The 55004-nt window shown below is 68.5% G+C and carries 60 protein-coding genes and 1 tRNA gene (1 of these 61 only partly in view); 25 read left to right on the forward strand and 36 right to left on the reverse strand.

The window, feature by feature from the left end; all coding sequences use genetic code 11:
• Nucleotides 1–88 precede the first annotated feature (88 nt).
• From VYJ16_RS03635 to pan2, 13 genes are all read right to left on the reverse strand, one after another.
• Nucleotides 89–1252, reverse strand: coding sequence for a P-loop NTPase family protein (locus VYJ16_RS03635; RefSeq protein ID WP_336348952.1), 1164 nt, complete (start codon nt 1250–1252; stop codon nt 89–91).
• Entirely contained in the window at nt 1245–2039 is a 795-nt protein-coding gene (locus VYJ16_RS03640) for a hypothetical protein (protein ID WP_336348953.1), read from the reverse strand. Before VYJ16_RS03640 ends, VYJ16_RS03635 begins: the two co-directional genes overlap by 8 nt.
• Complete coding sequence (locus VYJ16_RS03645) at nt 2039–2602, reverse strand: DUF8063 family protein (RefSeq protein ID WP_336348954.1); 564 nt, start codon at nt 2600–2602, stop codon at nt 2039–2041. Before VYJ16_RS03645 ends, VYJ16_RS03640 begins: the two co-directional genes overlap by 1 nt.
• 33 nt (nt 2603–2635) lie before the next feature.
• Complete coding sequence (locus VYJ16_RS03650) at nt 2636–4288, reverse strand: Env/VP5 family phage fusion protein (RefSeq protein WP_336348955.1); 1653 nt, start codon at nt 4286–4288, stop codon at nt 2636–2638.
• 24 nt (nt 4289–4312) lie between these two features.
• A complete protein-coding gene (locus tag VYJ16_RS03655; protein WP_336348956.1) occupies nt 4313–4729 on the reverse strand; it encodes a DUF8023 family protein in 417 nt (138 codons plus the stop codon).
• A 295-nt stretch (nt 4730–5024) separates the two neighbouring features.
• Nucleotides 5025–5882: a hypothetical protein gene (locus tag VYJ16_RS03660; protein WP_336348957.1), complete on the reverse strand. Its 858-nt coding sequence runs from the start codon at nt 5880–5882 to the stop codon at nt 5025–5027.
• A gap of 582 nt (nt 5883–6464) precedes the next feature.
• Nucleotides 6465–6536: transfer RNA gene (locus tag VYJ16_RS03665), tRNA-Ala, on the reverse strand.
• A gap of 31 nt (nt 6537–6567) precedes the next feature.
• The gene (locus VYJ16_RS03670; protein ID WP_336348958.1) at nt 6568–7224 is read right to left on the reverse strand and encodes a rhomboid family intramembrane serine protease; all 657 of its coding nucleotides are present in this window, start codon (nt 7222–7224) and stop codon (nt 6568–6570) included.
• A 71-nt stretch (nt 7225–7295) separates the two neighbouring features.
• A complete protein-coding gene (rpsJ, locus tag VYJ16_RS03675; RefSeq protein WP_227132365.1) occupies nt 7296–7604 on the reverse strand; it encodes a 30S ribosomal protein S10 in 309 nt (102 codons plus the stop codon).
• A 3-nt stretch (nt 7605–7607) separates the two neighbouring features.
• The gene (gene tuf / locus VYJ16_RS03680; RefSeq protein ID WP_336348959.1) at nt 7608–8873 is read right to left on the reverse strand and encodes a translation elongation factor EF-1 subunit alpha; all 1266 of its coding nucleotides are present in this window, start codon (nt 8871–8873) and stop codon (nt 7608–7610) included.
• A gap of 365 nt (nt 8874–9238) precedes the next feature.
• Nucleotides 9239–10189, reverse strand: a complete 951-nt coding sequence (locus tag VYJ16_RS03685) for a homoserine dehydrogenase (RefSeq protein WP_336348960.1) — start codon at nt 10187–10189, stop codon at nt 9239–9241.
• Nucleotides 10186–10719 carry an amino acid-binding protein gene (locus VYJ16_RS03690; protein ID WP_336348961.1) on the reverse strand — a complete coding sequence of 178 codons (534 nt, stop codon included), beginning with the start codon at nt 10717–10719 and terminating at the stop codon, nt 10186–10188. Before VYJ16_RS03690 ends, VYJ16_RS03685 begins: the two co-directional genes overlap by 4 nt.
• Nucleotides 10720–10879: 160 nt before the next feature.
• A complete protein-coding gene (pan2, locus tag VYJ16_RS03695) occupies nt 10880–12121 on the reverse strand; it encodes a proteasome-activating nucleotidase Pan2 (protein ID WP_336348962.1) in 1242 nt (413 codons plus the stop codon).
• 177 nt (nt 12122–12298) lie between these two features.
• Between pan2 and VYJ16_RS03700 the strand changes: the two genes are divergently transcribed.
• From VYJ16_RS03700 to VYJ16_RS03710, 3 genes are all read left to right on the forward strand, one after another.
• The gene (locus tag VYJ16_RS03700; protein ID WP_336348963.1) at nt 12299–12958 is read left to right on the forward strand and encodes a potassium channel family protein; all 660 of its coding nucleotides are present in this window, start codon (nt 12299–12301) and stop codon (nt 12956–12958) included.
• A 265-nt stretch (nt 12959–13223) separates the two neighbouring features.
• A complete protein-coding gene (locus VYJ16_RS03705; RefSeq protein WP_336348964.1) occupies nt 13224–14111 on the forward strand; it encodes a dihydrodipicolinate synthase family protein in 888 nt (295 codons plus the stop codon).
• Nucleotides 14112–14263: 152 nt separating this feature from the next.
• Nucleotides 14264–14734: a DUF7384 family protein gene (locus VYJ16_RS03710; RefSeq protein ID WP_336348965.1), complete on the forward strand. Its 471-nt coding sequence runs from the start codon at nt 14264–14266 to the stop codon at nt 14732–14734.
• Nucleotides 14735–14758: 24 nt separating this feature from the next.
• Here VYJ16_RS03710 and VYJ16_RS03715 read toward each other — a convergent pair whose 3' ends face one another.
• From VYJ16_RS03715 to VYJ16_RS03730, 4 genes are all read right to left on the reverse strand, one after another.
• Nucleotides 14759–14962 (reverse strand): hypothetical protein, encoded by a 204-nt coding sequence (locus tag VYJ16_RS03715; protein WP_336348966.1) that lies wholly within the window; start codon nt 14960–14962, stop codon nt 14759–14761.
• A gap of 71 nt (nt 14963–15033) precedes the next feature.
• Nucleotides 15034–15810: an SDR family NAD(P)-dependent oxidoreductase gene (locus VYJ16_RS03720; RefSeq protein WP_336348967.1), complete on the reverse strand. Its 777-nt coding sequence runs from the start codon at nt 15808–15810 to the stop codon at nt 15034–15036.
• A 286-nt stretch (nt 15811–16096) separates the two neighbouring features.
• Nucleotides 16097–16711: a non-canonical purine NTP pyrophosphatase gene (locus VYJ16_RS03725; RefSeq protein WP_336348968.1), complete on the reverse strand. Its 615-nt coding sequence runs from the start codon at nt 16709–16711 to the stop codon at nt 16097–16099.
• A 77-nt stretch (nt 16712–16788) separates the two neighbouring features.
• Entirely contained in the window at nt 16789–17442 is a 654-nt protein-coding gene (locus tag VYJ16_RS03730; RefSeq protein WP_336348969.1) for a helix-turn-helix domain-containing protein, read from the reverse strand.
• A gap of 131 nt (nt 17443–17573) precedes the next feature.
• Between VYJ16_RS03730 and VYJ16_RS03735 the strand changes: the two genes are divergently transcribed.
• Complete coding sequence (locus VYJ16_RS03735) at nt 17574–19253, forward strand: NADH-quinone oxidoreductase subunit D-related protein (protein WP_379762005.1); 1680 nt, start codon at nt 17574–17576, stop codon at nt 19251–19253.
• Between the two features lie 24 nt (nt 19254–19277).
• On the opposite strand, the gene VYJ16_RS03740 is transcribed toward VYJ16_RS03735, so the two are convergent.
• From VYJ16_RS03740 to VYJ16_RS03755, 4 genes are all read right to left on the reverse strand, one after another.
• Nucleotides 19278–19550, reverse strand: coding sequence for a DUF5808 domain-containing protein (locus tag VYJ16_RS03740; protein WP_336348971.1), 273 nt, complete (start codon nt 19548–19550; stop codon nt 19278–19280).
• 153 nt (nt 19551–19703) lie between these two features.
• On the reverse strand, nt 19704–21422 hold the full coding sequence (locus VYJ16_RS03745; RefSeq protein WP_336348972.1) for a bifunctional N(6)-L-threonylcarbamoyladenine synthase/serine/threonine protein kinase: 1719 nt from the start codon (nt 21420–21422) through the stop codon (nt 19704–19706).
• A 215-nt stretch (nt 21423–21637) separates the two neighbouring features.
• On the reverse strand, nt 21638–21772 hold the full coding sequence (locus VYJ16_RS03750) for a 30S ribosomal protein S27ae (protein WP_227132387.1): 135 nt from the start codon (nt 21770–21772) through the stop codon (nt 21638–21640).
• A 4-nt stretch (nt 21773–21776) separates the two neighbouring features.
• Nucleotides 21777–22082 (reverse strand): 30S ribosomal protein S24e, encoded by a 306-nt coding sequence (locus VYJ16_RS03755; protein WP_227132388.1) that lies wholly within the window; start codon nt 22080–22082, stop codon nt 21777–21779.
• A gap of 145 nt (nt 22083–22227) precedes the next feature.
• Here VYJ16_RS03755 and VYJ16_RS03760 point away from each other — a divergent pair, with 145 nt between their 5' ends.
• Nucleotides 22228–24813, forward strand: a complete 2586-nt coding sequence (locus VYJ16_RS03760; RefSeq protein ID WP_336348973.1) for a methyl-accepting chemotaxis protein — start codon at nt 22228–22230, stop codon at nt 24811–24813.
• A gap of 122 nt (nt 24814–24935) precedes the next feature.
• Here the strand turns inward: VYJ16_RS03760 and VYJ16_RS03765 are convergent, their stop codons facing one another.
• From VYJ16_RS03765 to VYJ16_RS03790, 6 genes are all read right to left on the reverse strand, one after another.
• Nucleotides 24936–25541, reverse strand: coding sequence for a GTP-dependent dephospho-CoA kinase family protein (locus VYJ16_RS03765; RefSeq protein WP_336348974.1), 606 nt, complete (start codon nt 25539–25541; stop codon nt 24936–24938).
• Nucleotide 25542: 1 nt separating this feature from the next.
• A complete protein-coding gene (gene spt4, locus VYJ16_RS03770) occupies nt 25543–25740 on the reverse strand; it encodes a transcription elongation factor subunit Spt4 (RefSeq protein ID WP_227132394.1) in 198 nt (65 codons plus the stop codon).
• Nucleotides 25741–26310 carry a DNA-directed RNA polymerase gene (locus tag VYJ16_RS03775; protein ID WP_227132396.1) on the reverse strand — a complete coding sequence of 190 codons (570 nt, stop codon included), beginning with the start codon at nt 26308–26310 and terminating at the stop codon, nt 25741–25743.
• Between the two features lie 2 nt (nt 26311–26312).
• Complete coding sequence (locus VYJ16_RS03780) at nt 26313–26693, reverse strand: PIN domain-containing protein (protein WP_336348975.1); 381 nt, start codon at nt 26691–26693, stop codon at nt 26313–26315.
• Between the two features lie 7 nt (nt 26694–26700).
• Nucleotides 26701–27936: a translation initiation factor IF-2 subunit gamma gene (locus VYJ16_RS03785; RefSeq protein WP_336348976.1), complete on the reverse strand. Its 1236-nt coding sequence runs from the start codon at nt 27934–27936 to the stop codon at nt 26701–26703.
• Nucleotides 27937–28116: 180 nt separating this feature from the next.
• Complete coding sequence (locus VYJ16_RS03790) at nt 28117–29958, reverse strand: SLC13 family permease (protein ID WP_336348977.1); 1842 nt, start codon at nt 29956–29958, stop codon at nt 28117–28119.
• A gap of 156 nt (nt 29959–30114) precedes the next feature.
• Here VYJ16_RS03790 and VYJ16_RS03795 point away from each other — a divergent pair, with 156 nt between their 5' ends.
• From VYJ16_RS03795 to VYJ16_RS03825, 7 genes are all read left to right on the forward strand, one after another.
• Nucleotides 30115–30990, forward strand: a complete 876-nt coding sequence (locus VYJ16_RS03795) for a DUF7351 domain-containing protein (RefSeq protein ID WP_336348978.1) — start codon at nt 30115–30117, stop codon at nt 30988–30990.
• Nucleotides 30991–31264: 274 nt separating this feature from the next.
• Nucleotides 31265–31699 carry an ester cyclase gene (locus VYJ16_RS03800; RefSeq protein ID WP_336348979.1) on the forward strand — a complete coding sequence of 145 codons (435 nt, stop codon included), beginning with the start codon at nt 31265–31267 and terminating at the stop codon, nt 31697–31699.
• 166 nt (nt 31700–31865) lie between these two features.
• A complete protein-coding gene (locus tag VYJ16_RS03805) occupies nt 31866–32126 on the forward strand; it encodes a hypothetical protein (protein WP_336348980.1) in 261 nt (86 codons plus the stop codon).
• A gap of 64 nt (nt 32127–32190) precedes the next feature.
• Nucleotides 32191–32856 (forward strand): HAD family hydrolase, encoded by a 666-nt coding sequence (locus VYJ16_RS03810; RefSeq protein ID WP_336348981.1) that lies wholly within the window; start codon nt 32191–32193, stop codon nt 32854–32856.
• A 125-nt stretch (nt 32857–32981) separates the two neighbouring features.
• The gene (locus VYJ16_RS03815) at nt 32982–33968 is read left to right on the forward strand and encodes a DUF5787 family protein (protein ID WP_336348982.1); all 987 of its coding nucleotides are present in this window, start codon (nt 32982–32984) and stop codon (nt 33966–33968) included.
• A 98-nt stretch (nt 33969–34066) separates the two neighbouring features.
• Nucleotides 34067–34495 (forward strand): hypothetical protein, encoded by a 429-nt coding sequence (locus VYJ16_RS03820; RefSeq protein ID WP_336348983.1) that lies wholly within the window; start codon nt 34067–34069, stop codon nt 34493–34495.
• A 68-nt stretch (nt 34496–34563) separates the two neighbouring features.
• Nucleotides 34564–35070 (forward strand): DUF367 family protein, encoded by a 507-nt coding sequence (locus tag VYJ16_RS03825; RefSeq protein WP_336348984.1) that lies wholly within the window; start codon nt 34564–34566, stop codon nt 35068–35070.
• Between the two features lie 24 nt (nt 35071–35094).
• On the opposite strand, the gene lysS is transcribed toward VYJ16_RS03825, so the two are convergent.
• Together lysS and pyrH are read right to left on the reverse strand one after the other, a co-directional pair.
• Nucleotides 35095–36783, reverse strand: a complete 1689-nt coding sequence (gene lysS / locus VYJ16_RS03830) for a lysine--tRNA ligase (protein ID WP_379761785.1) — start codon at nt 36781–36783, stop codon at nt 35095–35097.
• A gap of 174 nt (nt 36784–36957) precedes the next feature.
• Nucleotides 36958–37674: a UMP kinase gene (gene pyrH / locus VYJ16_RS03835; RefSeq protein WP_336348985.1), complete on the reverse strand. Its 717-nt coding sequence runs from the start codon at nt 37672–37674 to the stop codon at nt 36958–36960.
• Nucleotides 37675–38148: 474 nt separating this feature from the next.
• Between pyrH and VYJ16_RS03840 the strand changes: the two genes are divergently transcribed.
• Together VYJ16_RS03840 and VYJ16_RS03845 are read left to right on the forward strand one after the other, a co-directional pair.
• Nucleotides 38149–38397, forward strand: coding sequence for a DUF7123 family protein (locus VYJ16_RS03840; RefSeq protein WP_227132412.1), 249 nt, complete (start codon nt 38149–38151; stop codon nt 38395–38397).
• A gap of 184 nt (nt 38398–38581) precedes the next feature.
• On the forward strand, nt 38582–39748 hold the full coding sequence (locus VYJ16_RS03845; protein WP_336348986.1) for a site-2 protease family protein: 1167 nt from the start codon (nt 38582–38584) through the stop codon (nt 39746–39748).
• Nucleotides 39749–39810: 62 nt separating this feature from the next.
• Here the strand turns inward: VYJ16_RS03845 and thiL are convergent, their stop codons facing one another.
• Nucleotides 39811–40710, reverse strand: a complete 900-nt coding sequence (thiL, locus tag VYJ16_RS03850) for a thiamine-phosphate kinase (RefSeq protein ID WP_336348987.1) — start codon at nt 40708–40710, stop codon at nt 39811–39813.
• Between the two features lie 203 nt (nt 40711–40913).
• Between thiL and VYJ16_RS03855 the strand changes: the two genes are divergently transcribed.
• From VYJ16_RS03855 to hisS, 5 genes are all read left to right on the forward strand, one after another.
• Complete coding sequence (locus VYJ16_RS03855) at nt 40914–41948, forward strand: lysylphosphatidylglycerol synthase transmembrane domain-containing protein (RefSeq protein WP_336348988.1); 1035 nt, start codon at nt 40914–40916, stop codon at nt 41946–41948.
• Between the two features lie 106 nt (nt 41949–42054).
• A complete protein-coding gene (locus tag VYJ16_RS03860; protein ID WP_336348989.1) occupies nt 42055–42510 on the forward strand; it encodes a 30S ribosomal protein S19e in 456 nt (151 codons plus the stop codon).
• A gap of 73 nt (nt 42511–42583) precedes the next feature.
• Entirely contained in the window at nt 42584–42931 is a 348-nt protein-coding gene (locus VYJ16_RS03865; RefSeq protein ID WP_336348990.1) for a DNA-binding protein, read from the forward strand.
• Entirely contained in the window at nt 42932–43522 is a 591-nt protein-coding gene (locus tag VYJ16_RS03870) for a DUF7411 family protein (RefSeq protein WP_336348991.1), read from the forward strand.
• Between the two features lie 93 nt (nt 43523–43615).
• Nucleotides 43616–44920 carry a histidine--tRNA ligase gene (hisS, locus tag VYJ16_RS03875; RefSeq protein WP_336348992.1) on the forward strand — a complete coding sequence of 435 codons (1305 nt, stop codon included), beginning with the start codon at nt 43616–43618 and terminating at the stop codon, nt 44918–44920.
• 11 nt (nt 44921–44931) lie between these two features.
• Here hisS and VYJ16_RS03880 read toward each other — a convergent pair whose 3' ends face one another.
• Nucleotides 44932–45381 (reverse strand): hypothetical protein, encoded by a 450-nt coding sequence (locus VYJ16_RS03880; protein WP_336348993.1) that lies wholly within the window; start codon nt 45379–45381, stop codon nt 44932–44934.
• A 326-nt stretch (nt 45382–45707) separates the two neighbouring features.
• Between VYJ16_RS03880 and truA the strand changes: the two genes are divergently transcribed.
• Nucleotides 45708–46550 (forward strand): tRNA pseudouridine(38-40) synthase TruA, encoded by an 843-nt coding sequence (gene truA / locus VYJ16_RS03885; protein WP_336348994.1) that lies wholly within the window; start codon nt 45708–45710, stop codon nt 46548–46550.
• A gap of 73 nt (nt 46551–46623) precedes the next feature.
• A complete protein-coding gene (locus VYJ16_RS03890; protein WP_336348995.1) occupies nt 46624–46851 on the forward strand; it encodes a hypothetical protein in 228 nt (75 codons plus the stop codon).
• A 3-nt stretch (nt 46852–46854) separates the two neighbouring features.
• On the opposite strand, the gene VYJ16_RS03895 is transcribed toward VYJ16_RS03890, so the two are convergent.
• Nucleotides 46855–48183 (reverse strand): M28 family metallopeptidase, encoded by a 1329-nt coding sequence (locus VYJ16_RS03895; protein WP_336348996.1) that lies wholly within the window; start codon nt 48181–48183, stop codon nt 46855–46857.
• A 164-nt stretch (nt 48184–48347) separates the two neighbouring features.
• Here VYJ16_RS03895 and pepF point away from each other — a divergent pair, with 164 nt between their 5' ends.
• Nucleotides 48348–50138 (forward strand): oligoendopeptidase F, encoded by a 1791-nt coding sequence (gene pepF, locus VYJ16_RS03900; protein ID WP_336348997.1) that lies wholly within the window; start codon nt 48348–48350, stop codon nt 50136–50138.
• A 39-nt stretch (nt 50139–50177) separates the two neighbouring features.
• Here pepF and VYJ16_RS03905 read toward each other — a convergent pair whose 3' ends face one another.
• Both VYJ16_RS03905 and VYJ16_RS03910 read right to left on the reverse strand, forming a co-directional pair.
• Nucleotides 50178–50573 carry a DUF6199 family natural product biosynthesis protein gene (locus VYJ16_RS03905; RefSeq protein WP_336348998.1) on the reverse strand — a complete coding sequence of 132 codons (396 nt, stop codon included), beginning with the start codon at nt 50571–50573 and terminating at the stop codon, nt 50178–50180.
• 78 nt (nt 50574–50651) lie between these two features.
• A complete protein-coding gene (locus tag VYJ16_RS03910) occupies nt 50652–51086 on the reverse strand; it encodes a PaaI family thioesterase (RefSeq protein ID WP_336348999.1) in 435 nt (144 codons plus the stop codon).
• 112 nt (nt 51087–51198) lie between these two features.
• Here VYJ16_RS03910 and VYJ16_RS03915 point away from each other — a divergent pair, with 112 nt between their 5' ends.
• Together VYJ16_RS03915 and gnd are read left to right on the forward strand one after the other, a co-directional pair.
• Complete coding sequence (locus VYJ16_RS03915; RefSeq protein WP_336349000.1) at nt 51199–51363, forward strand: DUF7331 family protein; 165 nt, start codon at nt 51199–51201, stop codon at nt 51361–51363.
• 93 nt (nt 51364–51456) lie between these two features.
• A complete protein-coding gene (gene gnd / locus VYJ16_RS03920; protein ID WP_336349001.1) occupies nt 51457–52365 on the forward strand; it encodes a phosphogluconate dehydrogenase (NAD(+)-dependent, decarboxylating) in 909 nt (302 codons plus the stop codon).
• Nucleotides 52366–52371: 6 nt separating this feature from the next.
• On the opposite strand, the gene VYJ16_RS03925 is transcribed toward gnd, so the two are convergent.
• Both VYJ16_RS03925 and VYJ16_RS03930 read right to left on the reverse strand, forming a co-directional pair.
• Nucleotides 52372–53022, reverse strand: a complete 651-nt coding sequence (locus VYJ16_RS03925; protein ID WP_336349002.1) for a hypothetical protein — start codon at nt 53020–53022, stop codon at nt 52372–52374.
• A 226-nt stretch (nt 53023–53248) separates the two neighbouring features.
• Entirely contained in the window at nt 53249–54394 is a 1146-nt protein-coding gene (locus VYJ16_RS03930) for a thiolase family protein (protein ID WP_336349003.1), read from the reverse strand.
• A 131-nt stretch (nt 54395–54525) separates the two neighbouring features.
• Between VYJ16_RS03930 and VYJ16_RS03935 the strand changes: the two genes are divergently transcribed.
• Nucleotides 54526–55004, forward strand: the start of a protein-coding gene (locus tag VYJ16_RS03935) for a flippase activity-associated protein Agl23 (protein ID WP_336349004.1). Its footprint extends 2119 nt past the window's final position; the window shows 479 of its 2598 coding nt (coding positions 1–479); its start codon is at nt 54526–54528; its stop codon lies beyond the right edge, outside the window.

The following is a 55004-nucleotide window of genomic DNA, read 5'->3' on the forward strand; positions in this document are numbered from 1 at the left end:
CGGGGTCGCGTCCCGACCCACGGTCGGGGCGCGTCCCATGACCTACGGCGGGGGCGGTTTCGCTTGGCACGTTTGCAAGGCGGCGCCGTCATCCGATTACCGCCTCCACGTTGGAAACCCACTGCGCGCGCTCGCCGTTCGACTGGATGTCGTTCCACCAGTTCCGAACGGTAGCGTGGCTGTACGGAACGTACTCGGCGGTTTCGCGGTCGCTCATCCCGCCCTCCTTGCAGGTCTTTATCGTCCACGCCGCCACCTGCTTCACCGAGTCCTCCTCGAGCGCGTCCTCGTCGTCGCCCTCGCCCGCGCTCCAGGACCACTCGCTCGCCTCGTCCGTCGACATGTTCCAGTCCGTCGGCGGAATCCCCTCCAGCGGCCGCGGGTCGACGCCCCGGAGTTCGCCGCCGGAGACGCGGTCGGCGATGACGGCCGTCTTCTGCGACTCCTTCTTGATGATCGTCCCAACCCGCCACAGGAGCGGGTGAATCGAGGACTCGCCGTGGGCGATGTAGATGAGCGCCCCGCCGTACTTGCGGATCTTGTAGACGAGCGGCCCCATCTTCTTCCGGACCTCGTGGCCCTGCTTCCCGGTCCCCGACGCGGAACTCGAGAACTCGTCGCCGATGAACAGCTTCGGCTGCTGGCTGTTCTGGACCGGGTCACCGTCCTGCTGGACCCACTCGGTCAAGAGCTCATAGTTCGGAATCCACCCGTCCTCGACCGTGCCGTCGTCGCGAACCCACCGGTCGTTCCGGTCGAGCGTCCGGATGTTCGACCCCACGAGGAGGTCGCCCGAGACCCAACGCTGGCGCAACTGGCCGAGGAGCCCCGCGAAGTCGCTCTTCCCCGCGCCCATCTCCCCGAGCACGACGATGACGGGCGCCGGTCCCGCGACGATGTCCTCGAGGCGCGTGACGGCCTTGATGCCCGCGAGGTCCGCCTCCTGCGACGGGTCCCCGATGTAGTGCTTCAGCGTCACGGTGTCGCCGTTCGCGACCGCATCCCGCGCCGTCTCGTGGCCCTCCGCCCGGAGGATGTCGCGGTTCTTCCCGACCTCCATGTAGTTCGCGGGCGCCTTCCCCTCCCACTTCTCCGGGTCGTGGTGGATCGCGCGCATCGCCAGCTGGCGGTCCACCTGCTCGTCGCGCACGAACGCCGTATGCGGGAGCACCTGCTCCGGGTCGCGCTCACGGTTCCCGTCCTGGAACTCCCGGAACCCGCCCACGGTGTAGTTGTCCTGCTCGTCACCCATGCCTCGACCCTCCGTCCGTCGCCGCCTGCTCCTGGGTCGCGGGCGGTCCCGACGTCGTCTCGATACCGTGTTCGTCGGCGTAGGCCTCGGCGTACTCGTCGACGTCCTGGATCTCGGAGTTGTCCGCGTTCTCCGCATCCTGCTTCGCCGCCTCGAAGCGGTCCTTCACGGCCGTCTTCGGGTTCATCTGCCCGCGCTCGTCGGCCTCGGCCTCTTCGTTGATGACGTCGTTCTGGATCTGTACGCCCATCTTCTTGATGCGCCCACGCAGCCGGTTGAACGACAGCCACGTCTTGATCAGGTCACCGTGGATGTCCTCGAGCATCGACCGCACCGTGACGAGCTTCGAGTCCGCCAGCGCCGACATGTACGTCCCGCGAACCCGGAGCGTCTCCGTGTCCGGGTACCAGTCGAACTCGCGAACCTCGAGGTCGCGCCCGTCGTTGACCGGCTGGGGCGCTGGCCCGTCGACCTCCATCTCGTCGAGGACCTCCGGCTTCACCCGGTACTTCTCGCGCTCGTCGGTGACGCCGTTGATGTGCCAGAGCGTCTCCCTATCGTCCGTTCGGAAGAACTGGATGAGCGTCACGAACCACGCGAACATGATGGGACCGAACAGCAGTCCGGCCGCGAGGATGCCGCCGACGACCGGCGGAACCCTGGGGATGTCCGGCTTGAAGAGCAGCATCGCCACTCCGCCACTGAACAGCACCGCCAGCACGAGCAGCTGGCCTTCCGCAAGCACGTACGCGACGCGGTCCTGGAACCGCTGGAAGCGCGACGGCATCACTCCGCCCTCCGGACGGGCGGGTCCCGTCCATACGTCACGTACACCGCCGCGCCACCGGAGACGACGACTGAGAGCCCGAGCCCGGTGAGCAGGCCGCTCATGCCGCCGAAGTACTGGAACGGGTTCGAACTCATCCCCGTCGACGTGTACCAGCCCTGCCCGTTGGCGAGCACGTAGATCGCGTGCCCGCCGTCGTACTCGGCGGCCTCGAGGCGCACCGTCGTCCGGCCGTTCCGTGTGACCGTGACCTCACGTGACTCGGCGCCGGGCTCGAAGTTCCCACTCCCTTCCTCGGAGAGCCGCGCCATCGACGCCGCCGGGTCCTGTATCGTGACGCGTTCGACCGCGTCCGCCTCGAGCACCACCACCCAGTCGCCGTCGACGACCTCCGCCGACACGATGTGCACCGTGTTCCCGACGTGGCCCTGGTACGACGTCGGCCCCGTCGGGTCCGGCACGCCCGCCGTCGTTGACGTCGGCGCCGGGGTCGTCGACGAGGTCGTCGTGTTGTTCGGGCTCGCCAGCGCCACACCCGCGAGCGCGGTCGATACCACTACCACCGCCACGAAAACCGAGAAGATGCGTCTCATGGGTTAGCTCGCGAACTCCTTGCCGACGACCACCACCACGCCGAGCGCGACGAGCGCCCCGACCCCCGCCCCGAACGGACTGATGTTTCCGAAGTCGAACTCCGGTGGCGGAGTCTCCGTGTCGCTACTATGGGTGTTCAGCGTCTTATCGCGGTATTGCAGGATATCCAGCAACTCCTGTTTCGTGAACGTGGCGTTCGACGTCGCGCGAACCTGTTCTTGCGTCGAGGTTCGGTTAACGCTCTCGCCGGTCTTCACGTTCCTCAAGCTCTCTATCGTGAACGTCCCGTTCAGGATGAACCGCTCAGTCTCGTTCGCATTCACCTGTGCGACGAAGTACACCGGGCTGTTCGTGTTCGACGTGTCGTACGTCGTGTTCACGACGAAGCTCCCGTTCGTCTTCGCCGGCTTCCAGTCCGTGAACATCGTGCCCGTCAGGTTGACAGGCTCCGGGTCGACCGTCTCGTAGCTCGATGAGCTGGCGTTGTAGATCTGCGACGGCACTTCGTCGTAGGTGATGGAGAACGAGTTGTTGATACTCCCATTGATTCCCATGCAACCCATCTCGCCAGCCGCCCAACCGTAGTAGCCAGTCGATTCCAGGTCAGTGTTGAACTGGCTCGTCATCGTCGTGCAATCGACGATATCCATCGAATCGAAGTCGCTGGAGTTAGTCTTTGATTCGATGGCATCAACGAACTGCGCGGCGTTTTCCTTCATCCGCTCCGTCCGGTCTAACACGTCCTGAGTCCGGTTGTAGTAGTCCTCTTGGTCGAGAAAAACTTGATCTCCAGGGTCCGCCGCGAGGGAAGTCGCTTCGGGGTCGTCTATCCAGATAGCGGTATGGGTAGACGAGTTCGGTCCATGGTCGTGCGGAGTCATGTTAAAAACAACATCTCCAGCACTGTTGTAGACGATTAACCGGGCTACCGTCGTCGTGGAACCGTTCGGCAGCGGAGCCTCTGAAGTGCCAAGTCCGAGAGTCCCGAACTCGAAGCTGTGAGTCGTCGCCTTGGGTGATCCGCCGGTTCCCGGGAGGTCGTCGAGCGCGAGCGACGTGTTAAACCCGTACTGCTCGGAGGAGTTGAAAATCATGTACGCATGGTGGGCGCTCGTGTTCCACGATGCGTATTCGTTCATCGCCACCGTCGTGTAGTATTTTTCGACGGTCTGGTTCGCGCTTGTCTTCATTACCGACGTGTTCGATTCGTTCCGGTACTCCTTCGCCACGTCCGCCTTCACGTCCGCCCACACGTAAGTCTCGGAGTCCTTCAGACGGTTCTCCATCGTCGTCAGGAGCGTGGAGTAATGGCTGAAACCCACGTCAGCCGCCGCGAAGGCCTCCGCGTGGCTCGCGTTCTTGATTACCTCCCCGGAGTAACACGTCTGGTTCGCTTCCAGGACGCTTCCGCCGTCCAGGGCGTTGCGAGCAATCGCGTATCCCTCATCTAGACGGCCGACCACGAGGTCGACTGCGAGGTCGCCGGTCGACGGTGGATTACAGTCTGGTTGGAGTTGAACGCCTAGCTCTTTCGTTGCCGCATCATCGGCCCCAGCCGCCAAAGCCGCGCCGAGCATCGGCTGGAACGCCACCGCGACCACGAGGGCCACGATGAGCAAACGGTACGCCTTCCCGGTCGTAGTGGTGGAATCCATGAATAGAGCCTCCGAGAAGGGTGGTTAGTAGTACGCCGCGAGGTAGTACCCCGCGCCCATCACCATCAGTGCGACCGTGCCGATGATGTCGCTCGAGACGACGATGTCGTGGCCGGTCGGGAACAAGACGACGGCGTGGATGACGAGCATCCCGGCGGGGATGTAGCGGTGCCAGTCCTGGTCGTAGTCGCCGACCTCGTTGGTCGCCCACACGACCGCGAGCACGAGCGTCGTCGTCAGCCACGCCCACGTGAGGTCGAGCCCGCCGAGCGTCCAGACGACGTCGCTCATGCTGAAGGAGACGCCGAAGTACGTCAGCGAGATCGTCGCCTCGAGGAGCGTGACGAAGCTGGCGATTGCGAAGAACGGTGCGCCCAGGGAGTCGATGATGTCGACTCCCGAGTTGTTGTGGATGAAGTCTGGTGCGTCTAACGTGGACATAGTCCGCTCGGGAGTTCAGCGAACCGCCTGAAAAACCCACGAACGCAGCGTAACGCGCCCATTCGCGGGTGAGAGAGTGAGACTTTACGCCGTCGTAAACCTCTGGAGACACCGAGTGTAATCCGCGTTGCTGGTTCTTTTCGCGCTCTAACTAGGACGAGAGAAGGACGAGAGATTACACCCCACAGTAGCGAAGTGTTGTGTTCAACCGCGGCGGCCGTGGAAGCTCGTGGGTTCCTGATAGGTTCGGGCTATCGCCCGCCCGGCGGGATTACGGGGGTTCCCCGTCCGGGGTTTACGACGGCGTAATATCACCCCCGTCCGCCAGTGCGTCCCCTCGCTGCGGCGCGTCGCTCGTCGCGGCGCCGTCGTCAGCGGCGCCTGTCGCGTCCCTGAGACGCTCCGTGTACGACACCCACGCCTCGCGGTCCACGACCACGAGGTTCGTGCTGTTCCGTCTCTCGTCGCCGCTGGCGGCGTAGAACTCGAAGAGGTCCTTCCCGAACTTCCCGACGAACTCCATCACGCGACGCACCGTGTTCGGGTTCGGGTCGTGGACGTCGAGACGCTTCGCCAGCTCCGGCGTCGCGACCTCGCGCTCTATCACGTCCCGGACCTTCGGCGACTTGAGGTGCATCTCCTCGCCGCTCGGCGTCGCGTACTGCGCGATGAACGGGAACAGTCGCGCGGCGATCTCCTGGTTCTCCGTGAGGTCGTGCTCGTGAGGCTCGAGGTTCGTCGCCGCCGTGTAGTACTGGTGGAGCGGTACGAGGTCCTCGACGGCTGCACCGCCACTCTGCGCGGCGACCTCCGCAGCGTCGACCTCGCCGCGCGCGACCTCCTCGACGCGCTCCTCCACGTCGTAGAGGCGCTGGAAAACGTGCCCATCCTCGCGCACAAGAGTGTCCGCCTTTGTCGCGCCAATATCGCCGTAAACCACGTCTTCGAGGTCCCAGATGAGGTTCTTCGTGAAGTCGAGTTTCTCTCCCATGTCTCGGTCGACCTCCGCGAGCGCGCGCTCCGCGTCGCGTCGACGCCCGCGTTCCTCCTGGAGCTCGCCCTCGAGGTCCGCGACCTGTTCCTCGAGGTCCGCGATGCGCTCCTCGAACCGCGACTCCATTTCCGCGAGCGCGTCCGCGAGGTCATCGGTCATCGCGAACGCACCCCCGCGGTCGCGCTCGTCGACGAGTCGACCTCGACGAGATTCTTCCCGCACTCGTCGCACCGCCACGCACCGGCGCCGTGGGTGCTCCCGCAGCACGGGCAGGCGATTCGGGTCACTGCGACACCCCCTTGCCCGACTCAACCCCTGGGGTCGCGTCTCGGAAACCGGCTTCCAGCGTCGGCGTGATTCGACGTCCCGTCCCGGTACGCTGGAGTCGACGCGGACAGTTGGTTCCGTGCCCCGCCTCGCGCTGTCCATCCGTGAGGCGCGTGCACCGAGCGCCGCAGTTCGCGCATCTGAACTCGCGGGTGCCGTTCGGCGACGGGTTCGCGTTCTCGCGCCTTCGAAGTTCTTCGGTACTGATAGAACCGAGAACCGCCTCGGCTCGTTTCACCGCGCACCACCTCGAATCCTTCTACCAGACCGCCCGAGGGTAGAGAGGTGGAAGTCGGTCGTTTGGTCCTTCGATTCTGAAACTGGTTCTTTGCGGGGTCGGTCCCATCGAGAACTGACGCGTCCGTCGCGAACACCCGGAGCTACCGGATAGTTCGCGAAGATGTCAGAAATTAGTGGACTCGCTGGGATTTGAACCCAGGGCCTCTTCCTTGCGAAGGAAGCGATCTACCTCTGATCTACGAGCCCGCGGTGCGCGATTATTGGTTGTGGGTGGTGCTTATTTGTAGCTTGCGTTTCGCTGGTCCGTGTGGGTGTTTGGCGGGGGTTGGAGGGCGTCGAGGCGGCCGGCGGCGAGGCCGAGGAGGATGCCGGTGAAGTGCGCGATGAGGGCGACGCCGGGGCTGGCGGTCATCCACGTGAGGATGGCGGCGATGGTGAGTGCGAGGAGCCATTCGAGGGCGGGGCCGACGTTGAGGCGGTTGGCGATGGTGGTGGTGAGGCGGTTGCCGCCGAGGACGTACCCGTAGAGTGCGAGGACGGCGCCGCTCGCGCCGAGGACGGCACTCCCGACGACCGGGCCGCCGACGAGTCCGTTGAGGAGGCCGCCGAACCACACCTGACTCAGTCCAGCGAGCGCGCCAGTCACGAGGAAGAACGCGTGGAACCGCCACCGCGTCGTGTAGCGCTCCAGGACGAACCCGACGAGCACGAGCGCGATCGTGTTCGAGACGAGGTGGCCGACGCCAGCGTGCGCGTACACGCTCGTGAACACCGTCCACGGCCGCAGCGTCACCGGCGCCCCCAGCACGAACAACGTCTGATACAACTGGCCGAGCCCGAGCGCCAGCTCGAACAGTACCGTGACCTGCTGGAAGACGAACACCACCGCGAACGCGACGAGCGTATCCACGGTCGGACTCCCACGAAGACCCATACCCACGACTAGGAGCCTCGCGGCTCTTCAGTGTTGAGGAGAGTGAAAGAAGCCGTGCGCGAGAGAGCGGACTAGTCCTCGAGGACGATCTCGATGCTGACGTCGTTCGGAACCTGAATCCGCATCAGCTGGCGGAGCGCACGCTCGTCCGCGTCCAGGTCGATGAGACGCTTGTGGACGCGCATCTCCCAGTGCTCCCACGTCGCCGTCCCCTCACCGTCCGGGGACTTCCGCGAGGGCACTTCCAGCGTCTTCGTCGGCAGCGGAATCGGCCCCGACAGCGACACGCCCGTCTTCTCCGCGATGTCGCGGACGTCGTCGCAGATGTCGTCGAGGTCGTCGGGGCTCGTCCCGGCGAGTCGAACGCGAGCCTGCTGCATGGATTACTCGCGGTTCTCGACGGACAGGACCTTCCCGGCCGCGATGGTCTGACCCATGTCGCGGACCGCGAACGAACCGAGCTCGGGGATCTCCGAGGACGGCTCGATGCTGAGGGGCTTCTGCGGGCGCACGGTGACGACCGCTGCGTCGCCGGTCTGGATGAAGTCGGGGTTCTCCTCCGCGACCTCGCCAGACGAGGGGTCCATCTTCTTGTCGAGGCTCTCGATGGTACACGCGACCTGCGCCGTGTGGGCGTGGAAGACCGGCGTGTACCCGGCCGTGATGACCGAGGGGTGCTGCATGACGACGATCTGCGCCTGGAACGTCTCGGCGACGCTCGGCGGGTCGTCGGCGGGGCCACAGACGTCACCGCGGCGGATGTCGTCCTTGCCGATGCCGCGGACGTTGAACCCGACGTTGTCACCGGGTTCGGCCTTCGGCACTTCCTCGTGGTGCATCTCGATGGTCTTGACCTCGCCACCGACGTCGCTCGGCTGGAAGCTGACGTTGTCGCCGATGTTCATGATACCCGTCTCGATACGCCCGACGGGGACGGTACCGATACCGGAGATGGTGTAGACGTCCTGGATGGGGAGGCGGAGCGGCGCGTCCGTCGGCGGCTCCGGCTCCGGCAGGTTGTTGAGAGCCTCGATGAGGATCTCGCCGTCGTACCATTCCGTGTTCTCGGAGCGCTCGGCGATGTTGTCGCCTTCGAACGCGGAGATCGGGATGAACTCGGCGTCGTCCGTGTTGAACTGGACCTGGTTGAGGAGGTCGGTGACCTCGCTCTTGACCTCTTTGTACTTGGTCTCGCCGTAGTCGACGAGGTCCATCTTGTTGACACCGACGATGAGCTCGCCGATGCCGAGGGTGCGCGCCAGGAAGACGTGCTCCTGGGTCTGGGGCGCAACGCCGTCGTCTGCTGCGACGACGAGGACGGCGTTGTCAGCCTGGGACGCGCCCGTGATCATGTTCTTGACGAAGTCGCGGTGACCAGGACAGTCGACGATGGTGAACTCGTACTCGTCGGTGCTGAATTCCTGGTGGGCGATGTCGATGGTGACACCGCGCTCGCGCTCTTCGGCGAGGTTGTCCATGACGTAGGCGAACTCGAAGCCGCCCTTGCCCTTCTCTTCGGCTTCCTCGCGGTGCTGCTCGATGACGTGCTCGGGTACGCTCCCCGTCTCGAAGAGGAGTCGCCCGACCAGTGTGCTCTTCCCGTGGTCGACGTGGCCGATGATGGCCAGGTTCTGGTGTTGGTCGCTCATTGGTTGTCTCACGCGCAGAGGCGCTGTGTGGAATCCTTTCGGCAGAAACGGTTAAAACGATTTCGATACGCGCTACCCGAGACCCCGCCGCCCTCGGGCGGTTTGGTGTTGTCAATGTCACGCATGGACGGGTTTGCGACGTCGACGCCCGGTCCGGATACGAACGGTTGACGGGCACGCGAACGCAGGATACGCTGAACGAGCAGTGTCGCCGTCGCAGCCGACCGAACAACCAGTGACGCTATCGCAGCCGACCGAACAACCAGTGACGCTATCGCAGCCGACCGAACAACCAGTGACGTTATCGCAGCCGACCGAACGGCGAGCCGTGTGACCGCGGGCGGCCCAGCGGGTGCGGTGAGCGCTCAGTCTTCGAGTCGGCGGACGTCGGCGAGGACGGCGCTCGCGGTCTCGTCCCCGCCGGCGCCGCGACCGCCGAGTTCGAGCGCACCCGCCGATTCCGTGTCGAGCTGGACGACGTTCTGGGTGCCGGTGACGGCGAGCGGGCCGCCTTCGGGGACGAGTCGCGGCCCGACGCGGGCGCCCTCTGCGGTCGCTTCGCCGACGAGGCGGACGGTCCGGCCGTCTTCCGCGGCGAGGTCGAGCGCGCTCGGGGGGATCGACCGGATGCCTTCGACGTCGGCGTCCTCGAGCGTGTACGTCGCGTCGCCGTCCGCGAGGACGTTCGCGAGGATGACGCACTTGAGCGCGGCGTCGGTCCCGTCGACGTCGAACGTCGGGTCGGCCTCCGCGACGCCGAGGTCCTGTGCTTCCGCGAGCACGTGCTCGTAGGAGAGGCCTTCGGCGGCCATCCGCGACAGCACGAAGTTCGCGGTCCCGTTGAAGATGCCCTTCGCTGCCGTGACCTGCGAGCGCCCGTAGTCCTCGATGGTGCCGAGGACGGGGATGGCGCCGGCGACGGTCGCCTCGAACCGCACGCGCCCCGCGCTCTCGGCTTCCAGGGCCGCGACGTCCGCGTAGCGTTCCGCGACCGGGCCCTTGTTCGCGAGGACGACGTCCCTGTCGCGTTCGAGTGCGCGAGCGACGTGCGAGAACCCGGGTTCGGCGTCGTCGAGCGTCGTCGGCGTCGCCTCGACGAGTGCGTCGTACTCGGCGTCGAGCGCCGCTTCCGGGTCGAGTTCGCCGACGCGACCACGTGCGGACTTCCGCTCCAGGACCGCCTGCGCGTCCAGGCCCTCGTCGTCGACGACCGCGGTCTGCGAGTCCGCGACCGCGACCACGTCGTGTCCGTGTTCGCCCGCGAGCGCGACGACGGACCGCCCGACCGCGCCGGCGCCCATGACCGCGAGCTTCACGCCGACCCCTCCACGAGCGGTTCCACGACCTGCAGGTCCTTCTCGTCGGCGACCGCCCGAACCGTCTCGAGCGCCTCGACGACGCCGTCGGACTCGACCGCCAGGTGCACGCGTGCACTCGACACGTCGTCGGTCCCCTCGGGGGCGTCCAGCGAAAGGTCCGTAACCGAGGCGGCCGCGCACGCCTCCACGCGCGAGAGCGTATCCGAGAGGTCGGTGTCGACGAGGTGCCCGACGAGCAGCACCGTCACCTGCTCGGTGTACGCGTCCTCCCCCGCCTGGATGACGGTGACGCCAGCGTCCCGGAGTGCGTCGACGATGTCGTCGAACCGGTCGGGGCGACACTCGAGGTCGACCTCGACGGGGATGTTCCCGCGCGGTGTGAGGTTCCCGCGCTCGTGGTAGATCGAGAGCAGATTCCCGCCGTTCTCCGAGATCGGTTCCAGCGCCCGCAGCAACTCGCCGGGTTCGTCGACGAGTTCCAGCCGGACCGTGTACGCTCGCACCGCCGCGTCCACGTCAGCGGCCACCCGAGCCACCTCCCTGTCGGCTCCGTCGGTCGTCCATGCTGGAACCAATCGCGTTCTCTCGTATAAGCCTTCAGCCACGCACAAGTCTCGCCGCTCACCAGCGCACTGATACGCCAGGGAAGAAACCGCCGTCGTCACTCCAGAGAGACCGCCGCCGTCGTCAGTAGTGGTACGCCGTGTAGCCCGCGCTCGGAACGGGCGTTCCGGAGTCCTCGTTCTCGAGTTTCTCGATCGCCTCCTCGAAGTCCGCCGTCCGGACCTCGGTGCGCTCGTCGCGGATGGCGAACATCCCGGCTTCCGTGGTCATGCTCTCGATCTCCGCACCCGAGTACCCCTGGGTCTGCTCGGCGAGCGTCTCGAAGTCCACGTCGTCGGCGACGTTCATGTTCTGCGTGTGGATCTCGAAGATGCGCTTCCGGCCTTCGACGTCCGGCTCCGGTACCTCGATGAGGCGGTCGAACCGCCCGGGGCGGAGGATGGCGCGGTCGAGCATATCGAAGCGATTCGTGGCGGCGATGATGCGGACGTTCCCGCGCGCCTCGAAGCCGTCCATCTCGCTCAAGAGCTGCATCATCGTCCGCTGGACCTCCGCGTCACCCGACGTCTTCGACTCCGTGCGCTTCGCGGCGATGGCGTCGATCTCGTCGATGAAGATGATGGCGGGTTCGCGCTCCTCGGCGAGTTCGAAGAGGTCGCGGACGAGCCGCGACCCTTCGCCGATGAACTTCCGGACGAGTTCGCTCCCGGCCATCTTGATGAACGTCGCGTCCGTCTCGTTCGCAACGGCTTTCGCGAGCATCGTCTTCCCGGTGCCCGGCGGCCCGTACAGGAGGACGCCGCTCGGCGGGTCGATACCGACGGTATCGAACTGTGCGGGATTCACGAGCGGTTCCTCGACGGCCTCGCGGACCTCCCGGATCTGTTCCTCGATACCGCCGATGTCGTCGTAGACGACGTCCGGGCTCGCGTCGACCTCCATCGCTTGTGCGCGAGCGTCCGTCTCACCGGAGAGGATGGTCTGCACGCTGAAGGAATCGTTGACCGCGACGCGGTCACCGGCCTGCAGTTCGTCCGCCATCCGCCGCGAAACGTCCGTCAGGACCTCCTGGTTGTTCCCGTGCTGCTTGACGACCGCTTCCTGCTCCTCGTCCGCGACCTCCTCGACGGTCGCGATGTACAGCGACGAGGTCTTCAACGCCTCGTTCTCGCGTTCGGTGTGGTCGACTTCGGCTTTCAGTTCCTCGCGTCGCTCGTCGGCGGTCTCGAGTTGACTCGAGAGCTGCTCGTGGACGTCCGTGATCTCCACGAAGTGCTCTCGAAGCGCCTCGAGGCGTTCCTCGTCCGACATGTCCTGGTCGAGGTCGAGCCTGGGACGGTCGGGCAATGAGGGACTCCGGGACATTCGTTGTCGGTCGTATGCGACGGTCGTAAAAGGACCTTTGGGTTAGCGCACGCCGGACGGCAGCTATCGGATGAACGCGTCGAATCACCCGACGTCACGGCTTCAGCTCGCGGCTCGCACCACGCTGTGGTCGGTCGGGACAGGGCTTTTTATCCGATGGCCGCGTACCGAACGTCCATGAAGTTCGTTATCGTGGGGTACGGTCGCGTCGGTAAGCGAACGTCCCGCATCCTCAGCGAGGAAGACCACGACGTCGTCGTCGTCGACAACGACCACGAGCGCGCCGAACGCGCGCGCGACGCGGGCTACACGGTGGTCGAGGGCGACGGCCAAGAGGAAGCCGTCCTCGAGGAAGCGGGCATCGCGACCGCGGACGCCATCGGCGCACTCACCCCGGACCTGAACGTGAACTTCGCCGCGTGCATGGTCGGGAAACACCACGGCGCACGCACCGTCCTCCGGATCGACGAGGACTACCGCGAGGACATCTACGAGAAGTACGCCGAGGACGTCGACGAGATAATCTACCCCGAACGTCTGGGGGCGGCGGGCGCGAAGACCGCGATGCTCGGCGGCGACTTCAACGTCCTCGCGGACATCACCGAGCAACTCCGCTTCTCGGTGTTCACCGTCGACGCCGACTCGCCGCTCGTCGGCCAGCGCCTCGTGAGCGTCGACCTCCCCGAGGAAGCTCGCGTGTACGCACACGGAGGCGCGGACGAACCACTCACCATTCCACTTCCGACCGTCGAACTCGAAGCCGGCGACCGCGTCGCGGTCGTCGTCGACCAGGACGGCGTCGACGCCGTCCGCGAGAGCTTCCACGCGGCCGCCTGACTCCTCGTTCCTCGTCACACTCGGTCGTCCTCACGTTCGGTCGTCGACCGAAAGGAACCGCAGGGGTTCCGTCGTCGTGTGACCCCACGTCGGTACCCAAAGGGAGAGAGACAGCGACGGGCGCGCGATGGATTCGGATGGGAACTGAGGCCGGATGCGCGCCCATCACTCCCATGCGACCGGGATTCAATAAATGCCCGTCAGACGGCCGGCCGACGGAGGTGTGACGGGAGCGTTTTTCCCGATAGCCGCCACAGTCGTGCGTATGTTCGTCTCAGGGACTGGATTACCGCTCGCGACACCGTTCGACGAGTCTGGGGACGTGGACGAGGCGGCGTTGCGCTCGCTCGTCGAGGCCGTCGAGGCCGCGGGCGTGGATTTCGTCGTTCCGTGCGGGTCGAACGGCGAAGCCGTGCATCTCGACGTGGCCGAGCGAACGCGCGTGACCGAGGTCGTCGCGGACGCCGCCACGTTGCCCGTCGTCGCCGGCACCGGCCATCCGAGCGAGCGCGTGACCGTCGAACAGACGCGAGCGGCGGCGGACGTCGGTGCGGACGCAGCACTCGTCGTCTCGCCGTTCTACCACCAGCACGACGCGGGCGCTATCGCGACGCACTACGAGCGCGTCGCGGACGCGAGCCCGATACCGGTCTACCTCTACAGCGTCCCGAAGTACACGGGGACGACGCTGCCACCGCGGACGGTGCAGTCGCTCGCCACGCACGAGAACGTCCACGGCATCAAGGATTCGAGTGGTGACCTGGAGACGCTCCAGCGGTACGTCACACTCACCTCGGGCGCGGACTTCGACGTCCTCGTCGGCTCCGGGAGCGTGTACGCCGCCGGCCTAGACGCTGGCGCGAGCGGTGGCGTGCTCGCACTCGCGAACGTCGTCCCCGACCTCGCCTCGGAGGTCTACGACCTGCACGCGAACGGCGACGACGACGCTGCACGCGCACTCAATCGCGACCTCGTGGAGTTGAACCGCGCGGTGACAGCCGAGTACGGCGTCCCGGGACTGAAAGCCGCGATGCGTTCGCGCGACTACGCCGCCGGTTACCCGCGCCGGCCGTTCCAGCCCGTCAGCGACGACGTTCGCGCGGAACTGGTCGCGCTCGTCGACGAGGCTCTCGCCGACGCGTCCGTCGAATGACTCCGTGACCGCGCCCGCGACCGGCGCGTTCTTTGACCGGGGCCGTGAACGTCGACGCATGACCTGGGCCGAGCTGTTCGACGCGACGGCCGACCTGGACGTGACCGACGCGGACGTCCGCGAGGCGCTCCGCGAGCACCGGGAGGGCGACGATGCCTGACGCGTCGCCGACGCGGATCGTCGCGGACGCGGACGTCCTCGCCGCGGACGTCCTCGTCGGCGGCGCGAGCCGGGACGCGCTCGATCACGTCCGCTCGCACTCGTGGCTGACGCTCGTCGCGAGCGACGAACTCCTGGACGACGCCGAGGCGGTCGTCGCAGCGCTCGCCGACGACGACCTCGCGGCCGCGTGGCGCGAGCGCGCCGCCGCCGCGACCGAGCGCGTCGACCACGAGCCCGGCGACCATCCAGGACTCGCGTCCGCGGTCCATGGTGGCGCCGCGCACCTCCTGTCGTTCGACGACGCGCTCGGGAGCGTCCAGACGGGGATGAGCGTCCAACCGCACGCGAAGCTCTCGGTCCGGCCGCCGGACGCGTTCGCGCGACTGTTCGACGCCGCGAGCCTCTACGCGGCCGAATTCGACGACGACTACCCGGGACCAGACCAGGACCCGCGCGCCTAGACGCTCTCGCGGGAGTCCACGCGCCTAGACGCTCTCGCGGAACGCTCTTGCGAGCGCGACGTACAGCACTGGTGCGGACACGAGCACCCACAGTGCACCCGCGCCGAGCATGACGACGTCGTCCGCGAACACCCAGAGAACGACGCCGACGACGACGAGTTCCGAGAGGACGGTGAGCGCACCTGCGACTCGCTCGACACCGACCGCTTCGAGTTGCGACTCCGACATACACTGGTTGGCAGTCGGACGCGTCAAAACGATACCGGCCGAGGCGGCGAGGGTCGGGGTGCTCCGACTCGCTACCGGTCGCCGTTGACGCGTTCGACGACGCGCCGGAGGATGGGGCGGGGCGTGACGCGTTCGCCGTAGTACGTCGCCTTGCTCAGGAGGTTCGGGAGGATGATGGTGTCCCCGGCGAGGAGGCCGCGGTAGCCGGCGGCGGCGACGGATTCGGCGTCGTTCATGAACATCGACCCGATTACGGAGTCGGTCATGTCCGCGCGGTCCTGGAATCCGGTGTCGACGGGGCCGGGACAGAGGACGCTGACGTCGACGCCGGTGTCGCGGTTCTCGACGGCGAGCGCTTCGCTGAACGAGTTCACGTACGCCTTCGATGCGTAGTAGCCCGCCATCTTCGGGCCGGGGACGAACCCGGCGGTGCTCCCGACGTTCAGGATCTTCCCGCGGTCGCGCTCGCGGAAGTCCGCGAGGAACAAGCGGGTGAGGACGACGAGCGTCTCGACGTTCAGCCGGATCTGGGAGCGTTCTTCGCCGACGTTGGACTCGTGGAATTCACCGTACGTGCCGATGCCGACGTTGTTCACGAGGATGCCGACGTCGAGGTCGCGTTCGTCGACGTCGTCGTAGAGTGCGTCGGCGGCGTGCGGTTGGTCGAGGTCGTGGACGATGGTGGTGGCGGTGACGCCGTAGCGGTCCTCGAACTCGGTGGCGGCGTCGGCGAGCGCGTCCTCGCTGCGGGCGACGAGGACGACGTCGTGGCCGTGGCGGGCGAACTGGCGGGCGAGTGCGCGACCGATGCCGCCGGAGGCACCGGTGACGAGGGCAGTCTCCTTCACGTCCGGAGTCGAGAGCGCCGGGACGTTAACCGCTCCGCTCTCGGACCGCGAGGCAGGGTGGGTGTGGCGGCGCGGGACGTGGTGAGCGGTGGGTGGCGACGAGGGGGGCGTGCAACGACGGCCGTCGCGAGTGCGTCGGTCGCCGGACGGCGCGCTCGCGAGTGGTGGACGCGGTGGTCGCGCGAGACGGACGTCGATGACGGCGGGGCTCGCGGACCGCGAGCGGTCAGGGCACGCCGGGCGTCGCCGCGGCTTCGTATAAGAAGAAAGGGGGCGGCGGGTCGAGTTACTTGGCACCCTTGGTATCGGCGGGTTCGCCGGCGAGCCAGTCGGCGAACTTCGCGAGGGCGCGACCGCGGTGACTGACGGCGTTCTTCTCGGCGGTACTCATCTCGGCCATCGTCGTGCCGTCGTGCTCGAAGATGGGGTCGTACCCGAACCCGCCGTCGCCGCGCGGGGCGACGATGGTCCCGGGGACGCTCCCCTCGAACGTCTCCACCTGCACCGCGTTGTCGCTCTCACCGGTCTCCTCACCGTCGCCGCCGTCGCCAGCGTCGTCGGGGCGGTGGGCGTACGCGAGGACGGTCCGGAAGTGCGCGCGTCGGTCGTCCTCGGCCTCGCAGAGCCGCCAGACGCGGTCGACGCCGAGGGTGTCCTCGACGAACGACGAGTACGGGCCGGGGAACCCGTCGAGCGCGCGCACGAACAGGCCGGCGTCGTCGACGAGCACGGGGTCGACCCCGCCGAGTGCCTCGAACGCTTCGCGGGCGCCGGCGGCGGCGACGGTCGCGAGGTCCCCCTGGACCTCGGTGTAGTCGTAGTCGACGCGCTCGACGTCGTCGAGGTACTCGCGGGCCTCGTCGGCCTTCCCCTCGTTGCTCGTGACGAATCGGATGGGCATACGCGAGACAGCGGTCCCGGGTGGTAAGGAGGCGTCGGTCCGCGGTCGCCGTCGTAGAGTGGTCGTGGTGTGCGCGGTCACACGTCGAGGTCGCCGAGGATGCGGCTCTCGGCGCGCCGGAGGTGTTCGGCGGCGGTGCCGGGCGCGCAGTCGATGGCGTCGGCGACGTCGTCGACGCCGGCGTCGCGCGGCACCTCGTAGTAGCCCATGCGCTGTGCGGCGCGGACGGCGTCGCGCTGGCGGGTGGTGAGGTCGACGCCGACCTCGGGGTCGGCGGGCGGGTCGTCGCCGACCTGGTCGACGGTGACGTCGATGACGTCGGGGACGCCGTCGAGGACGGCGCGGAGGACGTCGGGGTCGCCGACGACGCCGAGGGACATCGTGCGGTCGGTGTGGTACGCGACGGGTGGGACGGCGAGGACGCTATGCTCGGCGAAGACGTCGAGGAGGGAGGCGTCGACGTCGGCGGGTGATTCCTCGACGTATACGTAGAAGGCGTCGTCGGTGATGGGCGCGAGTTCGAACGACTGGACGCGGTCGAGGTCGGCGAGACGCTCCGCGTACGGCTCGCGGTCGCCGCGGACGTGGAAGAGGAGGGTGTTCGCGTCCGGGCCGTCGTAGTTCCAGTGGATGAGCCGGTAGTCGGCGTAGTCGCCGTGTTCGCAGACGAACGCGTGCATCGGGTGGATGACGTCCCCGGGGAGGTCGAGCGTGAGCCGGAGGTACTTCACGTTCAGTCGATTCCGGACGGTCGACTTAAAACCTCTAGTGGGTGAGACGATGGAGTCGTGCGTCGGCCCCGCGTCGGTTCGACCATGCGATACTGTCGATTCGACGGGGGTGCTCGGTCGTGAGCGAGGCCGTGCTGCGCGAACGCGAGACGGACGCGGACCGGGGGCCGACGGTCGAAGCGCTCGAGCGTGCGCTCGGCGACCTCGCGGTCGGTCGCGACGAGCACGTGAACGCGCCCGCGGTCGTCGTCCGCCCGGACACGGTCGCGGACGCGGTCGCGACGCTCCGGGACGAACTGGGGCTCGACCACTGCGCGTGCGTCACCGCCCAGGAGTACGCCGACCGCTTCGAGACCGTCTACCACCTCCGGGACTACGACGACCCGCGGCGGGAGGGGAGCGTGGTCGTGCCGACGACGCGCGAGTCGCCGGAGAGCGAGAGCGCCGCGAGCGCGTTCCGGACGTGCGACTGGCACGAGCGCGAGGCGTACGACCTCCTCGGTATCGAGTACGACGACCACCCGGACCTGCGGCGCATCCTCCTCCCGGAGACGTGGCAGGGCCACCCGCTGCGCGAGGACTTCGACCAGGACCGCCCGCAGGTCGTCACGCTCGAAGCGCACGCGAACCCGCTCGCCGACGACGCGCGCGGCGGCGCGGAGTCGGGAGGTGGCGAGGCCGGCCGAGAGACGATGTTCCTCAACATCGGCCCGCATCATCCCTCCACGCACGGCGTCCTCCACGTCGAGACCGTACTGGACGGGGAGACCGTCGTCGACGTCGACCCCGACATCGGGTACATCCACCGGTGCGAGGAACAGATGTGCCAGTCCGGGACGTACCGCCACCAGATCATGCCGTACCCCGACCGGTGGGACTGGGCGTCGGCGGGCCTGCTCAACGAGTGGGCGTACGCGCGGACCATCGAGGACCTCGCGGACGTCGACGTCCCCGAGTACGCGCAGGTCATCCGGACGATGGGCGCGGAACTCTGCCGGATCGCGTCGCACATGCTCGCGATAGCGACGTACGCCCTCGACGTGTTCGGCGAGTTCACCGCGGTCTTCCAGTACGGCATCCGCGACCGCGAGAAGGCGCTCGGCCTCCTCGAGGAGTTGACGGGCCAGCGGATGATGTTCAACTACTTCCGCGTCGGCGGCGTCGCCTGGGACCTCCCCCAGCCCCGGGAGGCGTTCTTCGAGCAGGTCCGTGAGGAACTCGACACGCTCCCGGACGCGATGGACGAGTACTACGACCTCCTCGCGAACAACGAGGTCTTCCAGACGCGGACGATGGGAACGGGCGTGCTCGACGCCGAGACCGCGAAGACGTACGGCTGTACGGGCCCGGTCGCTCGCGGCTCGGGCGTCGACTACGACCTCCGCCGCGACGACCCCTACGGGTACTACGACGAACTGGAGTGGGACGTCGTCACCGAGGACGCCGGCGACAACCTCGCTCGCGTCATGTGTCGGATGCGGGAGGTCGAGCAGTCCGCGCGCATCGTCCGCCAGTGCGTCGACGTCCTCGAGGACTGGCCCGAAGACGACCGCGTCGTCCAGTCGAACGTCCCGCGGACGCTGAAACCCGAGCGCGACCGCGAACTGTACCGCGCGGTCGAGGGCGCGAAGGGCGAACTCGGCATCTATCTGCGGAGCGACGGCACGGACTCGCCCGCGCGGTTCAAGATACGGAGCCCGTGCTTCTCGAACCTGCAGGCGCTCCCGGAGATGGCCGAAGGCGAGTACGTCCCGGACCTGGTCGCGACGCTCGGCAGCCTCGATACTATCATGGGCGAGGTCGACCGCTAGAAGGGGAGAACGCCTCGTTCGCCGTCAGTCCTCGACGACGACCTCGACGGGGTCCTCGTCGCCGACCGCGTCGTCGTCGCTGCCGCCGCGCTCGTTCCAGAGGAGCGCGCCGACGACCGCGAGCGCGACCCACGACCGCCAGTTCGCGAGGTTCAGCGTGTACCCGATGCCGAACGGTTTCTCGACGAGCATCCCGTCACCGGGCTGCCAGTAGGACTTCAGCATGCGACTGATGCTCGGTCGTTCGAAGTTGTACGGGATTCCGAAGACCTCCCCGCTGCTGGGCTTGTCGGACATACGAAAGGATACGCGCGGTCGACTTATCAACGTTGCCGTCTCCCAACCCGCTCACGTCCAGTTCCCGTCGCGGTCTCGCGCGACCGCGAGCCAGTCGAGAGAGTACTCGAAGGGTCGCTCCAGTGCTCGAAGGGTCGCCGGAGTGCTCGGCCGCTACTGGTAGCGGCCGCGGCCTTCGACGGCTTCGAGCTGGTCGAGGACGCGGTCGTCGCCGGCGGCGGCGTAGCCGTCGCGGAGCGCGGCGCGGAGCGGCCCGGGGTCGCTCGCGGTGCCGACGAGGCTCTGGTCGAAGACGTGGAGGTCCATCGCGTAGTCCTCGACCTGCTCGGTGTGGTAGCCCAGGCCGAAGTCGACGAGGAACACGCGCTCGTCGCCCGCTTCGTCGTCGATTCCCCCGGCCTCGTCGCCGTCGCCGGCTTCGGCCGCTCCGGTTCCGCTGCCACCGGTCACGCGGACGTTCCGCGTCGTCGGGTCGCCGTGCACGAACCCGGCGTCGTGGAGCGCCGCGAGGTGCGCGCCGACGGCGCGGACGCGTTCGGCGGTGAGCCCGCGAGCGAGGTCGCGGTCGCCGACGTGCTCGAAGACGAGCGTCCCTTCGTCGTCGTCGACCTCGCGGACGACCGGCGTCGGGACGCCTTCGGCGCGCGCGGCGTGCGTGAGTCGCGCCTCGCTCCGCGTCCGGGTCTCGCGGAGTCGACGGTCGAGCTCGGGGTGCCGGTACGCTTTCGGGACGCGGCGCTTCGTGACGACGTCGCCGACGTCGACGACCGCTTCCGCACCGCGGACCTCGGTCCCGGATTCGGGCGCGATGGCGACGTCCTCGCCGGCGTCACGCCACGTCACCGGGACCTCGTCCGGCCGGAAGTTCGCGTCCACGTTCGAGTCCTCGATGGCGAGCGTGTCGCCGGCGGCGTACATCTTCGCACCGAGCAGCGCGATCATGCCGGCGTTGTCCCGGAGGAATCGCGGTTCGGGCGCGTAGAAGTCCGCGTCACGGGCGTCACACATCTCCTCGAGCATCCGTTTGAGGCGCGCGTTCTGCGCGACGCCGCCGCCGAGGACGAGTTCGTCACTTCCGGTCAGACTGAGGGCGCGTTCGGTGACCTCCGCGAGCATCGCGAAGATCGTCTCCTCCAGCCCGCGGCAGACGTCCTCGACGGGAACGCCGTCGTCGGACGCTTGCTTCGCGGCGCTCATGATGCCGGAGAACGAGAAGTCCATGCCCTTCACGACGTACGGCAGGTCGACGTACTCGCCGTCTTTGGCGTGCGCTTCGACCTTCGGGCCGCCGGGGTGACTCCAGCCGACGTGTCTCGTGAACTTGTCGATGGCGTTCCCGACGCCGGTGTCCATCGTCTCGCCGAGGACGCGATAGCGGCCGTCGCGGTACCCGAGCAGGTGCGCGTTCGCGCCGCTCGCGTTCAGGCACACCGGCGAGTCGAACCCGGAGCGATGCCGGCCGATCTCGAGGTGCGCGACCATGTGGTTCGCGCCGACGAGCGGGACGTCGAGCGCTTGCGCGAGCGCTCGCGCGGCCGTCCCGACGATGCGGAGGCACGGCCCGAGGCCGGGGCCGCGCGAGAACGCGACCGCGTCCACCGCCGGCCCGTCGCCGTCGTGCCGGTCGCGAGCGTCCGCGAGCGCCGCCGCGACGACGCTCGGGACCGCCTCCTGCATGTGCTCGGCGGCCTCGCGCGGATGGATGCCGCCGCTCTCGGGCTCGTACGCCTCGGAGTGGATGCGGAAGTCGTCGCGCGCACCGTCGTACACCGCGGCGCTCGCGCACCACGCCGTCCCCTCGATACCGAGCACGCGAACCGGCTCGCCGTCCCGCGTCACGCCGCCGTCCGCTACCTCCCCTGCGTCGGCCATCTACTTGCTCTGGACTCGGCCACCCAGCGAGAAGACGACTTCGGTCCGCGACCGCCGGCGCTCCAGGGAGCCAGGCGCGCGCGACGACGCCGGCGCTCCAGGGAGCCAGGCGCGCGCGACGACGCCGGCGCTCCAGGGAGCCAGGCGCGCGCGACGACGCCGTCGCTGGTCGAGCGTGGCGTCGAAAGAACGGTACGCGGGTACTTGCTGCGGCGCTACTGCCACTCGGTGTAACTGCACTTGCCGCAGTGCAGTCGGTCGCCGTAGTCGCCGAGGAACGTGTCGCCGCAGCGCGGGCACTGTTCGCGCGTGTGCTCGCCGTCGTCGTCGTAGAACTCGTGTGCGGGCATGCTATCAGGCCTCCTCCGCTTCCGCGTCCTCGCCGGTGATGGCGTTCCGGTCGAGCATGTGTTCCTGTTCGACGTCCTGGGCGTCCTCGGCCGTCTCGTAGACCTTCGCGTAGCCGACGGTCTTGCGCATCCCGAACTTCGTGTCGAGTTCGCGGACGACGACCTCGTCGGCGTCCTTGTTCAGCTTCGCCGCGAGGCTGTCGCGGACGGAGAGGCGCGAGGGCGTGGCTTCGTCGTGGACGACTTCGAACGTGACGTCCGTGCGGTGCAACATCGGGTTGTCCTCTTCAGAGAGGATTTCGACGTCCATGGTATCTCAGTTACCGTAACTACCCCTCGAAACCCCTAAAAGAATTTCGAAGTGCCCAACCGACCCCACCGGACAGATACCTTATTTATTCAAGGTCGAGTACCATTGCCATTGGATTTATCACACTCGGGGAGAGTCCCCGGGTATGTTCGGTATACTGCGGCGTGTCGTCCCGGACGCCATCCGGCGACGCTACGCACTCAAGTTCGGTATCGTCATGCTCTGTCTCGGCGTGGTCGTCGCCGGCATCGGTGTCGCCGCGACCACACAGGTACAGAACGAGGTCCAGAACGGCGCGAAGGCGGAGTACGAACAGGTCGCGAGACAGGAGTCCGCGAAGCTCGCAACCTGGAACGAACGCAACCTCCAGCTCGCGACCCACCTCTCCGGGACCCTCGCCGTGCGGCAAGGCGACGGCGACGCGATCGACGCGCTGTTCCAGAACCGCACCGACAGACCAGGGATCTACCGCATCGACTACGTCGACCTCCAAGCTGGCGAGGTCGTCGTGTCGACGCGGCGCGCCGAGGGTCGGTCGCTGTCCGAACTCGACGTCGAGGACGCCGACCGCCTGCGGCGCGTCGCGACGAGCGACGGCGGCGGGTTCTACGGCGCCTACGAGCGCAACAGCGTGGAGGCGATGACGTACGCCGCGGCGACGCCGGACGGCGACCACGCCGTCCTCGTGACGATGGACGCCGGCACGGTCGCGACGGACCTCGATGGTGCGACGGAGAACGGCGCGGTCGCCGTCATCGACCCCGAGAAGCGCATCGTGTTCGACAGCGAATCCGAGGAGGGAACGGGCAAGTTCCTCTCGACGTACGAGACGGGACGCGCGGACCAGTACGTCCAGGCGCGGTCCGAGTCCGCCGGGTTCTCGCAGTCGCTCGTCACGGGGCCGGCGTCGGGCGTGCTCGTCGGCGACGACGGCTACGGGCTGCCCCAGGAGACGTACCTCGCCGGGTACTCGCCCGTCGAGGGCACCGACTGGGTCGTGGTCGTGCACGAGCCGACCGGGACCGCGTTCGGGTTCGTGAAGGACGTCCAGCAGTACGGGCTGCTCGTCACGGGCGGCATCGTCGTCCTCATCGGCCTCGTCGGGCTCGTGCTCGGTCGGAACACCGTCCGGTCGGTCGACGACCTCCGCCGGAAGGCCGGCCGCATGGAGGACGGCGACCTGAACGTGGACTTCGACACGCACCGGATCGACGCCATCGGCCAGCTGTACGTCGGGTTCGCGTCGATGCGGGACGCGCTCCGCGACCAGATACGGGAGGCCCAGGAGGCGCGCGAGGCCGCCGAGGCGGCGCGCGCGGAAGCCGAAGAGATGAACGAGCATCTGGAGCAGAAGGCCGACGAGTACAGCGCGGTCATGCAGGCGTGCGCCGACGGCGACCTCACCGAGCGGATGCGTCCGGAGTCCGAGAGCGCGGCGATGCGGTCCATCGCCGTCGAGTTCAACGAGATGGTCGCCGAGATCGAGGCGACGACCGCGGAGGTGAAGGCGTTCGCGAGCGAGGTCGCGACCGCCAGCGAGGAGGTCACCGCCTCCAGCGAGGAGGTGCGTTCGGCGAGCCAGCAGGTCACGGAGTCCATCCAGGAGATCTCCGATGGCGCGGAACGCCAGAACGAGAGCCTGCAGTCCGTCAGCGGCGAGATGGAGCAGCTGTCGACGACCACCGAGGAGATCGCGGCGTCCTCGAACGAGGTCGCGGACATCGCGGAACGAACCGCACAGACGGGACGCGAGGGCCGGGAGGCCGCCGAGGCAGCCATCGAGGGGATGGCGGAGCTGGAGAGCGAGTCCGAGAGCGCGGTCGCGGCCATCGAGGACCTCGAGAACGAGATGAGCGAGATCGACGAACTCATCGAGTTCATCGGCGACATCGCGAAGGAGACGAACATGCTCGCGCTGAACGCGAACATCGAGGCGTCTCGCGGGTCGGCGGAGGCGAGCGGTGACGGCGACGAAGGGTTCGCGGTGGTCGCGCAGGAGGTCAAGGAGCTCGCGAGCGAGACGAAGGACGCCGCCGAGGACATCGAGGCGCGCCTGGAGCGCATCCAGGACCAGACCGAGCACACCGCGGGCGAGGTCCAGCAGACCGCGGACCGCGTCGCCGAGCACACCCAGAGCGTGCGGGACGCGGCCGGGGCGCTCGACGAGATCGCGGAGTACGCGGCGGAGACGAACGACGGCGTCCAGGAGATATCCGCGGCGACCGAACAGCAGGCGGCGAGCACCGAGGAGGTCGTCGCGATGGTCGACGACGCCGCCACCATCTCAGAGGAGACCACCGCGGAATCCGAGAACGTCGCCGCCGCCGCCGAGGAGCAGACCACCGCACTCACGGAGGTGTCGAACTCGGCGAGTTCGCTGAGCGAGCAGGCGTCGCAGCTCTCGGCGGCGCTCGACCGGTTCGACACCGCCGCAGCACCCGAGGACGACGTCGCGTTCGACGAGGAGACGGTTGCGAGCGCGTTCGAAGAGCACGCGGAGGGCCAGGCGCGACCGGGTGACGAGCCGGCCGGAGAGCTCGGCGAGCCCGAGTTCGACGCGTTCGACGGCGAAGCCCCCGGAGATGCGTCGTCGGAGGACTCGAGCGCGAGCGCCACGCCCGATTCCAGCGGCACGAGCGACACCGACGGCGACGCGTCGGCCGACACCGACGGCTCGCCCGACGGCGACGAGTCCGACGACGGCGACGAGTCGCTCACGTTCGACGACTGACGGCGCAGTCGCGTCCCTTCACCTCGTTCTTCGCGGTCGAGCGACCGACGCCTCCACGGGCGCGACCGGCCCGACGACGCCGTCGCTAGCCGAGTCCGCGAACTTCGAAGAACCGCCCTCGGTCAGGCGTCGTCGACCGCCGCCCAGAACGCGTCCTGGTCGCCGTCCATGCGCTCGAGGAGCGCACGGAACTCCGCTTTCGTCTCCTCGGTCACGGGCACGTGCACCATCCCCGCGTCGGGCTGGCCGTACACGACGCTCGCCCCGACCGGCGCCACCATCACCGCGGGCAGCACCGCGAGGTCCTCCTCGCCGTCGACGAACACCGTCGTCGGCTCGGCGGCCGCGACCGCGTCACCGAGCGCGCGAACGAGCGCCGCCGAGAGCGCGCCAGCCGGGTTCGCGACCGTCACGTCCGGGTGTACGACCGCGTCGCGGACCGCGTCGTCGACGACCTCGCGCTTCGTGTGCTCGTCGACGACCGCCACGTCCGGCTCCCGGCCCGCCTGCAGGAAGTGATACGTCACGATGTCACCCACCGCGACGAGCGGCCCGTCGACGTCCGCCAGGAGCGCCTCGGCGTCCGTCTCCACGGGCCCGAACGGCTCCTTGAACGCCGACCGCAACGACTCCGGGAGCGTCAACAGCACGTCCGCTTGGCCCGCGGTCTCGTCCGCACCGTCCCCGTCGCCCGCACTCTCGTCCGCACCGTCGTCCACGCCAGTCACGTTACCGGACCTTCAACGCGTACGCGCCCGCTTCCGTGACCTCCATCTCCTCCGCGATCATCGAGGTCTCCGGGTGCGCGATGACGACGTAGCCCGCCCAGTCCTCCGACAGCGACGTCGACCCACAGCTCGGACACTGGTTCGCGTCCGGGTCGACGACGCGATGGCACTCGCGGCAGACGAGGCGATCGTTCGCCATCTAATCACCCGCCTCCGCCTCGCGACCCTGCCGGTCCTCGGCCAACCAGCCGTGCTTCCCGAGCCCCGGCTGCTTCGCCGTGAGCCCGATCTTGGAGTCGCGCGGATTCCGTTCGTCGATGCTCTTCGTCACGATACGCGCTCGAATCGCGTCCTCGACGCCGAGCGTGCGATTCGACTCGCTGGACGCGAGCTGCTGGTTCTCGCCGTCGTACGCGAGGTACTCGTCGCTGATCTGGGAGACGTGCAGCAGGCCGTCGACCGGCCCGATGCCGACGAACGCCCCGAACTCCACGACCTCCACGACCGTCCCGTCGACGACCTCCTGCATCTGCGGGTCGAACGTCACCGCGTCGAACTCCGCCTCGTAGTACACGCCCGGGCGGTTCGGCAACACCGCACCCGTCCCGATGTCGTGAACGTTCACGACCGAGACGACGCTCCCAACGTCTTCGTCCATTCGCCCCTCGAGCTTGTCCTGTAGGAGTCGCTTGACGAGCTCCGGACTGACGTCCGCGAGCTCCTTCGGGGGGACCTCTACCGTATCCTTGAGCCTGACCTTCTTGTACATCGCTATGGTCGAGTGATATCCAGTTTGTTCGTGCCGCGTAATGCTATTACCGGAACGCTCGCGTCCAAGACGCGGTCCCGGAGCGGTTGGTCGTTCGTGACGACGGCGTCGACTCGCCCGTCTTCGGCGAGTTCGACGAGCGCGTCGTCCGCGTACGATTCGGTGGTGTCCACGCGCGTCGTGCGCTCGACGGCGAGGTCGTACCCGACCGACGCCGCAGTGCCCTCCAGCCCGCCGCCGTCGGCGAGCTTCCGGAGTTCCTCGACGACCGCCTCCGGGACGACCGGCTCGGCGTTCTCGACCACTCGGTCGAGTTCGTCGAACAGTCGGACGTCGAGTTCGACCGGCATCATGAGTGCACTGGTGTCGAGCGCCACGCGCATCGGTCCGTCACCCGTCGAGGGTCCCGACGCCGATGAGCCGCCAGCGCGCACCGACGCGACGGTTGATGGCTATCTTCGCGCCCGTCTCCGAGCAGACGGGGCGTTTGAGGTTCACTTCGCACTCGCCGTCGCGCGCGGACGTGACCGCACCGACCGTGGTGGCGGTGCCGACGGTGAGCATGAGCGGTTCACCGGTGTTGATGGGTTCGACCTCGGTCATGTCGTCGCCGACGACGCGGTCGAGCAAGTCGACCGACATCGTGAACGAGTCCCAGACCGGCGGGAGCGAACCGGGCGCGCCCGCGAGCTGGCCGGCGAGCGCGTCACCCTTCGTGAGCGCCGGGTCGAGGCCGGTGCCGACGCCGAGCAGGCCACCGGGCGAGACCTCGTCGACGCTCGTTCCGCCCGCCTGCAGCGAGCGAATCGAGGTCTCGATGGGGCGGTACTCGGTCTGCCCGCCCTCCTCGACCTCGCGACCGGGCTTGATCTCGATCTCGTCCTCGGGCTCGAAGCGCCCGCGGACGAGACTCCCGCCGACGACGCCACCGAGGAGGTCCTCCCACGTGGTGCCGGGGCGGTTGATGTCGAAGCTCCGCGCGCAGTGCAGGAGCGGGTCCGCGTCCGGGTCGCGTTCCGGCGTCGGAATCTCGCGCTCGACCGTCTCGATGAGGACGTCCGTGTTGACGTCCTGCTGCGCGCTGATGGGGACGACGGGGGCGCCTTCGGCGACGGTACCCTCGACGAACTCCTGGATCTGCTCGTAGTTGTCGCGCGCTCGCTCCGCGTCGACGAGGTCGACCTTGTTCTGCGCGATGACGATGTTCTCGATCCCGATGATGTCGAGCGCCATCAGGTGCTCTTCGGTCTGTGCTTGCGGGACGTCCTCGGTCGCGGAGACGACGAGGACGGCGCCGTCCATGATCGCGGCGCCGGAGAGCATCGTCGCCATCAGCGTCTCGTGACCGGGGGCGTCCACGAACGAGACGGTGCGGAGGACGTCGGTCTCGACGTCGTGCTCGGGGCAGGTCTCCTCGACGGTGAACGCTTCGGTGTCGTCGCACTCCGGGCATTTGCGGAACGTCGCGTCCGCGTACCCGAGTCGGATGGAGATACCGCGCTTCATCTCCTCGGAGTGCTGGTCGGTCCACTCGCCACTGAGCGCCTGCACGAGCGTCGTCTTGCCGTGGTCGACGTGGCCGACGAGTCCGATGTTCACCTCCGGTTGTCGGTGTGTTCCTGACATCTTCAAAGAGGAATCTTGGATACGACTACCCTTGTGCGCTTGATAAACCCACCGTTCCTGATTTCGCGCGCGAGGCGCCGCGGCGCCGGTAGCGTCGGGTTACGTGCACCGCCGCGTGGGACGCAACCGGCGCTGGGCCGCGAATCGACTCCACGCCCGACCAGAGAGGATTCGGACCCCTTACACGCCGAACCAGGCGGCGATGCCGAGCGTGGTGACGGCGGCGAGCAGGAGTTGGAGTGGCGCGCCGACGCGAGCGTAGTCGGTGAACTTGTAGCCGCCGGGGCCGTACACCATGAGGTTCGTCTGGTAGCCGATGGGCGTCATGAACGCGGTCGGTCCTGCGAACGTGACGGCGAGCAGGAACGCGAACGGGTCGTGACCGAGGTCGACGGCGGTGCGGGCCGCGATGGGCCCGAGGAGGACGATGCTGGCGACGGGCGTGATGACGTTCGCGAGCAGGCCGGTGAGGAGGTGGAAGGCGGCGAGGATGATGAGGACGTGGAGGCCGCCGATGCCGGCGCCGACGGTCTCGGCGATCCAGGCGGCGCCGCCGGTCGCGTCGAGTGCGGTCGCGAGCGGGAGGACGCCCGCGAGGAGGAAGATGACGTTCCAGGAGACGGCGTCGTAGCCGGCGGCGGAATCGAGCGTGCGGGTGACGAACGCGAGCAGGCAGCCGGCGAGTGCGGTGAGGTAGATGGGGAACGGCGTGAGTGCGGCGGCGAGGACGGCGCCAGCGAGTGCGAGGAGTGCGAGCGGCGTCTTCGGGTCGAGGTCGGGGAGGTCGCGAGCGAACGCGTCCGCGAACAGGCCCTTGGTGACGAGGAGGCTCCCGCGGTCCTGGAGGTGGTCGGCGGCGCCGCCGCTCGCGTGCATGAGGAGGGTGTCGCCGGCGCGGAGTTCGGCGTCTCGCAGGCTTTCGTGGCGGACGTCGCTGCCGCGGCGGATGGCGATGACGGTCGCGTCGAAGCGGTTCCGGAACCCGATGTCGAGCGGGGTGCGGCCGACGAACGTCGAGTCGTTGGGGACGACGGCCTCGTAGAGCGTGCTCGCGGTCCACGGGGCGGCGAGGTCTTCGGCTTCGACGACCTCGCGCGGGAGTTCGCGGAGGCCGTACTCGGTCGTGAACCGGTTGCGTTCCTGGCGGCTTCCCTGGAGCGTGAGGACGTCCCCGGGTTCGAGTGCGCGGTCGGTCTCGGCGGCGACGACGACCTCGCCGTCGCGTTCGAACTGGAGGACGTCGACGTGCGATTCGAGGTCGCCGAAGCGTTCGTCGACCTGCATGCCGACGAGCGCGGAGTCCTCGCGGACGACGGCGACGCCGAGGTAGCGTTCGAGCTCGTAGACGTCGACGAGGTCCTCGGTCGGTTCGATGCGTTCGGGGACGATGCGACGGCCGACGGTGAGGAGGTACGTGCCGCCGACCGCGCAGACGAGGAGGCCGACGGGCGTGAGTTCGAACATCCCGATGGGGCCGTGGTCCATGACACCGGCGGCGGTGAGGTCGGTGGCGATGTCGCTCGCGAGGACGTTCCCGGCGGTCCCGACGAGGGTGAGCGTGCCGCCGAACATGCTCGCGTAGCTGAGCGGAATGAGGAGCTTCGACGGGGAGAGGTGGGCGTCCTCGGCGAGGTCGGTTATCATCGGGATGAAGACGGCGACGACGGGCGTGTTGTTCACGAAGCCGGCGAGCGGCATGGTGGCGGCGATGGTGGCGAGGAGCGTTCGGCGTTCGTCGCCGCGCGTCCAGCGCGCCATGAGGACGCCGAGGTAGTCGACGAGCCCGCTGCGTTGGACGGCTTCGCTGAGGACGTACATCGCGAGGATGGTGAGGACGGCGGGGCTCGCGAACCCGGCGACGGCTTGCTCGGGCGTGACGCGCGTCCACGGTTCGAGCAGCGCGAGGGAGACGAGGATGCCGAGGGCGGTGACGTCGGGTGGGACGACCTCGGTGACGAACGCGAGGAGCGCGAGCGCGACGACGACGAACACGACGAGGGTGCCCGTGCTGAGAGCGGCCATTGCCGTCGGGTTCGCGGGGGTGCGTGATATAAGTCGGCGTCGGCTGGATTCACCGACGGGTCGGCGTCTGTCCCACTCCCCCGGAGTTGATGACAGATTTCCTACCAAAGCTCGTTTTAGCGAACGTTTAGGGCCGATGCGGTCGGATTCGTTCGTATGAGTCGCGCCAGCATCACGGAGTGCGAGGACTGCGTCGAGCCCGCGGAGGCGTTCTCGGTCGTGGGGAACGAGACGCGCCTCGCCATCCTCGAGGCGCTCTGGCAGGCGGATGCGGACGTCGTCCGGTTCTCGCGACTTCGCGAGGCGGTCGGCGTCCGCGATAGCGCGCAGTTCAACTATCACCTCCAGGAGCTCGTCGGGCAGTTCGTCGCGGGCGGCGACGACGGCTACGAGCTGAAGTACGCGGGCAAGGCGGTGGTTCGCGCGCTCCTGGCGGGCGAGTTCACGCACGACCCTGAGTGGGAGGCGTTCGAGATCGACGGCGAGTGCGTCGCGTGCGGGGCGACGCTCGTCGCCGAGTACGTCGACGAGACCATCTGCGTCTCGTGTCCGGACTGCGGGCACGCCCACGGCGAGTACGCGTTCCCGCCGGGCGGGCTCACGGACCGGTCGCGCGAGGAGGTGATGGCGGCGTTCGACCAGCGCGTCCGCCACCTGCACTGTCTCGCCGCGGACGGCGTCTGTCCGGAGTGCAACGGCCGGATGCACAGCGAGGTGGAGCGCGGCGGCGACTGCTGTCTGGGCGCGGACCTCCGCGTCGAGCACGAGTGCGCGCAGTGCGGGCACTCGCTGTGTTCGGCGGTCGGGCTCGTCCTCCTCGACCAGAGCGACGTCGTGACGTTCCACCGCGAGCACGGCGTCGACCTGAACGCGACGCCGTACTGGCAGCTCCCGTGGTGCGTCTCCGACCACCACACGACCGTCGAACGCGAGGACCCGCTGCGGGTCGCGGTGGACGTGCCGCTCGACGACGAGACGCTCCGCGTCGCGCTCGACGCGGACCTGCAGGTGGTGGACGTGGAGCGACACTGACGACCGCGAGCGAACCGTTTAGGTGGGTGTAGAGGTATCTGTCGGAGTCTTCTCGCCCGACCTCGTCTCCGTCACGCGGTTCTCTCCCAACGCTCTTATCGTCCTACCTTGGAACGACGCCACATTACCGAACGGCCGTGACGAGTTCGCGTCCCCGGATGCGAACCTGTCGGGGTCCGCACCTCACGCTCGCATAACTAATCTCGCTGCTCGCCTCGAGGACCGTAGCGCACCGAGCACGAGCGACGGGAGCGCAAAAGAGAGACAGACGACAATGGCAACAAAGACCGGTCAGGAGTCGAACGAACGGATTGCGCGACGATACCCCGAAGAGGTCGTGACGAAGGGCGACATCGACCTCATCGACGAACTCTGCACTGTGGACGTCCTCGACCACAGCCCGCTGGGCGAGCTGCAGGGGCATCAAGAGTTGAAGAATCAGATCGAGATGCTTCGAGGCGGGTTCAGTGACTTCAGTGCGAGCGTGGACGAGGTCATCGCCGAGGGCGATCTCGTCGCGATGCGCGTGACGCTGCGCGGAACGCACGACGGCGAGTTCATGGGGACCGAGGCGACGGGCAAGTCGTTTGAGGTGCCGAACATGATATTCACTCGCGTCGAGAACGGACAGATCGCGGAGCGGTGGGTCGTCCCGGACATGTTCGGGATGCTCACGCAGATCGGTGTCGTGGAGCGACCGACGGCGTAACGCTCTTCGGGGACGCCGGTAGCGACCCGAGCAGTTGTTTTGCGGTGTGTTGGTGGCCGGTGAGTCAGACTTGGGTCCCGTACTGAACGAGATTTCAGTACGAACGCCTACAGAAATGTAATTCAGATTACCCTTATGGTGTCGTGGGCTGTAGGTAGAAGTGAAGATGAACTCCCACCACCACTCCCAGAACGGCCGCAACGCACTCGACGTCCCCAGCCCGGTCGCCCCCTCCGGCCTCGAACTACTCGGTCGCGTCGCCGCACTCGTCGTCGCCGCACTCGCCGTCCTCGCCGGCCTCGCGGTCCTCGCCGCGAACGTCCCCGCCGTCGCCGTCGTCCTCGGGATGCTCGCCGCCGCCGCACTCGTCGTCGCCGTCGTCGCCCTCCCCGTCGCGTTCGTCGCCGCCGTCGGCGCCAGCCTGTAGATCACACCCCTGGCTCCCCTTCCCGTCCCACACATTGATACGCCCGTTCAGCGAACGCAAGAGCGTGTACGACGCAGTCGTGTTCGACGTCGACGGAGTGATCCTTCGACGCCATCCCGACTACCCGTCCGTCTATCGCGACGCGGTCCGCGACGCCTTCCGCGCGTTCGACGTCGACCCGTCGCCCGAGGACGTCGAGTCGTTCTTCGGTGGCGCCAGCAAGTCCCTCGCCGAGATGCGGGCGACGTGCGACCGCCACGACATCGACCTCGAAACGTTCTGGCCGGAACGCGAACGCCGATCCGCGGCCCTCCAGCGGCGCATGATCGAGCGCGGCGACCGGGTCCTCTACGACGACGTGAGCGTGCTGTCGACGCTCGCTGAAACGCACGCCCTCGGATTCGTCTCCAGCAACCAGCACGAGACCATCGAGTTCGTCGTCGAGCACTTCGACCTCGCAGACGACCTCGAGACGTTCCACGGCCGGCGACCGACCGTCGACGGCTTCGAGCGAACGAAACCCGACACCCACTACCTCGACGCCGCGCTCGACGACCTCGAGACGCGCGACGCGCTCTACGTCGGCGACGGCGGACACGACGTCGTCGCAGCACACCGAGCGGGGCTCGACAGCGCGTTCGTGTGGCGCGACCACCGCGACGGCTACGACCTCCCGGAATCACCGACCCACGAGGTCGACCGCCTGACCGACCTCCTCGACGTGATATAGCGCGCCCGACCGCGTCCCGTGCGACCGTCCGACGCGACGACGCTCTCCTGCGCGACCGACCACCGTGGACGCCGTCCCCCGTGGCGAGCGCGACGCTTTTGCCCTCCCGAGCCGTGCCTTCGACCGTGTCCGAGTACGGGTTCGAACTGTCGCTGTGCGCGCACCTGGAGCGCGAGCGAACCGGCGTGCTCGCGCGCCAGCTCGGCGGCGGCGTCCACGCCCCCGGGAACCGCGTGCTCGACGTCGTGCACGTCGAACCCGGCCCCAGCTTCGACGAGCGCGCCGCCATCACCGAGCGGCGCATCCCCGACCCCGCCATCCGCGGGCCCGCCGGCCCCGGCCGCGCCCGCCCATGGCGCGGCGCGCTCCCCGACGACCTCCGTGACGAGTCCGCGCGCCGCATCGCGGACGCCTGCGTCGACCGCGGCTTCTTCGAGCGCGAACGCCGCGGGAGCCGCGAGTACCTCCGCCAGACCGCCAGGTATCCCGACGACTGGTTCGGGCGCGTGCTCGCCGTGGAGAACAAACCCGACCTCGGAACGCCCGGCGACCTGGAACGCCAGCTCCGCCTCGACGTCAGTCTCGCGCTCGTCGACGCGGTCGTGCTCGCGACCGAGAGCCACGTCACGGGCGCGCACCTGAACCGTATCCCCGACGCCGTCGGCGTCTGGCGCTACCACCCCGAGTCCGGCGAACTGGACGTCGTCCGCGACCCCCAGCCGCTCGCCGTGGACGACCCGGGCGTCGAGTTGCTGGACGAGCACCCCGCGCGAACCGACGTCGCCGTGGTCGACGCCGCCGAGAAGCGCGGTGCACGCCGTCGGCTCGCCGAGCGCGCGTACGGGAAGGGCTGGCGGACGTTCGCCCTCCCCGACTGCGAGCGCGTCGCGCCCGACGCCGACCCCGTCGCCGACCACGCGACGCTCCCATACTGTACGCACCACGACCGCGTCGTCGACCCCGCCCGCGACTGCGGCACCGACTGCCCCGGGCACCAGCCCGCGGACGCACCCGACGTCGACCTCGACGCCGAACGCGACGCCCACGGCGCCTGGATTCGCGACCCCGACGGCCGCCGGACGCGCCAGAGCGGCCTCGACGCGTTCGAGTGACGGCGAACAGCCTCAACCGCGGCACGCTCGGGGAGCGCGGGCGACCGCAGGCGACCGGAACCGCAACCGTTCTTGACGCGGCGGTTCTTCCATCGGGCATGGTCGCGTTCGAACTCCGGGACGTCGCTGGCGGCTGGGACACCGCCGCCCTCGGCCCCTCGGACCACGTCGAGTTCACCGTGCACGCCGACGACGAATCCGTCGTCCACACGTACGGCTCCTTCCACCAGCTGCTCCGGCTCTACGACTGCGCGAGCCGCGAGCGCACCAGGCACCCGCAGTTCCTCGGGTACGACCTCGCCGAGCGCGGCGACCGCGTGCACGTCGACCTCCACGGCGGCCGCGTCGAGACCACCTACGGCGACCTCGAGACCGCGCTCGAGGCGTTCCTCGCGGACGTCTTCGACGCGCTCGACGCCCACCCGACGCACGGGTCGCGCGACGACCACCTCGCCACCATCGCCGAGCACGACGTCGCACTCGTCGACGTCCGCGCGCTCTACGACGACCTCGCCGGCGGCGACTGACCGGCCACTGCGCACCACGCGTCCGAACGAGCGCCTTTTACTCGCCCGCCGCGAACCACGAGACAATCGTGGACCTGCACGTGCGGTACGAGGGCGACGACGACCCGAAGAAGTGCACGGCGCGCAAGCTCGAGCGCTTCGACCTCGCAGAGCTCCATCGCTCCGACCGCGCGACGCCGTACGGCGTCGTCCTGAACCCGCACGCCGACACCGCACTGTCGCCAGCCGACGCGGACGTATCGAACCTCGTCGCGCTGGACTGCTCGTGGGAGAGCGCCGGCGAAGCGATGTTCAGCCTCCCCGGCGAGCACCGCGCGCTCCCGTTCCTCGTCGCCGCGAACCCCGTGAACTACGGGAACGCCTTCCAGCTCACGACCGTCGAAGCACTCGCTGCCGGCCTCCACATCCTCGGACACCCAGAACACGCCGAGCGTATCCTCGCGAAGTTCACGTGGGGCGAGACGTTCCTCGAACTCAACGCCGAACCCCTCGACCGATACGCCGCCTGCGAGAACTCCACCGAGGTCGTCGCCGTCCAGGACGACTACCTCGTCGACGAAGAGACCGCGGAGTAGCCGCAGCCGCGTCGACGCGACCGCTCAGGCCTCGCGTCGGAGGCGCTGCACGACGAACTCCTGCTCGAGCTTCCCGAGGAACTGCCCGAGTTGCGGGCCCTCCTCCTCGCCGAAGAACAGCTCGTAGCCCGCACCGAAGAAGTCGCCGATCGGTAGTCCGTTGTCCTTCGCCGTCTCGTAGATCTCCCCCTGGATGGCCTCGCCCTCGTGCCCCTCCTCGACGAAGTCCGCGAGGTCGTCGAGCGCGGCCTCGGTCTCCGCGTCGAAGTCGACGTCCGGGAGGTCCTCGAGGACCGTGTAGTTGTACTCGTTGTCCTGCCGGCTCGCCCAGGTGCGGGCTCGCTCGACGCGCTCGAACGCGCGCTCGACGACCGCGTCGCTCGGGTCCTCGGGGAGGTGCCCCTGCTTGACGGCGTGCTCGACGCGCACGTCGTGGTCGGGGAACATCCCGAGGACCGCCGCGAACGTGTACGGAATCCTCGTCGGGCGCTCCTCCGCGGCCGCGTCGGCGGGGGCGGTCCCGGGGTCGAGGTGGTCGACGAGGAACGGGTACACGCGCTCGGCGCGCTCGCGCTCGTCCTCGCTCGCCTCCACCTCGCCGTAGTACACGCTCTCGAAGCGGTCGAACTCGTCGACGAGCTGGTCGAGGTTGGAGAGCGGGAAGTCCCGCGCCTTCTTCGGGTTCTTCGCGAAGAAGAAGCGCAGTACCTCCGGTTCCAGGAGGTCGAGGACGTCGTCGACGAGGACGACGTGCCCTTCGCTCGAACTGAACGGTTCGCCGTCCAGCGTGAACCACTCGTACACCATCGGGACCGGCGGCTCGTTCCCCAGCAGGTTCCGGGCGACGTCGTCGCCGCTCGGCCACGACCCCTCCGCGTGGTCCTTCCCGAACGGCTCGAAGTCGACACCGAGGACCTGCCACTGCGCGGGCCACTCGAGGCGCCACGGGAGCTTGCCCTCGCGGAGCGTCGCCGTGCCCTCGTGCCCGCACCCGGAGATGACCTGGTCGCCGGCTTCCATGTCCGTGCACTCGTAGTCGACCTCGCCGTCGCTCGCGCGGATGGCAGTGACGGTCTCCGTGACCTTCCCGCACTCCGCGCAGATGGGGTTGAACGGGACGTAGTCGTCGTCGACCTTGTCCTGGTACTCGCGGAGGACGTCCCGCGCCTCGTCGACGTGCTCGAGGACGAACCGCGTGACGGCCTCGAAGTCGCCGTCCTCGTAGAGGTCGGTGTTCGAGACGAGTTCGATGGGGACGCCGAGGGCGTCCGCGCCGGACTGGATGAGGTTCGAGAAGTGCGCGCCGTAGGAATCACAGCACCCGAACGGGTCCGGAATCGCGGTGTAGGGATGCCCGAGGTTCCGGCCGAGCGCGCCCGCGTCGACGTCACCGAGGTCGACGAGATTCCCGTCGAGGTCCGCGAGCTTCCGCGGGAGCTTCCGGAGCGGGTCGCGGTCGTCGCTCGTGAACACCTGCCGGACCTCGTAGCCGCGCTCGCGGAGCACTTCCGCGACGAAGTACCCGCGCATCACCTCGTTCATGTTCCCGAGGTGCGGGACGCCCGACGGCGAGATACCGCCCTTGACGACGATGGGCTCGTCGGGGTTGCGGTCGAGAACGACGTCCGCGACGTGGTCCGCCCAGAAGGCGTGCCGGCGGTCCACACCGTCGTCGGCGCTCAGCGTGTACGGACTGATGGCGTCGTCGCTCACGACGCATCACCGCCCGCTACGAGGGGTCGAATCATACGAGAACGTCCGAGCGAGCCGTTCTTAAGGGTTGTCAACTCCCGAAAGCGCCTCGGAGCCGACGAGAACAGCAGGGAGGGAGGAAGGAAGGACTGGAGACGATGGAAGAACTGGAGACGGCGGAGCGGCCGGGGCGCGTTACTCGGCCCAGTACGTGAGCTGGTCGCCGGCGCCGTCGGGAACGACGTCGGTGCCCTCGTGTTCGCCGTAGCGGACGGCGTCGAGGACGCGCTCGGGGTCGGTGCCGTCGAGGACGATGGTGCGGGTGCCGGCGCGCTGGATGATCTTCGCGGCGAGGAGGTCCACGGGCGCGGAGGACCCGGCGTTCATCTCGAGGCCTGCGATGACGTCGACGAGGTCGGCAGCGGAGAGCTCGGGGTACTGTTCGGCGTCGTCGTCCTCGTTCGGGTCCGCGGAGTACACGCCGGGGACCGAGGTGGCGTACACGAGGAGGTCCGCGCCGACGTACTCCGCGACCGCGGCGGACACCGCGTCCGTCGTCTGGGCGGGCGTGACGCCGCCCATCACGCAGACGTCGCCGTTCCGGAGGACCTCGCCCGCCTCCTCGTAGTCGGTGGCGGGCGCGTTGGCGACGCCGTCGCCGAGCGCGGCGATGAGGAGGCGCGCGTTCAGGCGCGTGACGTCGATACCGAGCTGGTCGAGTTCGATCTCGTTCGCGCCGAGGTCGCGGGCCGCACCGATGTACTCGCGGGCGACGCCACCGCCGCCGACGACGGCCGCGACCTGGCATCCGTCGTCGACGAGCGTCCGAACGGCGTCCGCGTACGCCGCCACGCGCGGGGAGTCGAGGTCGGGCGCGAGGACGCTGCCGCCGATGGAGACGACTACCTTCATGTTACACCCGCATACCCCGGTGGCGTTCATAAGGGTTGCCAACTCGCGTGCGACGGACGCCACATTGGTTTGGGTGTGGCCTTTCGTACCGGGAGCGTTCGTGATACGGTGACCCGTGACGGGAGTCCTGCGAGCGGTCGAACGGGCGGTCGCGGCGGCTGACGACCGTCGGCACGCGCCAATGTGGGACGCGCGAGCGGGATTCGTTCGGCGCGTTCGAGAGCGAAAACAGTGGCTTCGGACCCGATAGCTCGCATTACGCAAACATCTCCGGAACCGCAGTAGGTTCGAGTTTAGAAGCGTTAGAAGCGGTTCTAAAACGTCTAAGCGTCTCTGAGGACTTTGTGAAAGGAGAGCGAATCGACGCGAAACGTGAAATGAACACGAGATGACTCGAAAAAACACTAAACGAACCGAAGGGACTGCCCTTTATAACATCCTCCCGGTGATAGCGATGAGCGAGGCGAACTCACAATGAGCGCAACTACCCAACCCTCCACGGACGACGCGCCGAGCAAGGAAGCCCGCCTGACCGAGTACCTGCGCGAGAAGGCCGCGGACGGCGAGATGTACTTCAAGTCGAAGTTCATCGCCGACGAGGTCGGTCTCTCCCCCAAGGAGATCGGTGCGCTGATGGTCAAGCTCACCGACGCCGCAGAGGACCTCGAGATCGAGAAGTGGTCGTACACGAGCGCGACCACGTGGCGCGTCGAACCCGCCTGAGAGGGCGACGCCACGCCGTCCGAGTCGCATCAGTCACTCTCGCGCGGACCTGGTCCCCGCCGGTCCCCGCACCCCTCCCCCACACCAACACCGACTCTCTCACCCACCCGTCCGCCCCGTCGACGACGGCCACTCCCACGGGGCGCCGTGGGTTTTTACGCGACCACGTCATACCGAGGGATAGATGCAGCCCGGTGACCCCGCTCGGTCCGCGAACTCGCCAGCAGGGGGACGGCCGTCGGCACCGCCCGGCGCGCCCGACCCCGCGGCGTTCGACGACCAGTTCCACACGTACGAGACGCAGGTCATCGACGACGAGGTACGGTACTACGGCGAACCGCTCGGGAGCCCCGAGGCGGTCGTGCGCGACATCTGGGAGGTGTTCCACGAGCACGACCACGAGGTCGAGTTGACGGTCGAAGCCGGACGGTACGTCCTCGTCGCGACCGAGCAGTCCTACGGTATCGACGGCGTTCCCTGGAAGAACGTCGCGCTGTTCCTCGCGACGATCGTCACGACGCTGTTCGTGGGCGCGCAGTGGTACCTCATCGACCCGGTCGCGGACCCCTGGAAGGCGGTGACGACCGCGTGGCCGTTCTCCGCGGCCGTGATGGGCGTCCTCATGACCCACGAGCTCGGGCACTACGTCGCGAGCCGGTATCATCGCGTGAACGCGAGCCTCCCGTACTTCATCCCGTTCCCGAGTCTCATCGGGACGATGGGTGCCGTCATCCGGATGAAAGGCCGGATGCCCGACCGGAAGGCCCTGTTCGACATCGGCGCGAGCGGCCCGCTCGCGGGGCTCGCGGCGACGATCGTCGTGACGACCATCGGGTTGTTCCTCCAGCCGATTCCCGTCGACCCGACGATCATCGACGCCGAGGGCACCATCACCATCAGCCTCGGGTTCCCGCCGCTGATGCACGCGCTCTCGTGGATAACCGGCCAGCCGCTCCAGTACGGGCAGGCGCTGAACGTGAACCCGGTCGTCATCGGCGGCTGGGTGGGTGCGTTCGTCACCGTCCTGAACCTCATCCCGGTCGGCCAGCTCGACGGCGGGCACATCACGCGCGCCGTCTTCGGCGAGAACCAGTCGACGCTCGCCGCCGTCGTCCCCGTCGGCCTGTTCGGGCTCGCGGGCTACCTCCACTACTTCGAGGACATCGCGTTCCAGGCGGTCGCCGTCTGGGTGTTCTGGGGCGTGCTCGCGCTCGTCGTCGGACGCGCCGGCACCGCCGAACCGGTTCGCGACGAACCGCTGGATTCGCGGCGGCTCGCGCTCGCCGCGCTCACGTTCGTCCTCGGCGCCGCGTGCTTCATGCCGGTCCCGGTGCTCGTCTCGACGACGTGACCGCGAGCCGTCGGTCGCGTTCGTCCGCGAGTCGCGTGCGTCGACTCGCGTTCGGGTGACGGTTAGTCGCCGTGCGTGAACCCGCGGTCTGGGAGTGCGTCCCCGCCGACAGTGACGGCGCCGTCGCTCGAGGCGGCTGCGGTGTCACCGGTGACGTCACCGACGACGGTGAGCTCGACCGGGCACGCGTCGCGTGCGGTCGCGATCTCGTCATCGGGGAGCGTGCAGACGAGTTCGAAGTCCTCGCCGAAGAAGACGGTCATCTCGCGAGCGTCCGCGTCGTCGGTCGCGTAGTCGGCGACCGCGTCGACCGCGGGGACGGCGGCTTCGTCGACGTCGATCGTGCAGTCGCTCGCGGCGGCGAGCTGGTGCAGTGACCGTGCGAGGCCGTCGCTGGAGTCCATCATCGCGGTCGCGTACGGGGCGAGGGCGCGACCGGCGGCGACCCGGGGCGTGAACTGGAAGAGGTCGTTCGCGCGGTCGACGTCGCCCGCGTCGAACGCGCGGAGCGCCGCTGCCGAGCGACCGAGTCCGCCAGTGACGCAGACGACGTCGTCCGCGGTGGCGCCGGCGCGGGTGACGGGGTCGTCGGTCTCGCCGAGCGCCGTCGACGCGACCGTGAACTCGTCGTGGCCGTCGAGGTCGCCGCCGACGTACTCCGCGTCGACGCGCTCGCAGACGTCGCGAGCGCCCGAGAGGAACGCCTCGAGGTCCGCAGCGTCGAACGCCGGTGCACCGTACACCGCGACGGCAGCGGTCGCCTCCGCGCCCATCGCAGCGACGTCCGAGAGCGACGCACCGACCGCTCGCCAGCCCGCCGTGTACCGCGTCGTCCCCGCCGGGAAGTCCGTCGACTCGTGGAGCATGTCCGTCGTCACCACCGTCCCGTCGACGACCGCGGCGTCGTCCCCGGCGCGCCCGACCAGGCCGCCGACCAGGTCGAGTGCCGCCCGTTCGTCCATGCCCTCGAATTGCGGTCGAATCGACAAAAGCGACGCGATACCGAGCCCCCGTCCCGCTAGCTCCCGCCCCACGCTGCCGGATCCGTCCCGACACCACCGACTCAATCACGGCGTCACCGGTAGCCGTCGCGGCCGCCGACGGCCGCCCCGCGCCATCGTTACGAGGCGGTGGGTTCAAACAGGGTGCGGTCGTCGGGTCGTGTATGTTCGAGGACGTCGACGGTCGCGCCATCGCCGCCGGATTCCTCGGCGCGGCCCTGGTCCTCCTCGCGCTCCTGTGGTTCGTCGGCGTGGACGAGGTGCTCACGCGAGTGACGAACGCACCGCCGAGCGTGCTCGCACTCATCGTCGCCGCCGCCGTCTGCTGGCTCGCGTCGTGGGGGCTCGCGCTCCGCGCCGTCCTCGCGAGCCTCGGCCTCTCGCTGTCGCGGATCCAGTCGTTCGTCGTGTTCTCCGCGGCGACGTTCGCGAACAACGTCACGCCGTTCGGGCAGGCCGGCGGCGAACCCGTGAGCGCGCTGTTCATCTCGCGCGAAGCCGACACCGAGTACGAGACCGCGCTCGCCGCCATCGCGAGCGTCGACGGCCTGAACTTCGTTCCCTCCATCGGGTTCGCGTTACTCGCAGTCGGGTACTACGCGGTCACCATCGCGTTCAACGACCGGCTCGTGTTCGTCGCCACCGCCGTCGCCGCGCTCGCCGTCGCGCTCGCCGTCGCCGCCGTCCTCGGGTGGCGGAACCGGTACGCGATAGAGCACCGGCTCGTCCGCGGGCTCGCCCCCATCCTCGGGCGCGTGACCGCACGACTCCCCGTCGTCTCACGCGTCAAGGTCGACGTCATCGAGCGCCGCATCGAGGGGTTCTTCCACGCCATCGAGCGCGTCGCGACCGACCGCCGGAACCTCGCGAGCGCGCTCAGCCTGTCCGCGCTCGGCTGGGCGTTCTCCATCACGTCGCTGTCGCTGTCGCTGTACGCGGTCAGTGACGTCGCAGCCGTGAGCGTCGTCGCCGCCGCGATGCTCGCCATCCCCCTCGGCAGTCTCGCCGGCGTCACCCCGCTCCCCGGCGGCCTCGGCGGCATCGAAGCCGTCCTCATCTTCGTCCTGACGCCCGTCCTCCCGGCGCTGGGGAGCGGTGCCGTCGCCGCCGCCGTCCTCCTGCATCGCGCCGCGACGTACTGGCTCCCGCTGCTCGTCGGCGGCGGCTCCGTCGCCGCGCTCTCCGCACGAGCCGAGTAGCACCGCGTCTCGCGGTCGTTCACCGCCGAACACGCCGGATTCGAGCGCGTGGACGCGGCTATCGAATACGATGGACTTTTAGGCAGCGCGGGGGTACGAACCGGCAATGACGACGATGTACGACGTCCCGGCGGACGCGCTCATCGAAGCGCTCGCCGACGACCTCTCGGACCGACTCGAGGAACCGGAGTGGATGATCGTGACGAAGACCGGCAACAGCAAGGAGCTGCCGCCCGAACAGGACGACTTCTGGGCGACCCGCGGCGCCAGCCTCCTCCGGAAGGTCGCGGACAACGAACCGATCGGTATCGAGCGCCTGTCGACGATGTACGGCGGCTCGAAGGCGGGTACGAACCGCTACGGCGTCTCCGGCACGCACCGCGAGGACGGCTCGAAGAAGGTCATCCGGACGCTCCTCCAGCAGCTCGAGGACGAGGACCTCATCCAGACGCGCGAGGGCCAGGGTCGCGCCATCACCCCCGAGGGTCGCAGTCTCCTCGACGACACGGCCGGCGAGGTCATGCATGATCTCGACCGCCCGGAACTCGAGAAGTACGCGTAAGCACGTCGACGAATCGGGGCGCGCGGTGTCGAGTCCCGAAACCGTTTTTTCGCCGACGCACGAAAGCGTTCGTATGAGCGACAGCCAGGACGACCTCGAGAAGCTACGCGAGGAGAAGATGCAGGAGCTCCGCGAGCGAAAGCAGGCTCAAGAGGGCGACAGCGAGGCCCAGGAGGCCCGCCAGCAGGAGGCCGAGGCCCAGAAGAAGGCGTTGCTCCGCCAGCACCTCACTGACGGGGCGCGAAAGCGCCTGAACTCGGTGAAGATGAGCAAGCCCGACTTCGGCGAGCAGGCCGAACAGCAGATTCTCGCGCTCGCACAGCGCGGCCAGATCGGGGGGAAGATCGACGAGGAGAAGATGAAGGCGCTCCTGAAGGAACTCAAGCCCGACGAGAAGAGCTTCAACGTGCGTCGGCGGTAGATGGAGCTGGGGTTGCTCTACAGCGGTGGGAAGGATTCGACGCTCGCCGCACTGTTGCTCGACGACTTCTACGACGTGACGCTCGTCACCGGGCACTTCGGCGTGACCGACGACTGGGAGCACGCGAAGGCGGCAGCGGAGTCGGTCGGGTTCGCGCACGAACGCATCGAGCTCGACGAGGCCGCGGCGCAGGATGCGGTCGAGAAGATGGTCGCTGACGGGTTCCCGCGGAACGGCATCCAGGCGGTCCACGAGCACGCGCTCGAGCGACTGGCCGCGGAGGGGTTCGACGCGATCGCGGACGGGACGCGCCGCGACGACCGCGTGCCGACGGTGTCGCGCGCGCAAGCGCAGAGCCTCGAGGACCGCCACGACGTGGACTACATCTCGCCGCTATCGGGGTTCGGGCGTGGTGCGGTCGACCGGCTCGTCGACTCGGCACTCTCGGTGACCGTCGGGCCGAGCGAGTCGATTCCGCGCGCGGACTACGAGGCGGAGTTACGCGCCTTGCTCCGCGAGGAACACGGCGAGAGCGCGGTCGCCGACGTGTTCCCGGCGCACGACCAGACGTACGTCGAAGGGCCGCGGTAGGGCGTCGTTCGGCGCGCACTCGGCGCACGCTCGGGTTCGTGGTGTGCGTCGGCAAGCGAAAGGTTGGAGGGACGGACTCGCGAAGCCTCGGGTATGTATGATGGACTGAAGGGGTTCAAGGACTTCTATCCCCGCGAGATGGCCGCCCACAGGGAGGTCATCGATACCGTCGAAGGGGCGGCCCGGCGATACGGGTTCCGGGAGGTAGAGACCCCGCGACTCGAGCGCGCGGAGATGTGGACGGACAAGTCCGGTGACGAGATCGTCGACGAGCTGTACGCGTTCGAGGACAAGGGCGGGCGGATGGTGACGCTCGCGCCGGAGTTGACGCCGACGGTCGCGCGGATGGTCGTCGCGAAGCAACAGGCGCTCTCGAAGCCGATCAAGTGGATGTCGACGCGGCCGTTCTGGCGGTACGAGGCCGTCCAGCAGGGACGATTCCGCGAGTTCTACCAGACGAACGTCGACATCTTCGGGTCGAGCGAACCGGACGCGGACGCGGAGATCCTCGCGTTCGCGGCGGACGCACTCGTCGACCTCGGGCTCGACGCAGCGGACTTCGAGTTCCGCGTCAGCCACCGCGACGTGCTCGGAACCGTCCTCTCGGAGTACGGCGACGACGTGGACACGCGCGAGGCGATCCGCGCGGTCGACAAGCGCGCGAAGGTCGAGGAGAACGAGTACCTCGGCCTGCTCGCCGACGCCGGCCTCTCCTACGACGACGCCCGCCAGTTCGACGACCTCCTCGTCGCGGGCGAGGACGACCTCGACGAACTCGTCGCGTTCAGCGACGCCGTCGAACCCGCCGTGGACAACCTCCGCGCGGTCCTCGACGCCGCCGAGGACTTCGGCGTCCGCGAGTACTGCGACCTGTCGCTGACGACCGCTCGCGGCCTCGACTACTACACGGGCGTCGTCTTCGAGTGCTTCGACAGCGCGGGCGAAGTCGGCCGGTCCGTGTTCGGTGGCGGCCGCTACGACGACCTCATCGAGGACTTCGGCGGCCAGCCGACGCCCGCGGTCGGCGTCGCACCCGGCGTGATGAACTCGACGCTCCCCCTCCTCCTGCAGCGCGCGGGCGTCTGGCCCGAGGAGGAACTCTCGACGGACTACTACGTCCTCCAGGTCGGCGACACGCGCCCGGTCGCCGCCAGGGTCGCGCGCGACCTTCGCACCGCGGGGCACGTCGTCGAGACGGACGTCTCCGGGCGAAGCTTCGGCGCCCAGATGGGGTACGCGGACTCCATCAACGCCGACACCGTCGTCATCGTCGGCGAACAGGACCTCGAGAACGACGAGGTCACCATCAAGGACATGGCGTCGGGCGATCAGACGACCGCACCCGTCGACGACTTCCCCGGCGACCGCGAGAAGCCGACGTACGACGACTACGCGTAAACTACCCCACCCTACTCGCTCACGGCGTCGCCGTCCGCTTCGTCGAGCGCCTTCCGGCACCGGTAGACGACGGCGGACTGTACCATCTCGCCGGGCGTCCGGAACGCGGTCGTCCGGGAGAGGAACGAGCTCGTGGTCGCGGCCGCGGGGTCGGCGTCGTCGCCGTCGCGTCGCCCGGCGAACGCGGCGTCGACGTTCGAGCGCGTCCACGGGCTCGCGCCGAGGAAGTCCGCGAACGACTCGAACTCCGAGTGCGCCTGGAGGAACGCTGGACTGAGGAGGGTGGCGAGTGCGGCGACGTCGCCGTCCGCGACGCGGTCGGCGAGTTCGGCGCCCTCGCCGAGCGCGTCCGTGAGGGCGTCCAGGTCCGCGTCCGTGTACGGGCCGTCGTCGAGCGCGAGTCGGTCGGCGAGGTTCGCGCCGACGAGGTCGGCGACCTCCTCGCCCGAGTACTCCGTCATGGAACGGTAGTCGGCGGGTGCGCGGGTAAGCGTGTCGCCAACCGACCGCGGCGACACCGGGCGATGGTTCAAGTAGCGAGACGCGGCGACGGTCGGCGTGCCGTGACGACCCATCGCGGGGCGCGCCCGACGACCAGCGCGACGCCAGCGTCCCGCGACGAACGAGCCAGCGCGCTCACCGTCGAGTAGCGGGCGGCGAGCGCGCTCGGCGAGGCGTCGCCAGTCAGCCCCAAGTCGCCTCCGCCCCACCAGCGGCGACGCACTCCTCCGTCGCAGCGGCGCCGTCGTCCGGAGGGCACTTCTCCCCGAGTCGCGTAGCCGTCGGTATGCGTGCGTTCCGCGTCGCGTACGACGGCCGGCCGTACCACGGCTTCCAGCGACAGCCCCAGGTTCCAACGGTCGAGGACGCCATCTTCGACGCGCTCCGCGACCTCGGCGTGCTCGCGAGCGACGCCGACGCACCCGAGGGATACGCGGCCGCGGGCCGCACCGACGCCGGCGTCTCGGCGATAGCGCAGACCGTCGCGTTCGAGTGCCCGGACTGGCTGACGCCACGCGCGTTCAACGGCGAACTTCCCGAGCACGTCCGAGCGTGGGCGAACGCCGACGTCGACGCCGACTTCCACGCGACCCATCACGCCACGAGTCGCGCGTACGACTACCACCTGTACGCGCCGACCGCCGACGCGGACCGGGCAGCAGCGGCGCTCTCGCGAGTCGAGGGCACGCACGACTTCGCGGACCTCACCGCGGCGAGCGACGACGACACCACCCGCACCGTCGAGACCGCGACCGTCGCCCGCGACGGCGACGTCCTCCGCGTGCACGTTCGCGCCGACGGCTTCCTCTGGGAGCTCGTCCGCCGCATCGTCGCGCTCGTCCGGAGCGTCGCAACCGGCGACCGCAGCCTCGACGACGTCGACCGCGCACTCGCCCCTGCTCCGCTCCCCGACCACGAGCGCGTCGGGCCCGCCCCGCCCGAACCGCTCGTGCTCGTCGACGCAACCTATCCCGACGTCGCGTTCGAGCGCGACGACGAAGCAGCGACGAGCGCCACCGCCGTCTTCGAGTCGGCGCACGCCACCGCGGTCTCGCGCGGTCGCGTGACAGCCGCGCTCCGGGACGGTGTCGACGCACCGGCGTCACCGACCGATGCGGACCCGCGCTGAGTCGGCCTGATCACTTCTCGCCGTGGGACGTGATAGCGATTGGACTTATGCCGCTGTCTCCCGTAGCCGTCGTATGGTCGAGTCATCGTCCGCGACGCGTCGGGCGGCACGCGTCGCGGGGCGCGTCATCTACGTGGCGCTCGTCGTCCACGCGCTCTCCGTCGTCCTCACCGCCGACTGGCCCGAAGTGGCAACGCTCGCGTTCCTCCTCGCAGTCTGGTACGACTATCGCGCGTCGATGACCCTCCGCCGCGTCCACCGGCGGGTGTTCGGCCGTGCGGCCGGTCGCTCCGCAAGGTGAGCGTCACGCCTCCCAGTCAGTCGGCCAGATGCCGGCGGCGCGCATCCCGGCGTCGAAGTCCTGATCGACCATCGCGTCCCTGAGTGCGTCCTCGTCGACGCGACCGACCTCCGTATCGGCGATCTCACGCACGAGGAGCGTGGCGAGCATCGCGTGTTCGCGAACGACGCGGGCGTCGGTCTTGTCGAACGTGTCGGCGGCGGTGTGCCCCCAGCCGCGGCCGCGTTCGCCCGAGTCGCTATGCAGTTGGACGGCGGGAACGCGTTCGCGGAGGAACGGCCAGTGGTCGCTCCACGGGTGCGGGTCGGCGTCCGTCCGAACGGGGTGGTCGACGGCGTCGGCGACGGCGTCGACCGCGGTCGCGAGGTCGTCGCTGCCGTGGGGCATCGCGACGAGGTTCCGGTGGCGCCCTGCGCCGTCGACGTTCACGACCGCGTGGACGTCGTCGAGGTCGAGCGCGTCCGCGAGCGCCGCACCGCCGAGGAGGCCGACCTCTTCGGCGCCGACGCCGGCGACGCGGACGCGAGCGTCGAGCGCGTCTGCGGCGTCCAGCCGGCAGAGCGTGCGAGCGACTGCGACGACGACGGCGATGCCGCAGCCGTTGTCGAGTGCACCCTCAGCGACGTCGTGCGCGTCGAAGTGCGCGAGCACGACGACCTCGCGGTCCGCGTCGGCGGGGCCGAGGACGCCATGAACGAACTCGCTCTCGCCGTCGTCTATCGTCGCGTTCACGTCGAGTTCGACCGCCCCATCGCGGTCGGCGTACTCCGCGAGCCACGCGCCCGTTTCCTTCGAGACGCCGACGCCGGGTGCGGCGGCCGGTTCGTCGAACCGGAGCGACCCCGTGGGCGGGAGCTGGCCGTCGATGTGGTTCCGGAACAGGAACGCTTCCGCGCCGGCGTCGATGGCGTGCCCGAACGACTCCATCCGGTGAACGAACCGGCCGTCAGCGGGCGAGTCCGTTCGGGCGAGCGCGATGGCGCCGTCGAGGTCCGCGTCCGCTATCTCGGCGTGCGTGCCGTGGCCGACGTCGACGAGCGGCCCGTCGACGCTCGCGGACGGCGAGTACGGGAGCGCGACGCCTTCGAACGCGCGGTCGACGGGGTCGGTGACGCGGAGCGTCGTCGCGCCGCGCGTCCACACCGTGAGCGGGAACGACTCCCGGTCGACGTCGCGCACGCCGGCGTCCCGGAAGGCGTCCGCGACGAGGTCGGCGGCACGGGCTTCCCCGGGGTGACCGGCCATCCGGTCGTCGAGCTCGCAGAGGCGTCGCAGGAACCGCCGCGGTTCGTCGTCGCGCCACGTCGCACCGAGCGCGCTATCGAGGTCCATGCGTTCCCGTACGAGCGCGAGCGTAAGCCAGTTCGGCCCGCGGCGAGACCGACGACGGCGTCGTCACTCGACGAGGAACCGCCTCGAGGAACGGTCGCGCGACCGAACCGGCGAGACCGTGGCGAGTGGCAACGCTTACCTGAAGCTATGGCCAAGAGCGTGCCATGAGTTCGGTCCCCGAGCGGTCAGAGATCGACGAGGAGTACAAGTGGGACCTCGAGAGCATCTACGCCTCCGACGACGAGTGGGAGGCCGCCTTCGAGGACGTGAGTGAACGACTGGAGGACCTGCAGGCGTACGAGGGCGCGGTCGTCGAAGACGGTGAGACGTTGCTGGAGACGCTGGAGACGCGCGACGACGTGATGCGGGAGGTCGCGAAGGTCGCGAACTACGCGCAGATGCGGTCCGCGGAGGACACGACGAACCAGCAGTACCAGGCGTTGTCGGCGCGCTCGCAGTCGCTGGCGTCGGACGCGAGCTCGGCGGCGTCGTTCATCGAACCGGAGATCCAGAGTGCGAGTCGCGACGAGGTTTCGGCGATGGTCGAGGCGACCGACGGCCTGGAGCAGTACGAGCACTATCTCGACGACGTCCTGCGGACGAAACCGCATACGCGCTCGGCGGAGGTCGAGGAGGTCCTCGCGGAACTCGGTGAGGTCACGCACGGGAGTGGTGACGTGTACAGTATGCTCGCGAACGCGGACATGGAGTTCCCGACCGTCGAGAAGCCCGACGGCGATGCCGTGGAGATCACGCAGTCGAACTTCACGACGCTCCTGAAGAACCAGGACCGCGAGTTCCGGCAGACGGTCCACGAGGAGTTCTACGACGAGTGGGCGGATGTCCGGAACGCGGTCGGGACGGCGTACAAGAACTCCGTGAAGGCGGACGTGAAGGAGGCGCGCGTCCGGAACTACGAGACGGCGCGCGAAGCGGCGATGGACGGCCCGAACGTGCCCGTGGACGTGTACGACAACCTCGTGGAGACGGTGCGGGAGAATCTCGACAAGCTCCACCGACACAGCGAGCTGAAGGCCGAGGTGCTCGGTGTGGACGAACTGGAGATGTGGGACGTCTACATGCCGATGACGGACTCGGAGAGTCCGGACGTCGAGTACGAGGAGGCGACCGAGTACGTCGTCGATTCGCTCGGCGTCCTCGGCGAGGAGTACCAGTCGCGGGTCGCGGAGGGCCTGGAGTCGCGGTGGGTGGACGTCTACGAGAACGAGGGGAAGCGAGCGGGTGCGTTCTCGAGTGGGACGTACGACACGCAGCCGTTCATCATGATGAACTACCAGGACGACATCGCGTCGATGTACACGCTCGCGCACGAACTCGGGCACTCGATGCACTCGCAGTACACGAAGGACGCGCAGCCGTACGTGTACTCGAGTTACGAGATCTTCGTGGCGGAGGTGGCGTCGACGGTGAACGAGACGCTCCTCACGCAGCACCTCCTGGATACCGTGGACGATCCGGAGTTCCGCCGGCACGTCCTGAACGAGTACCTGGAGCGGGTGCGGTCGACGCTGTACCGCCAGACGATGTTCGCGGCCTTCGAGCATCAGGCCCACGAGTTGGTGGAGGACGGCGAGGCGCTCACGCCGGACGTCCTCGACGAACTCTACGGCGACCTCAAGCGCGAGTTCTACGAGCCGGCGAACGTCGACGAGCACATCGAGCGCGAGTGGATGCGTATCCCGCACTTCTATCGCGCGTACTACGTCTACCAGTACGCGACGGGTATCTCGGCGGCGGTGGCGCTCAGCCAGGGGATACTGGAGGGTGACGAGGATGCGGCGGCGCGCTACCGCGAGTTCCTCTCGAAGGGCTCGCGCGAGTACCCGCTCGAACTCCTTTCGGGTGCGGGCGTGGACATGTCGACGAGCGACCCGATCCAGTCGGCGCTCGACGTCTACGACGACTATCTCGACGAGATGGCGGCGCTGATCTGACCGTCGGGCCCGCGAAGAGTATCGAGACGGGGGTGTCGGTCAGTCGTCGCCGGGTTCGTCGGCGTCTTCGAGGTCGATCTCGACGGGGTCGTCGGCGTCCTCGACGTCGTCGGTTTCGTCGTCTTCGGAGAGTGCTTCCGGTTCGTCGTCGGCGTCGCCGGTCGCTGCGGTCTCGGCGTCCACGGTGGTCTCGGCGCTCGCTGCGAGGAGGAAGCCGGTGAGGCCGGCGGCGATCATGCCGGCGCCGCTGGCGCGCGTCGCGTCGACGTACCAGTCGCGGGGCGTGAACTCGCCGTCGCCGAGGTCCTCGTAGCGCGTGGCGAGCGAGAGTTTGTCGCCGAGGACGGCGGCTTTCTTCGGGGCGACGAGGGTGACGACGCCGACGGCGACCGTTCCGAGTGACGCGACCTTCCGGAGCTTCGGGTTACCGAGCATACACGAACGTTCGGGGCGGGCGACCAAAAGCCCGTGCCTTCTGACGTTGGGTGGCGTCGACGGAGTCCCGTGGTGTGGTCACTCGGCGTCGTCGAGTCGGGCGCTCTCGCTCCACGCGGAGCCGTCGACGTCACCGGCGGTCTTGAACGTCCCGCGGGCGGTGGCGACGAGCGTGTCGTCGTGCGTGATCCGGACGTCGGCGACGGCGACGGTGTCGCCGTCCTTCCGGACGTCGGCTTCGGCGTGGAGGTCGCCGCGAGCGGGTGCGAGATGGTCGAATCGGATGTCGATGGTCGGTGTGGGTTTGTGGTGGAGGCTGATGACGGCGGCGCCGGCGACGGTGTCGGCGAGCCCGTGGACGACGGCGCCGTGTGCGACGTCGCTGCCGGGGACCGACGAGTGGTGGTCGTCGAACGCGAGTTCGCCTTCTGCGTGCCCGTCCTCGGCCGCGGTGACCTCGATGCCGAGGTGCCGACAGTACGGGATCTGGGACATGATGTCCGCCAAGTCCATGCCAACCCCTCTGGACCCCAACCTCAAACGCGTTGTGTGTTCTCAGCGACCTACGTCTCTAGCCGCGACAGCTACTCGCGTGTCCACCGTAGCGAGTGTCGAGGAGACTACCATGGGAGCAGACGTCTACGATCCGAACGCGATAGACGACGCGCCGGTCGCGGAGCGCTATACGGCTATCGAGACCGACGATGGCGACCTCGTCGTGTTCGACGCGAAAGCGGAGGACGCCTGGATTCAGGCCACTGACGCGACCTGCCTCCCTCGACTCAGGTGACGACGGGAGCGGTGAGAGCTCGCCGGGACGCGTCGAACCGGGTGTTCGTCGGCGACCGGAATCACTACCTGTCCGGTCCGCGCACGCCGACGCATGCAACTGGGCGTCATCGGCCTCGGTCGGATGGGGCGCATCGTCGTCGACCGGACACTGGACGCGGGCCACGACGTGGTCGCGTTCGATCTGGACGAGCACGCGGTCGCGGACGCGGCTGACGCGGGCGCCGAACCCGCGGAGTCCGTCGTCGACCTCGCCGAGCGACTCGGCGACGACAAACGAATCTGGTTGATGGTGCCCGCCGGGGACGCGGTCGACGCGGCACTCGACGACCTCGAACCGCACCTCGACGGCGACGACGTCGTCGTCGACGGCGGGAACTCGTACTTCGAGGACTCGGTGCGGCGCGCGGAATCGACCGACGCAGCCTATCTCGACTGTGGAACGAGCGGTGGACCGGCGGGTGCAGCGGTCGGGTTCTCGCTGATGGTCGGCGGCCCGAAGTGGGCGTACGACGAGCTCGTGCCGGTGTTCGACGCGGTCGCGACCGGCCCGGACGGCCACGACCGCATGGGGCCGGCCGGCAGCGGGCATTACGTGAAGATGGTGCACAACGGCGTGGAGTACGCGCTCATGCAGACGTACGGCGAGGGCTTCGAGCTGCTCGCGAACGGCCGGTACGACCTCGACCTGGAATCGGTGGCGCGGACGTGGAACAACGGCGCTGTCATCCGGTCGTGGCTCCTCGAACTCTGCGAGGAAGCGTTCAGGGAGGAGGGTAACGACCTCGGGACGGTCGCGGACCGCGTCGAGGGCGGGTCGACGGGGACGTGGACGGTGCAGGAGGCGCTGGAGCAGGAGGTCGCGGTCCCGCTCATCTACGAGGCGCTCGGCGAGCGCTTCGACTCGCGCACTGAGGACCCTGGAAAGTTCTCGCGCCGCCTCGCGAACCGTCTCCGGTACGGCTTCGGCCGGCACGACGTTCCCCGGACCGACGACGCCTGACGACCGTCACTCGCTTCCGTCGGTGGTCGTGTCGCCGTAGACGAGTTCGAGCGTCGCATCCACTTTCTCCGTGCCGTCGAGCAGACTGCCGTCGGTAAGCTTCGTGCGTCCGCGAATCGTCGCGAGCGCGTCGCCGTCGGTGAACTCGGTCGCGGGGGCGAACGTCGTCCGGAACCGGTACGCGACCCCCTGACTGGACGGCTCGGGCAACGTGACCGTCCACGACCGCAGTCGGTCGCTCGTCTCGCTCGCCAGTCGGAACGCGGCGTCCGGACTGTCGGCATCGACGGTCGTCATGTTCGTCTCCGCAGCCGTCACCTCGCCGTCGACGCCCCGCCAGTCGTGCTCGCCGCGGACGTTCGCGTACCGCCACTCCGACCCGAACGCGCTCGCGCCCGACCGAACGCGGTGGAAGCTCACGACCACGAGCGAGCCGTCCGCACGCTCGAACGCCGCCGTCGACGACTCCAGTTCACCACGCGGCGCCCCGCCGCTGCGCGCGTCGTCGAGCGCCACCAACTCGGGGTCCGCGGGCGCCGTCGCCCCACGCCCGAACCGCGCCGGCTCCCCGGAACTCGACCCCAGCGCCGAACACCCCGCCAGCCCGGTCGCAGCCGCGAGCGACCCCGCTCCAAGCACCGCGCGTCGACTCGGCATACCAGACGCTTCGAGCGAACGCCTATCCACCTTCGGAAAGCGGAGCCAGCAACTCCACGACCAGTACCCGAAAAACGTGGGCGAAAAACCGGAATCGACCGCTCGCTTACGCGCTGTTCACGTCGAACTCGATCGCCGCACCCTGCCGGCGACCACCTTTTCTCGGTCCGGTCGCTCCGCTCACGGACCGGAAAACGTGGGCGAAAAACCGGAATCGACCGCTCGCTTACGCGCCGTTCACGTCGAACTCGATGGCGGCACCCTGCCCGAACCCGACGCAGAGGGTGGCGAGGCCGCGGCCGCCGCCGCGCTTGCGGAGTTCGTGGATGAGCGTCACCGGGAGGCGTGCACCGGAGGCGCCGAGCGGGTGCCCGATGGCGATGGCGCCGCCGTTCACGTTGAAGATGTCCTCGTCGATACCGAGCTCTTCGCGAGCGTACACCGTCTGGGACGCGAACGCCTCGTTCAGCTCCACGAGGTCGTAGTCGTCGATGTCTCGACCGTTGCGTTCGAGGAGGCCGCGCGTGGCGGGGACGGGACCGATACCCATCACGGTCGGGTCGACGCCCGCGACGTTGTTCGCGCCGACCTCGGCGAGAATCTCGAGGTCGTGCTCCTCCGCGAACTCCTTGCTCGTGACCAGCGTCGCGGCGGCGCCGTCACTGATCTGACTGGAGTTCCCCGCGGTGACGTCCTCCATGAACACCGTCGGGAGACCCTGCAGCGTCTCGAAGTCCGTGCCCGGTCGGATGCCCTCGTCCTTCGTGACCTCGCCGTCGGGCGTCTCGATGGGCACGATCTCGTCGTCGAAGCGACCTTCCTCGGTCGCGGCGGCAGCGCGCTGCTGGCTCTGGGCCGCGTAGCGGTCCTGGGCCTCTCGCGAGACGTCGTACTCGCGAGCGACCTTCTCCGCGGTCATCCCCATCTGGAGCTCGATCATGTTGTACATGTCCTGGAAGTCAGGGTGGAAGCTCCGGCCGTCCATCCCGCCCTCCATGGGGACGTTCGTCATGTGCTCGAACCCGCCCGCGATGACGGCGTCGCGGTTCCCGGCGGCGACGGCGTCGCTCGCGGAGATGACGGACTGCATCGAGGACGCACACCAGCGGTTGATCGTGGTCGCGGGCACGCTCTCACCGAGGTCGCTCATGAGCGCGATGACGCGCGCCACGTTGTTGTCCTGATGTCCGCGCTGCTGGGCGCACCCCCACATGAGGTCGTCGACGTCCTCGCCGTCGAGGTCGTTCTCGTCGAGGATCTTGTTGATGAGCGGGACCGAGAGGTCCTCGCCGCGGATCTCCGAGTAGACGCCGTCCTTCTTCCCCTGCGGTGTTCGGTACGCAGCCGCGATGACGGGTGTCTGTGGTTCCATGCGGGTACAGTGGGACCCCTTCGCCATAAAACACTGCAGAACTCCGAACGCCGGAGTCCGCAGTTTACGCGCCCGACACGGGAGAGCGGATAGCAAAAAGCGTTTACCCCCACACGGATTCTCCGAGAACAATGACCGACGAGTCCTCGGAGCCCTCCGATTCCGACGAGGACCCCACGCGAGGCGAGCGCGACCCGCCCGACGACGCCGACGGAGTCGACCGGCCCGACCGCGACGAGCAGCCGGAGCGAGACGCCACTGCCGGCGACGACTCGGGCGACGACGAACCGCACGCCGAAGACAGCGCACCCGACCACGACGCAACAGCAGGCGACACGCCCGCCCACGACCAAACAGCAGGCGGGAGGACCGACGACGCACAGGCGGACGAGGCCGGGTTCGAGTTCGGGGGCGCCGTCGAACCCGAGCCGGACGCGGCCGCGTCGACGGACGACGGCGACGAATCGACCTCTGAGGTTGCCGCTGCCAACGAATCCGTGCGCGACGACGAGCACGAGCCCGAGGACGCGGGGTTGTTGGCGGCGGCGAACCGGCGGACGCCGTTCCCGGACACGTCGATGACCGTGCTGGCGTCGCTCGTCGCGATGAC

Origin of the sequence: Halorubellus litoreus (genome assembly GCF_037081675.1) — an archaeon.
GTDB lineage: Archaea > Halobacteriota > Halobacteria > Halobacteriales > Natrialbaceae > Halorubellus > Halorubellus litoreus.

Coding starts and splice junctions, on each gene's coding strand:
- truA (WP_336348994.1), top strand. CDS start 45,708: ATGCGTGCGTTCCGCGTCGCGTACGACGGCCGGCCGTACCACGGCTTC.
- pan2 (WP_336348962.1), bottom strand. CDS start 12,121: ATGTCCCGGAGTCCCTCATTGCCCGACCGTCCCAGGCTCGACCTCGAC.
- VYJ16_RS03655 (WP_336348956.1), bottom strand. CDS start 4,729: ATGTCCACGTTAGACGCACCAGACTTCATCCACAACAACTCGGGAGTC.
- VYJ16_RS03860 (WP_336348989.1), top strand. CDS start 42,055: ATGACGACGATGTACGACGTCCCGGCGGACGCGCTCATCGAAGCGCTC.
- VYJ16_RS03660 (WP_336348957.1), bottom strand. CDS start 5,882: ATGACCGATGACCTCGCGGACGCGCTCGCGGAAATGGAGTCGCGGTTC.
- VYJ16_RS03705 (WP_336348964.1), top strand. CDS start 13,224: ATGTTCGTCTCAGGGACTGGATTACCGCTCGCGACACCGTTCGACGAG.
- tuf (WP_336348959.1), bottom strand. CDS start 8,873: ATGAGCGACCAACACCAGAACCTGGCCATCATCGGCCACGTCGACCAC.
- VYJ16_RS03845 (WP_336348986.1), top strand. CDS start 38,582: ATGCAGCCCGGTGACCCCGCTCGGTCCGCGAACTCGCCAGCAGGGGGA.
- VYJ16_RS03805 (WP_336348980.1), top strand. CDS start 31,866: ATGAACTCCCACCACCACTCCCAGAACGGCCGCAACGCACTCGACGTC.
- VYJ16_RS03905 (WP_336348998.1), bottom strand. CDS start 50,573: ATGCTCGGTAACCCGAAGCTCCGGAAGGTCGCGTCACTCGGAACGGTC.
- VYJ16_RS03895 (WP_336348996.1), bottom strand. CDS start 48,183: ATGGACCTCGATAGCGCGCTCGGTGCGACGTGGCGCGACGACGAACCG.
- VYJ16_RS03775 (WP_227132396.1), bottom strand. CDS start 26,310: ATGTACAAGAAGGTCAGGCTCAAGGATACGGTAGAGGTCCCCCCGAAG.
- pepF (WP_336348997.1), top strand. CDS start 48,348: ATGAGTTCGGTCCCCGAGCGGTCAGAGATCGACGAGGAGTACAAGTGG.
- VYJ16_RS03820 (WP_336348983.1), top strand. CDS start 34,067: ATGGTCGCGTTCGAACTCCGGGACGTCGCTGGCGGCTGGGACACCGCC.
- VYJ16_RS03745 (WP_336348972.1), bottom strand. CDS start 21,422: ATGGCCGACGCAGGGGAGGTAGCGGACGGCGGCGTGACGCGGGACGGC.
- VYJ16_RS03635 (WP_336348952.1), bottom strand. CDS start 1,252: ATGGGTGACGAGCAGGACAACTACACCGTGGGCGGGTTCCGGGAGTTC.
- VYJ16_RS03855 (WP_336348988.1), top strand. CDS start 40,914: ATGTTCGAGGACGTCGACGGTCGCGCCATCGCCGCCGGATTCCTCGGC.
- VYJ16_RS03780 (WP_336348975.1), bottom strand. CDS start 26,693: ATGCGCGTGGCGCTCGACACCAGTGCACTCATGATGCCGGTCGAACTC.
- VYJ16_RS03925 (WP_336349002.1), bottom strand. CDS start 53,022: ATGCCGAGTCGACGCGCGGTGCTTGGAGCGGGGTCGCTCGCGGCTGCG.
- VYJ16_RS03670 (WP_336348958.1), bottom strand. CDS start 7,224: ATGGGTCTTCGTGGGAGTCCGACCGTGGATACGCTCGTCGCGTTCGCG.
- pyrH (WP_336348985.1), bottom strand. CDS start 37,674: ATGAAGGTAGTCGTCTCCATCGGCGGCAGCGTCCTCGCGCCCGACCTC.
- VYJ16_RS03880 (WP_336348993.1), bottom strand. CDS start 45,381: ATGACGGAGTACTCGGGCGAGGAGGTCGCCGACCTCGTCGGCGCGAAC.
- VYJ16_RS03715 (WP_336348966.1), bottom strand. CDS start 14,962: ATGTCGGAGTCGCAACTCGAAGCGGTCGGTGTCGAGCGAGTCGCAGGT.
- VYJ16_RS03750 (WP_227132387.1), bottom strand. CDS start 21,772: ATGCCCGCACACGAGTTCTACGACGACGACGGCGAGCACACGCGCGAA.
- VYJ16_RS03710 (WP_336348965.1), top strand. CDS start 14,264: ATGCCTGACGCGTCGCCGACGCGGATCGTCGCGGACGCGGACGTCCTC.
- VYJ16_RS03740 (WP_336348971.1), bottom strand. CDS start 19,550: ATGTCCGACAAGCCCAGCAGCGGGGAGGTCTTCGGAATCCCGTACAAC.
- gnd (WP_336349001.1), top strand. CDS start 51,457: ATGCAACTGGGCGTCATCGGCCTCGGTCGGATGGGGCGCATCGTCGTC.
- spt4 (WP_227132394.1), bottom strand. CDS start 25,740: ATGGCGAACGATCGCCTCGTCTGCCGCGAGTGCCATCGCGTCGTCGAC.
- VYJ16_RS03785 (WP_336348976.1), bottom strand. CDS start 27,936: ATGTCAGGAACACACCGACAACCGGAGGTGAACATCGGACTCGTCGGC.
- VYJ16_RS03890 (WP_336348995.1), top strand. CDS start 46,624: ATGGTCGAGTCATCGTCCGCGACGCGTCGGGCGGCACGCGTCGCGGGG.
- VYJ16_RS03930 (WP_336349003.1), bottom strand. CDS start 54,394: ATGGAACCACAGACACCCGTCATCGCGGCTGCGTACCGAACACCGCAG.
- thiL (WP_336348987.1), bottom strand. CDS start 40,710: ATGGACGAACGGGCGGCACTCGACCTGGTCGGCGGCCTGGTCGGGCGC.
- VYJ16_RS03790 (WP_336348977.1), bottom strand. CDS start 29,958: ATGGCCGCTCTCAGCACGGGCACCCTCGTCGTGTTCGTCGTCGTCGCG.
- VYJ16_RS03640 (WP_336348953.1), bottom strand. CDS start 2,039: ATGCCGTCGCGCTTCCAGCGGTTCCAGGACCGCGTCGCGTACGTGCTT.
- VYJ16_RS03865 (WP_336348990.1), top strand. CDS start 42,584: ATGAGCGACAGCCAGGACGACCTCGAGAAGCTACGCGAGGAGAAGATG.
- VYJ16_RS03800 (WP_336348979.1), top strand. CDS start 31,265: ATGGCAACAAAGACCGGTCAGGAGTCGAACGAACGGATTGCGCGACGA.
- VYJ16_RS03700 (WP_336348963.1), top strand. CDS start 12,299: ATGAAGTTCGTTATCGTGGGGTACGGTCGCGTCGGTAAGCGAACGTCC.
- VYJ16_RS03840 (WP_227132412.1), top strand. CDS start 38,149: ATGAGCGCAACTACCCAACCCTCCACGGACGACGCGCCGAGCAAGGAA.
- VYJ16_RS03910 (WP_336348999.1), bottom strand. CDS start 51,086: ATGGACTTGGCGGACATCATGTCCCAGATCCCGTACTGTCGGCACCTC.
- VYJ16_RS03650 (WP_336348955.1), bottom strand. CDS start 4,288: ATGGATTCCACCACTACGACCGGGAAGGCGTACCGTTTGCTCATCGTG.
- hisS (WP_336348992.1), top strand. CDS start 43,616: ATGTATGATGGACTGAAGGGGTTCAAGGACTTCTATCCCCGCGAGATG.
- VYJ16_RS03915 (WP_336349000.1), top strand. CDS start 51,199: ATGGGAGCAGACGTCTACGATCCGAACGCGATAGACGACGCGCCGGTC.
- VYJ16_RS03795 (WP_336348978.1), top strand. CDS start 30,115: ATGAGTCGCGCCAGCATCACGGAGTGCGAGGACTGCGTCGAGCCCGCG.
- rpsJ (WP_227132365.1), bottom strand. CDS start 7,604: ATGCAGCAGGCTCGCGTTCGACTCGCCGGGACGAGCCCCGACGACCTC.
- VYJ16_RS03755 (WP_227132388.1), bottom strand. CDS start 22,082: ATGGACGTCGAAATCCTCTCTGAAGAGGACAACCCGATGTTGCACCGC.
- VYJ16_RS03870 (WP_336348991.1), top strand. CDS start 42,932: ATGGAGCTGGGGTTGCTCTACAGCGGTGGGAAGGATTCGACGCTCGCC.
- VYJ16_RS03725 (WP_336348968.1), bottom strand. CDS start 16,711: ATGCCCATCCGATTCGTCACGAGCAACGAGGGGAAGGCCGACGAGGCC.
- VYJ16_RS03760 (WP_336348973.1), top strand. CDS start 22,228: ATGTTCGGTATACTGCGGCGTGTCGTCCCGGACGCCATCCGGCGACGC.